General features: G+C 71.0%; 41 protein-coding genes and 1 pseudogene (1 of these 42 only partly in view). 20 read left to right on the top strand and 22 right to left on the bottom strand.

The window, feature by feature from the left end; translation table 11 throughout:
- The 5 genes from ACWGDX_RS02125 to ACWGDX_RS02105 form a co-directional block, all read right to left on the bottom strand.
- Positions 1–178: the 5' portion of a S8 family peptidase gene (locus tag ACWGDX_RS02125; RefSeq protein WP_453621298.1), read on the bottom strand. 1,079 nt of this gene lie to the left of the window's left edge; 178 of the gene's 1,257 nt are visible here — the first part of the coding sequence; the start codon lies at positions 176–178; its stop codon lies beyond the left edge, outside the window.
- A gap of 369 nt (positions 179–547) precedes the next feature.
- Positions 548–1,759: a macrolide-inactivating glycosyltransferase gene (mgt, locus tag ACWGDX_RS02120; protein WP_453621296.1), complete on the bottom strand. Its 1,212-nt coding sequence runs from the start codon at positions 1,757–1,759 to the stop codon at positions 548–550.
- Between the two features lie 79 nt (positions 1,760–1,838).
- Positions 1,839–3,161, bottom strand: a complete 1,323-nt coding sequence (locus ACWGDX_RS02115; protein WP_453621294.1) for an ABC transporter substrate-binding protein — start codon at positions 3,159–3,161, stop codon at positions 1,839–1,841.
- Entirely contained in the window at positions 3,161–4,000 is an 840-nt protein-coding gene (locus ACWGDX_RS02110) for a carbohydrate ABC transporter permease (protein WP_453621292.1), read from the bottom strand. Before ACWGDX_RS02110 ends, ACWGDX_RS02115 begins: the two co-directional genes overlap by 1 nt.
- Entirely contained in the window at positions 3,997–4,965 is a 969-nt protein-coding gene (locus ACWGDX_RS02105) for a carbohydrate ABC transporter permease (RefSeq protein WP_453621290.1), read from the bottom strand. The genes ACWGDX_RS02110 and ACWGDX_RS02105 overlap by 4 nt, the downstream gene beginning before the upstream one ends.
- A gap of 153 nt (positions 4,966–5,118) precedes the next feature.
- On the opposite strand from ACWGDX_RS02105, the gene ACWGDX_RS02100 reads away from it, so the two are divergent.
- Positions 5,119–5,982, top strand: a complete 864-nt coding sequence (locus ACWGDX_RS02100) for a phosphotransferase enzyme family protein (protein WP_453621288.1) — start codon at positions 5,119–5,121, stop codon at positions 5,980–5,982.
- 115 nt (positions 5,983–6,097) lie between these two features.
- On the opposite strand, the gene ACWGDX_RS02095 is transcribed toward ACWGDX_RS02100, so the two are convergent.
- Both ACWGDX_RS02095 and ACWGDX_RS02090 read right to left on the bottom strand, forming a co-directional pair.
- The gene (locus ACWGDX_RS02095; RefSeq protein ID WP_453621286.1) at positions 6,098–6,811 is read right to left on the bottom strand and encodes an exonuclease domain-containing protein; all 714 of its coding nucleotides are present in this window, start codon (positions 6,809–6,811) and stop codon (positions 6,098–6,100) included.
- Between the two features lie 216 nt (positions 6,812–7,027).
- Positions 7,028–8,260, bottom strand: a complete 1,233-nt coding sequence (locus ACWGDX_RS02090; RefSeq protein ID WP_453621284.1) for an SAV2148 family HEPN domain-containing protein — start codon at positions 8,258–8,260, stop codon at positions 7,028–7,030.
- 420 nt (positions 8,261–8,680) lie between these two features.
- On the opposite strand from ACWGDX_RS02090, the gene glgX reads away from it, so the two are divergent.
- Both glgX and treY read left to right on the top strand, forming a co-directional pair.
- The gene (gene glgX / locus ACWGDX_RS02085) at positions 8,681–10,801 is read left to right on the top strand and encodes a glycogen debranching protein GlgX (protein WP_453621436.1); all 2,121 of its coding nucleotides are present in this window, start codon (positions 8,681–8,683) and stop codon (positions 10,799–10,801) included.
- Between the two features lie 163 nt (positions 10,802–10,964).
- Positions 10,965–13,364 carry a malto-oligosyltrehalose synthase gene (gene treY, locus ACWGDX_RS02080; RefSeq protein ID WP_453621282.1) on the top strand — a complete coding sequence of 800 codons (2,400 nt, stop codon included), beginning with the start codon at positions 10,965–10,967 and terminating at the stop codon, positions 13,362–13,364.
- A gap of 93 nt (positions 13,365–13,457) precedes the next feature.
- Here the strand turns inward: treY and ACWGDX_RS02075 are convergent, their stop codons facing one another.
- Positions 13,458–14,006, bottom strand: a complete 549-nt coding sequence (locus ACWGDX_RS02075) for a DUF1707 and FHA domain-containing protein (protein WP_453621280.1) — start codon at positions 14,004–14,006, stop codon at positions 13,458–13,460.
- Positions 14,007–14,234: 228 nt separating this feature from the next.
- On the opposite strand from ACWGDX_RS02075, the gene ACWGDX_RS02070 reads away from it, so the two are divergent.
- A complete protein-coding gene (locus ACWGDX_RS02070; protein WP_453621278.1) occupies positions 14,235–15,305 on the top strand; it encodes a lytic polysaccharide monooxygenase auxiliary activity family 9 protein in 1,071 nt (356 codons plus the stop codon).
- A gap of 333 nt (positions 15,306–15,638) precedes the next feature.
- Entirely contained in the window at positions 15,639–17,402 is a 1,764-nt protein-coding gene (gene treZ, locus ACWGDX_RS02065) for a malto-oligosyltrehalose trehalohydrolase (protein ID WP_453621276.1), read from the top strand.
- 163 nt (positions 17,403–17,565) lie between these two features.
- Here treZ and ACWGDX_RS02060 read toward each other — a convergent pair whose 3' ends face one another.
- Both ACWGDX_RS02060 and ACWGDX_RS02055 read right to left on the bottom strand, forming a co-directional pair.
- Positions 17,566–18,531 (bottom strand): hypothetical protein, encoded by a 966-nt coding sequence (locus tag ACWGDX_RS02060; protein WP_453621434.1) that lies wholly within the window; start codon positions 18,529–18,531, stop codon positions 17,566–17,568.
- A 44-nt stretch (positions 18,532–18,575) separates the two neighbouring features.
- Positions 18,576–19,136, bottom strand: a complete 561-nt coding sequence (locus tag ACWGDX_RS02055) for a nucleoside/nucleotide kinase family protein (protein WP_453621432.1) — start codon at positions 19,134–19,136, stop codon at positions 18,576–18,578.
- A gap of 288 nt (positions 19,137–19,424) precedes the next feature.
- On the opposite strand from ACWGDX_RS02055, the gene ACWGDX_RS02050 reads away from it, so the two are divergent.
- Positions 19,425–19,814 carry a VOC family protein gene (locus ACWGDX_RS02050; RefSeq protein WP_453621274.1) on the top strand — a complete coding sequence of 130 codons (390 nt, stop codon included), beginning with the start codon at positions 19,425–19,427 and terminating at the stop codon, positions 19,812–19,814.
- A 429-nt stretch (positions 19,815–20,243) separates the two neighbouring features.
- Positions 20,244–22,751, top strand: a complete 2,508-nt coding sequence (locus ACWGDX_RS02045; RefSeq protein WP_453621272.1) for a GTPase-associated protein 1-related protein — start codon at positions 20,244–20,246, stop codon at positions 22,749–22,751.
- Between the two features lie 99 nt (positions 22,752–22,850).
- Here the strand turns inward: ACWGDX_RS02045 and msrB are convergent, their stop codons facing one another.
- The 4 genes from msrB to ACWGDX_RS02025 all read right to left on the bottom strand — a co-directional run bounded on the left by msrB (position 22,851) and on the right by ACWGDX_RS02025 (position 26,193).
- Complete coding sequence (gene msrB, locus ACWGDX_RS02040) at positions 22,851–23,258, bottom strand: peptide-methionine (R)-S-oxide reductase MsrB (protein ID WP_453621270.1); 408 nt, start codon at positions 23,256–23,258, stop codon at positions 22,851–22,853.
- A gap of 9 nt (positions 23,259–23,267) precedes the next feature.
- Positions 23,268–24,671, bottom strand: coding sequence for a UDP-N-acetylmuramate--L-alanine ligase (murC, locus tag ACWGDX_RS02035; RefSeq protein WP_453621268.1), 1,404 nt, complete (start codon positions 24,669–24,671; stop codon positions 23,268–23,270).
- A gap of 59 nt (positions 24,672–24,730) precedes the next feature.
- Positions 24,731–25,201, bottom strand: a complete 471-nt coding sequence (locus tag ACWGDX_RS02030; protein WP_363082279.1) for an indole-3-glycerol phosphate synthase — start codon at positions 25,199–25,201, stop codon at positions 24,731–24,733.
- A gap of 131 nt (positions 25,202–25,332) precedes the next feature.
- On the bottom strand, positions 25,333–26,193 hold the full coding sequence (locus ACWGDX_RS02025; RefSeq protein WP_453621266.1) for a pyrimidine reductase family protein: 861 nt from the start codon (positions 26,191–26,193) through the stop codon (positions 25,333–25,335).
- Positions 26,194–26,230: 37 nt separating this feature from the next.
- On the opposite strand from ACWGDX_RS02025, the gene zapE reads away from it, so the two are divergent.
- From zapE to ACWGDX_RS02000, 5 genes are all read left to right on the top strand, one after another.
- Entirely contained in the window at positions 26,231–27,355 is a 1,125-nt protein-coding gene (gene zapE / locus ACWGDX_RS02020) for a cell division protein ZapE (protein WP_453621264.1), read from the top strand.
- A gap of 140 nt (positions 27,356–27,495) precedes the next feature.
- Positions 27,496–27,924: an OsmC family protein gene (locus ACWGDX_RS02015; RefSeq protein ID WP_453621262.1), complete on the top strand. Its 429-nt coding sequence runs from the start codon at positions 27,496–27,498 to the stop codon at positions 27,922–27,924.
- 316 nt (positions 27,925–28,240) lie between these two features.
- Complete coding sequence (locus tag ACWGDX_RS02010) at positions 28,241–29,611, top strand: alkaline phosphatase PhoX (protein ID WP_453621260.1); 1,371 nt, start codon at positions 28,241–28,243, stop codon at positions 29,609–29,611.
- 170 nt (positions 29,612–29,781) lie between these two features.
- A complete protein-coding gene (locus ACWGDX_RS02005; protein ID WP_453621258.1) occupies positions 29,782–30,675 on the top strand; it encodes a polyphosphate kinase 2 family protein in 894 nt (297 codons plus the stop codon).
- Positions 30,676–30,867: 192 nt separating this feature from the next.
- On the top strand, positions 30,868–31,689 hold the full coding sequence (locus ACWGDX_RS02000) for a polysaccharide deacetylase family protein (protein ID WP_453621430.1): 822 nt from the start codon (positions 30,868–30,870) through the stop codon (positions 31,687–31,689).
- 75 nt (positions 31,690–31,764) lie between these two features.
- On the opposite strand, the gene ACWGDX_RS01995 is transcribed toward ACWGDX_RS02000, so the two are convergent.
- From ACWGDX_RS01995 to ACWGDX_RS01980, 4 genes are read right to left on the bottom strand one after another with little or no spacing between them, the layout of a single operon-like run.
- Positions 31,765–31,944: a hypothetical protein gene (locus ACWGDX_RS01995; protein ID WP_453621256.1), complete on the bottom strand. Its 180-nt coding sequence runs from the start codon at positions 31,942–31,944 to the stop codon at positions 31,765–31,767.
- A 14-nt stretch (positions 31,945–31,958) separates the two neighbouring features.
- Complete coding sequence (locus ACWGDX_RS01990) at positions 31,959–32,627, bottom strand: ABC transporter (protein ID WP_453621254.1); 669 nt, start codon at positions 32,625–32,627, stop codon at positions 31,959–31,961.
- Complete coding sequence (locus ACWGDX_RS01985; protein ID WP_453621252.1) at positions 32,624–33,637, bottom strand: ATP-binding cassette domain-containing protein; 1,014 nt, start codon at positions 33,635–33,637, stop codon at positions 32,624–32,626. The genes ACWGDX_RS01990 and ACWGDX_RS01985 overlap by 4 nt, the downstream gene beginning before the upstream one ends.
- Before the next feature lie 2 nt (positions 33,638–33,639).
- Positions 33,640–34,317 (bottom strand): AIM24 family protein, encoded by a 678-nt coding sequence (locus ACWGDX_RS01980; protein WP_453621250.1) that lies wholly within the window; start codon positions 34,315–34,317, stop codon positions 33,640–33,642.
- Between the two features lie 82 nt (positions 34,318–34,399).
- Here ACWGDX_RS01980 and ACWGDX_RS01975 point away from each other — a divergent pair, with 82 nt between their 5' ends.
- On the top strand, positions 34,400–35,215 hold the full coding sequence (locus tag ACWGDX_RS01975) for a peptidyl-tRNA hydrolase (RefSeq protein ID WP_453621248.1): 816 nt from the start codon (positions 34,400–34,402) through the stop codon (positions 35,213–35,215).
- A gap of 158 nt (positions 35,216–35,373) precedes the next feature.
- Here ACWGDX_RS01975 and ACWGDX_RS01970 read toward each other — a convergent pair whose 3' ends face one another.
- Positions 35,374–35,784, bottom strand: a complete 411-nt coding sequence (locus ACWGDX_RS01970; protein WP_453621246.1) for a hypothetical protein — start codon at positions 35,782–35,784, stop codon at positions 35,374–35,376.
- 136 nt (positions 35,785–35,920) lie between these two features.
- Between ACWGDX_RS01970 and ACWGDX_RS01965 the strand changes: the two are divergent.
- Positions 35,921–36,244, top strand: a pseudogene (locus tag ACWGDX_RS01965) (tyrosine-type recombinase/integrase); the annotation flags it as partial.
- A gap of 529 nt (positions 36,245–36,773) precedes the next feature.
- Here ACWGDX_RS01965 and ACWGDX_RS01960 read toward each other — a convergent pair.
- Entirely contained in the window at positions 36,774–44,072 is a 7,299-nt protein-coding gene (locus ACWGDX_RS01960; RefSeq protein WP_453621244.1) for a polymorphic toxin-type HINT domain-containing protein, read from the bottom strand.
- A gap of 577 nt (positions 44,073–44,649) precedes the next feature.
- Here ACWGDX_RS01960 and ACWGDX_RS01955 point away from each other — a divergent pair.
- The 5 genes from ACWGDX_RS01955 (at position 44,650) to ACWGDX_RS01935 (ending at position 53,920) form a co-directional block, all read left to right on the top strand.
- Positions 44,650–48,105, top strand: a complete 3,456-nt coding sequence (locus tag ACWGDX_RS01955; RefSeq protein ID WP_453621242.1) for a DNRLRE domain-containing protein — start codon at positions 44,650–44,652, stop codon at positions 48,103–48,105.
- A gap of 222 nt (positions 48,106–48,327) precedes the next feature.
- The gene (locus tag ACWGDX_RS01950; RefSeq protein WP_453621240.1) at positions 48,328–49,137 is read left to right on the top strand and encodes a DUF4142 domain-containing protein; all 810 of its coding nucleotides are present in this window, start codon (positions 48,328–48,330) and stop codon (positions 49,135–49,137) included.
- Between the two features lie 183 nt (positions 49,138–49,320).
- A complete protein-coding gene (locus ACWGDX_RS01945) occupies positions 49,321–50,865 on the top strand; it encodes a DUF692 domain-containing protein (RefSeq protein ID WP_453621238.1) in 1,545 nt (514 codons plus the stop codon).
- 6 nt (positions 50,866–50,871) lie between these two features.
- Positions 50,872–51,897: a TIGR04222 domain-containing membrane protein gene (locus tag ACWGDX_RS01940; protein WP_453621236.1), complete on the top strand. Its 1,026-nt coding sequence runs from the start codon at positions 50,872–50,874 to the stop codon at positions 51,895–51,897.
- A 373-nt stretch (positions 51,898–52,270) separates the two neighbouring features.
- Entirely contained in the window at positions 52,271–53,920 is a 1,650-nt protein-coding gene (locus ACWGDX_RS01935) for an alpha/beta hydrolase (RefSeq protein WP_453621234.1), read from the top strand.
- 157 nt (positions 53,921–54,077) lie between these two features.
- Here the strand turns inward: ACWGDX_RS01935 and hemQ are convergent, their stop codons facing one another.
- Both hemQ and hemG read right to left on the bottom strand, forming a co-directional pair.
- Complete coding sequence (gene hemQ / locus ACWGDX_RS01930) at positions 54,078–54,794, bottom strand: hydrogen peroxide-dependent heme synthase (RefSeq protein WP_363085581.1); 717 nt, start codon at positions 54,792–54,794, stop codon at positions 54,078–54,080.
- Between the two features lie 4 nt (positions 54,795–54,798).
- On the bottom strand, positions 54,799–56,289 hold the full coding sequence (gene hemG, locus ACWGDX_RS01925; protein WP_453621232.1) for a protoporphyrinogen oxidase: 1,491 nt from the start codon (positions 56,287–56,289) through the stop codon (positions 54,799–54,801).
- Positions 56,290–56,415: 126 nt separating this feature from the next.
- Between hemG and ACWGDX_RS01920 the strand changes: the two genes are divergently transcribed.
- Positions 56,416–57,480: a DUF4349 domain-containing protein gene (locus ACWGDX_RS01920; RefSeq protein ID WP_453621230.1), complete on the top strand. Its 1,065-nt coding sequence runs from the start codon at positions 56,416–56,418 to the stop codon at positions 57,478–57,480.
- The last annotated feature ends 191 nt before the right edge of the window (positions 57,481–57,671 follow it).

The following is a 57,671-nucleotide window of genomic DNA, read 5'->3' as shown; positions in this document are numbered from 1 at the left end:
GCAGCATCACGATGTAGCTGCCGGCCACCGCGCCCTCGGCGCCGGCGCCGTGCACCACACCCTGTGCCGGAGCCGCGCCCGCCGTGGGGGAGGTGAGCGCGGTGATTCCGGCCGCCGCGGCGACGGCGGTGAGGGCGGCGGTGAGCTTGATCCTGGTCGCACGCTGTTGAGTTGCCATGAAGAGGGAAGCTCCTCGTCATCTTCTGTGGGGGGACGCCCGGCGGACGGCAGTTCTCCGCCGAACTGGCTCGAACCCTGGTCGATTGACGCGTGCAGATCAAGGCTTCCGGGCGGCGCCGATCTCGTAAACCTCGATCCCCCACAAGGAATCGGCCAGTCCGGAAAGCGCCGGGCCCGCCCGTTAACCCCCGTTGACGGCGCAGAGCTTCGATTCTTCCTGTCAGAGATGTGACCGGCCATGGGGCGGAACGGGCCGCACTGCCCGCATATCAACAAGGCGGACGGAATGGCCTGATCCCAACCCCACCTTTTGCGGAGAACGGCACCCCGGGCCACCGTTCCCGGTCCGGCCGGACAGCCGGCCGCGTCAGGACGCCGCGGCCGGAAGCGCCGATTCGATCAGACCGGCCGCCCTCGGTGTGCCGCCCTCCGCCGCCATCCCGCGTCTGATCCCGGCGAGCCTCCTGGCCACCTCCGGGTCGGAGGCCACCGCCAGCACCGCCTCCCGCAGCGCCTCCGGTGTCGCCTCCTCCGTATCGAGGCGACGGGCCACCCCCAGCGAGACCAGCGTGTCGGCGTTGCCGAACTGGTCGACCGCCTGCGGTACGGCGACCATCGGGGTGCCCGTCGCGAGACCCTCCTGGCTGCCTCCCGCGCCGGCGTGGGTGACGAAGGCGTCGGCCTGCCGGAGAACGGCGAGTTGCGGCACCCAGTGACGCACCTCCACATTGGCGGCCACCTCGCCCAGTTCGGACGCGTCCACATGGGGCCCGGTCTGAAGCACCACATGCCAGCCGGGCAGACCTCCGAAGGCCTCGGCACACGCCCGGTAGAACGCGGGCCGCTTGGTGAAGGCCGAGCCGAGCGAGACCAGCAGGACCTTCTCCGCCCCGGCCGGCCGCCGCCACCCGCCCTGATCCGCGCGGTCGTCCTGGCAGGCGCCGACAAAGGTGTACACGGACTCGTCCACACGGTCGGCGTGGGGCTGCAACACCTTGGGGATCAGCACCAGGGAGCGGCCGGGCCTGGCGACCAGCCGGTCCTGGTCGGTGTGGTCCATGCCGTTCTCCGTGAGCCACCGCGCGAAGCGCGCCCGGTACGCACGGCCGCGCTCGGAGGCCTTCAGCTGTTCGAGCATCGGCCCGGCGACCTCCTCCTCGTACCCCTCCCAGGCGACCATGTTCGGCGAGAGCTGGATGTACGGGACACCCCAGCGGTGCGCGAGGAGCGGCGCCGGGTAGGACGTGATGTCGCCGAGGACCAGATCGGGCCGGTCGTCCTCGAACGCGGCGGCGAGCCGCGGCAGCGCCTGGATCGCGTCGTCGAGGAACGGTTCGAGATGGTCGACCAGTTCCGTGCCCCAGGCCGACGGATCGTCGTCGGGCGTGGGCAGGACGGAGGTGTAGATCACCGGCTCCGCGCCGGTCGCCGCGATCTTCCCGGCGAAGAGCGCGGGGATCGCGTAACTGACCCGGTGCCCCCGGGCGACCAGCTCCCGGATGATGTCGAGACTCGGGTTCACATGGCCATGAGCGGCGATGGAGAACATGGCGATATGGGCGGGCTGTGATGCGGTCATGACCTCACCGTAAGCGAGACGAGACGTCTCGTGCAATCCGATATCCGCGCCACGGACCGCCGGCCGGCGCCGCGGCCGGTCAGCGCTGATAGCGGGCCAGCACCCTGTTGCCGTCCTCGACCAGCCGCTTCTCCAGTTCGGCGCGGTCGATCGCTCCGCTGTAGTACTCCTGGAGCGCCGGTGTCGCCACCTTGTCCTTCCACTCGGGATAGCCGCGCACCGACAGGGCGGGGGCCGGACGCAGCTCCCGCGCGAGCGCCGCCCCCGTCGCCCAGCCGTCCTCGGCGACCCGCAGGGACGGGTCCTGGAGCGCCCGCGTACCGGTCGGCAGCATCCAGTCGCCCTTCGCGAGCCGCACCATGTTCTCCGGCCGGAGCAGGAAGTCGATGAACCGCACCGCCTCCTTCTTGTACGGACTGTCCTCGGCCACGGAAAGGGTCTGCGGGCTCACCCCCTGGACCGGCCCCGCGCCGTCACCGGCGGGCGCGGGCAGTACGGTCCACTCGAACCCCTCCGGCGCCTGCTGGATGATCTGCTGGCGGTACGAGAAGCCCAGCGGGACCATCGCGTACTTGCCGCCGAACAGACCGGGCAGGGTGTCCGATCCGCCCATCCCCAGAGTGGCCGCGGAAGCGCTCCCGTCCTTGTTGACCTGATCGTGGATGGTGTCCGGGACCACTCCGTCCCCGTCGGTGAACCGGATCGTCACCCTGCCGTCCGCGCCCCGGTGGAAGAGCCGTCCGCCGGCGGAGAGCCCCAGATTGAGCGTGGCGGAGACGGGATCCTTCAGCGGCCAGGCGACCGCGTACTTCCCCGGCCCCATCCGCCCGGTCAGTTCACCGGCGATCCGCCGGAACTCCGGCCAGCTCCACGGCTCTTCGGGCGTCGGGATCCGCACCCCGGAGGCTTCGAGGATCTTCCTGTTCGCGATCAGGACGCGCGGCTCCTGGAGGAACGGCACACCGTACACACCCTCGCCGAAGGTGGCCGTCTCCCAGCCGCGCTCCGGGATGTCCCGCCGGAGACGGCCGGGCAGCAGGGGGCCGAGATCGGCGAGATGGCCGCCGTACGCGAAGTCGGCCAGATCGTCGGCGGCGTCATGGATGATGTCCGGTGCCTCACCGCCCTCGAAGGAGGTGAGCAGTTGGTCATGGACGCTGTCCCAGCTCCCCTGGACATAGTCGACCCGGATCTCCGGATGGGCCGCGTTCCACTCCTTCACCAGCTCCCTGTTGACCTGGACCGACTCGTCCTGCCAGGCCAGGGACTGGAAGCGCAGGGTGATCCGGCCACCGTCCGGGCCGCCGTCCCCGCCGGCGGAGCAGCCGCCGAGCAGCAGGGCGAGCACGGCCGCCATGACCGGGGCCTTCCGTATGCGCGGCCATCCGCGCGAACGGCTCATCAGCTCTTCACCGCCCCGGCGAGCATCCCGCCCGTGATCCGCCGCTGGATGACGGCGAAGACGACGAGCGAGGGCAGGGTCGCGAGAAACGCGGCGGCGGCCAGCGGTCCCAGATCGGCCACGCCCTCCGCCCCCAGGAAGTGGGTGAGGACCACCGGCAGGGTCTGTTTCTCGGGGGACTTGAGCAGGACGAGCGCGAAAAAGAACTCGTTCCACGCGGTGATGAAGGCGAAGAGCGCCGTGGCGACGATGCCCGGTGCCAGTAGCGGTCCCGTAACCGAGACCAGCGTACGGAATCTGCCCGCGCCGTCCACGGCCGCCGCCTCCTCCAGTTCGACGGGCAGAGCCCGGACATAGCCGCTCAGCATCCAGAGCGCGAACGGCAGGGCCCATACGGCGTACACCATGATCAGCCCGGTCAGGGAGTTGATCAGACGGAGGTTCTTGAGCACCAGGAAGAGCGGAATGATCACCAGCACGAAGGGGAACGCCTGGCTGATCACCACCCAGCCGGTCGCCGCCGCCGCGAGTCTGCCGCGCCGTCGGGCCATCACATAGGCCAGGGGGGTCGCGATGAGCACGGCGATCAGGGCCGCGGCCAGCGCGGCGGTCAGACTGTTGCCCGCCGCCCGCAGCAGCGGCTGCTCCTCGAAGGCCTGCCGGAAGTTGCCGAGCGTCGGATCGCGCGGGATCCAGGTGGGATGGAGACTGCCCAGCTCCCTCGCGGGTTTGAAGGCCGTGGAGAGCAGCCAGAGGAACGGCAGGGCGAGAAAGACGAGATAGCAGAGAAGCGCGAGATACTGTCCGGCGCGCGCGGACCCGCTGATACGCGGACTCATCGCTCGTCCTCCCCCGGCCGGAGCCGTCCCGCGAGCTGGAGCGCGAGGATCACCGCGATCACGGCCACCATCACGCACCCCATGGCGGCGGCGTAGCCGAACTGGCCGTAGCGGAATGCCTCTTCGTAGGCGAAGAGCATGGGCAGCCGGGTGCGCCCGCCGGGTCCGCCGCTGGTCAGCACATAGACCAGCGCGAAGGAGTTGAAGTTCCAGATGAGATTGAGCCCGGTGATGGCCAGCGCGACCGGCCGCAGCGCGGGCCAGGTGACGGTACGGAACCGGCGCCAGGCCCCCGCGCCGTCCAGCGCGGCGGCCTCGTGCAGTTCGCGCGGGGTGTTCTGGAGGCCGGCCAGCAGGGCGACCGTCGTCTGCGGCATACCGGCCCAGATACCGACGACGATCACCGCGGGCAGGGCGGTGGCGAGCCCGCTCAGCCAGTCCCGCCCCTCACCGAGGCCGAGATCCCGGAAGGTCTCGTTGAGGATTCCGGCGTCGGTGTTGTAGACGAGCCGCCACATGATGCCGACGACCACCTCGGGCATCGCCCAGGGAATGATCGCCAGGGCGCGGGCCAGCCAGCGGAAGCGGAGATTCTGGTCGAGCAGCAGGGCGAGACCGAGCGCGAGCGCGAACTGCGGCACGGTCACCCCCACCGCCCACAGCAGACCGATCCCGAACGAGTCCCAGAACAGGGTGTCGTGGAGCAGGTCCTGGAAGTTCAGTGTGCCGATCCACTCGGTGGGCTCGGTACGGCCGGACTGCGCGTCGGTGAAGGCGAGTGCGATGCCGTACAGCAGCGGTCCGACGCTCAGCACCAGGATCGGGATCAGCGCGGGCAGCACCAGGAACCAGGCGCCGTGGGCCGGCGGTCCGCCCGCCCGTCCGCCCGGCGACCGCTCCTCGCCGGACCGTCCCCCGGGAGCCTGGTCCTCTCCGGACCGCTCCACCGCGGTCGCCGATGTCACGGATTCAACTCCTTCGGGCGGCTTGTGGGGGTACAGCCGCCCCGGCGGCCCTTGTCATCGTGCTGACGGGTGTCTCCACCCGTCAAGACGGCCGGCACGGATGCGAGACTTACGCGGACCGATCGGCCGGAAGTACGAGTGGGTGGGCGAAGGATGGACGAGGCACGCGCGCGGGAGATCCTGGCCGCGACGGGACTGCCGGACACCGCTGAGCTGCTCTCCCTGGGGGAGAACGCGGTGTTCGGGACCGGTGAGCTGATCGTCAAGGTCGGACGGAGCGCCGAGGACCACCCCGAGCTGCTGGAGCGCGCACGGCGTGAAGTCGCCATCGCGTCCTGGCTCGTGGAGTGCGGCATCCCGGCCGTACGCGCCGCGGAACCGCGCCCCCGGTCGGTGGACGGCCATCCGGTGACCCTCTGGCACCGGCTGCCCGCCGCCGTGCGGACCGCCGGCCCCGGCGATCTGGCCTCCCTGCTCGGACTCGTCCACGCACTGCCCGCGCCCTCCTTCGCGCTCCCCCGCCGGGATCTGCTCGGCGGTGTCGAACGCTGGCTGCGGATCGCGGGCGACGCGATCGACCCCGCCGACGCCCGCTATCTGCGGGAGCGCCGGGACGGCTTCGCCGAGGCCGCGGCCACCCTCACCCCGGAGCTGACACCGGGCCCGATCCACGGCGACGCGCTGCCGCGCAATGTCCATGTGGGTCCCGAAGGACCGGTCCTGGTCGATCTGGAGACCTTCTCCGCGGACTTCCGTGAACACGATCTGGTGGTGATGGCCCTCTCCCGCGACCGGTACGGACTGTCCGCCGAGGCGTACGGGACCTTCACCGCGGCCTACGGCTGGGACGTCCGCGACTGGCCGGGCTGTCCGGTCCTGCGCGGCGCCCGCGAGACGGCGAGCTGCGCCTGGGTGGCCCAGCACGCGCCGACCGACCCGAAGGCTCTGGCGGAGTTCCGCCGCAGGGTCGCCTCCCTGCGCGACAACGACCCCGAGGTCCGCTGGTACCCGTTCTGACGGACCGCCGGGACCCGGGCCGCCCGGACCACTCAGGCCGCCCGGACCGCTCGGACCACTCGGACCGCATGGGCCGCATGGGCCGCTCAGGCCGCTCGGACCGCTGATGGCCCCCTCAGCGGCTCCGGGGGATGACCGGCCAGGCCCGCTCGACGACCGCCGTGGGATTGGCGGTGCGCCGGAGATAGGCCTGCAAGGAGGCCGACTGCTCGGCCGCCGCGCCGACCTGAAGGGCATGCAGCTCCGCCGGCGGCAGCAGCCCGACGGGCTGGTGCTTCTCGCCCATGCGCCGCACCACCCGGGCCGCGGCCACCGCGTCCGCCCGCGCGTCGTGCGCGTCGTCGAGCGGCACCCCGTAGTACGCGCACAGCGCCTGAAGGGCCCGCTTGCCCTTGCGGTACCTGTCGACGTGCTTGTCTATCACCAGGGGATCGATGACCGGTGACGGCACCTCGCCCAGCCGCTCGCCGACCGACTCCACCCCGTACCGCCGGCACTCACGGTCCAGGAGCGACAGGTCGTACCGCGCGTTCATCACCACCAGGGGCGTCCCCGGGCGCAGCACCTCGGCGACGGCCTCGGTGATCTCCTCGATCGCGGCGGGGGCCGGCACCCCGTGCCGGCGCGCGTGGTCCGTCGAGATGCCGTGGATCGCCGACGCCTGCTCGGGCACCACCACACCGGGGTCGATGAGCCAGGTCCGCTCCCGCGAGACGCTCCCGTCCGGTTCGAGCCGTACCAGCGCCGCCGTGACGATGCGGTCGGTCTCCACGTCCGTGCCCGTGGTCTCCAGATCGAAGGCCACCAGCGGCCCGCTGAGCCAGCTCATCGCCCGGCCCCCGCTCCGCCGTGGACCGCCGTGGGCCCCGTGCCCCTCGTCCCCGGGCCGGAACCCGCCGGCCGTGCCCCATGCCAAGTCATCGTGGCCCTCCCTCATGGTGCGCCGGAGCTTCCCCCGTTGGTGCTCCCCCGCAGGACATTCACCCTGCCACGCGCCACTGACAACGCCTGGGCCGCCCACCGGCGGCCGACCGTGCCACGGGCTTCAGGAGACCGGACGGGAGTCCGTCCAGACCGACTCGAACTCCTCGCGATAGGTCTGGAAGAGACCGTGTTCCGTCTCCTGTCCCGACCGGACGACGTCACGCCCGCCGCCCCGCAGCACCAGGACCGGCGCCTCCATACCGCGTGCCCGGCGCAGATAGGACTGGACGACGGCGAGTCCGTCGGAGCCGTCGCCGTCGACGAGATACGCGGTGAAGCGCGGGGTCTCGTCGAAGACATGGATCTCGAAGGCGCCCGGGTCGCGCAGCTTGGAGCGCACCCGGCGCATATGAAGGATGTTCATCTCCACCGAACGGCTCAGTTCGCCCTTCCTGAGCCCCAGCTCGCGCTCCCGGCGTTTGACCGCGCTGCTCGCCGGGTTGAGGAAGACCAGCCGTATCCGGCAGCCCGACTCGGCGAGCCGGATCAGCCGCCGCCCCGAGAAGTTCTGGACGAGGAGGTTCAGTCCGATACCGATGGCGTCGACACGCCGGGCGCCGCCGAAGAGATCCTCCGCCGGGATCTGCCGTTGCAGTCTGACCCGGTCGGGGTGGACGGAGACCACGTCCGCGTACCGGTCGCCGACCAGATCCTCCATGGCGTCGACCCGCAGCCGGGCCGCCGACGGCACCCCGCTGCCGCCGCCCAGGATCTCCAGCAGCCGGGCGGAGGCCCGCTCCGCCTGGGCGAGGACCGTCTCGGAGAGCGCGCGGTTACGGGACACGACATTGCGCGCGACCTCCAGCTCGTCGAGGGCGAGCTCCACATCGCGGCGGTCGTCGAAATACGGTTCGAATCCGGGCCAGTGCTGGACCATCAGCTCCCGGAGCTGCGGAAGCGTGAGAAAGCTCAGGACGTTGTCGTCGGCCGGATCGAGCAGATAGCCCTTGCGCCGCGAGACCTCCCGTACGGCGACGGCGCGCTGCACCCACTCCTGCCCGGCGGGACCGGCGGCGGCGACCACCCACTCCTCGCCGTGCACCGGCTCGTAGATGGGCCGCAGCACCGCCGCGACGACCGCGCGCAGCCGCTGTTCCACCAGATTCAGCCAGATATACGCACGTCCCGCTCGCTGGGCGCGCGTACGGACCTCGCTCCAGGCGTCCGGCCCCCAGTCCAGCTCCGCCCCGATCTCCATCGGCCGCGCGAGGGAGACCGCTCCGGGCGGAATGTCGCCGGAGTCCCCCGCGTGACCTGTGTCACCGGGGGGCAGCTCCAACCCTCCCGAGCTCACCCGCGCACCGCCTTTTCTCCCCCTTCAACGATCAAGGAAGGGTACTCCGCCGACCGGAGGCGGTGCAGCCCGATGCACAGGCTCCTTTCTCAACTCCCTTATTCGTGACAAGCGTTCCCGGGGCCGACTTCGGCCGGAGTGAGCGGATTCATAGTGGTTGGAGCCGTTCCGCGGCCGGACCGGACGGGACGTCATGCCTCCCGAGGGGCGCCCGGGACGACGGCCAGGTCGAGCGACGGCGGGAAACGTGAAGTTGACCCCGGCCTGACCCAGCGGCAAGAACCCATCGAGTTCCTAGGTCGAGCGGCTTCTTTCGGGGAAGATCTGGCTCTAGGGCGTGCCGCGGAAGCGGGGCCGGCGGGACTTCCGCACACGCCCTGGGCCCGCAGCACCCGGATCAGAAGTGGAAGAGTCTTGTCTATGCAGGTCTGGCCGGGACAGACGTATCCCCTCGGCGCCACGTACGACGGCGCCGGGACCAACTTCGCGGTCTACTCAGAGGCCGCCCACAGAATCGAGTTGTGCCTGCTGCACGACGACGGTTCGGAAACGGCGGTGGAGCTGCGCGAGACGGACGCCTTCGTACGGCATGCCTATCTGCCCGGCATCATGCCTGGTCAGCGCTATGGCTTCCGGGTCCACGGACCGTACGAACCGGAGCGCGGGCACCGCTGCAACTCCGCCAAACTCCTACTCGATCCGTACGCGCGTGCGATCAGCGGGAGTATCGAGTGGGGCGAGTCGGTGTACGGCTACCACTTCGGCAAGCCGGACTCGCGCAATGACATGGACTCGGCGCCGCACACGATGACCTCGGTCGTGGTCAATCCGTACTTCGACTGGGGCGACGACCGGCTGCCGCGTACGGACTACCACCGCACGGTGCTCTACGAGGCCCATGTGAAGGGTCTGACCATGCTCCATCCGGAGCTGCCCGACGAGCTGCGCGGCACCTACGCGGGACTGGCCCATCCGGCGGTGATCGAGCACCTCACGGAGCTGGGCGTCACCGCGCTGGAGCTGATGCCGGTGCACCAGTTCGTCAACGACCACCGGCTGGTGGACTCGGGCCTCGGCAATTACTGGGGTTACAACACGATCGGTTTCTTCGCCCCGCACAACGCCTACGCCTCGTGGGGCGACCGGGGCGAACAGGTCCTGGAGTTCAAACAGGCCGTACGGGCACTGCACCGCGCCGGGATCGAGGTCATCCTCGATGTCGTCTACAACCATACGGCGGAGGGCAACCACCTCGGTCCGACGCTCTCCTTCCGGGGGCTGGACAACGCCCAGTACTACCGGCTCGCCGAGAATCCCCGGTACTACACGGACACCACGGGCACCGGGAACTCGCTGCTGATGCGCAGTCCCCATGTCCTCCAGCTGATCATGGACTCGCTGCGGTACTGGGTGACGGAGATGCATGTCGACGGCTTCCGCTTCGATCTGGCGGCGACACTGGCCCGCCAGTTCCACGAGGTCGACCGGCTGTCGTCGTTCTTCGATCTGGTGCAGCAGGACCCGGTGGTCAGCCAGGTGAAGCTGATCGCCGAGCCCTGGGACGTGGGCGAGGGCGGCTACCAGGTGGGGAACTTCCCGCCGCTGTGGACGGAGTGGAACGGCAAGTACCGCGACACGGTGCGCGACCTGTGGCGGGGCGAGCCCAGGACCCTGGCGGAGTTCGCCTCCCGGCTGACCGGCTCGTCCGATCTCTACCAGGACGACGGGCGCCGGCCGCTGGCCTCCATCAACTTCACCACCTGCCACGACGGCTTCACGCTGCGCGATCTCGTCTCGTACAACGAGAAGCACAACGAGGACAACGGCGAGTCCAACCGGGACGGCGAGAGCCACAACCGGTCCTGGAACTGCGGGGTGGAGGGCGAGAGCGACGATCCGGGGATCGTCGAGCTGCGCGACCGTCAGATGCGCAACTTCATCGCCACGCTGATGCTCTCCCAGGGCGTCCCGATGCTCAGTCACGGCGACGAGTTCGCCCGTACGCAGGGCGGCAACAACAACGCGTACTGCCAGGACAACGAGGTCTCCTGGGTCCGCTGGCCCGAGCCGGGCGTGGAGACCGACACCGGCATGCTGGAGTTCACCCGGGCGATGGTGTGGCTGCGCCGTGACCATCCGGTCTTCCGGCGCCGGCGCTTCTTCCACGGGCGGCCGGTGGAGGGCACCCACGACGATCTGTCGGACATCTCGTGGTTCACCCCGGAGGGCGAGGAGATGAAGCAGCAGGACTGGACGGCGGCGCACGCGCAGGCGATGACGGTCTTTCTGAACGGGAACGCCATCTCCGAGCCGGGGCCGCGCGGCGAGCGGATCTCGGACGACTCGTTCCTGCTGATGTTCAACGCGAGCGCCGACAAGCTGGAGTTCGTGGTGCCGCTGAACCATGGCAGACACTGGCGGATCATGGTGGACACGGCCCGCCCGGAGGGGGTGGCCCCGGGGCAGGGGGAGAAGGTGGACGGGGGCGACCGGATCACCATGATCGGCCGCAGCATGACGGTACTGATGCGCCCCGCGTAGGTCCGGGCCCGCGCGGGCTCCGGCCGTCGGGGGCCCCGGGCCGCGCGGGGCCGGGCACGGGCGCGGCGCGGTCACCGCCCGGCAGCGCGGCGCCGTCCAGCGGTACGCGGGGACCGGGGACATCGATGACACAGAAGCCGCCGAGCTGGGTACGTACGATCGTATGACACCCACCGCGACCTACCGGCTCCAGCTCCAGCCGGCCTTCCCCTTCTCGGCGGCGGAGAGGGCGGTGCCCTATCTCGCCGCGCTCGGGGTGTCCCATATCCATCTGTCGCCGGTGCTGGAGGCCGTACCGGGCTCGGTCCACGGCTACGACGTCGTCGACCACTCCGCCGTAAGGGCCGAGCTGGGCGGTGAGGAGGGGCTGCGCCGGCTGGCCCGTACCGCCCGGGAGCACGGGCTCGGGCTGGTCCTCGACATCGTGCCCAACCACATGGCCGCCGCGCCCGGCCACAACCGGGCCCTGTGGGAGGTGCTGCGCGAGGGCCGGGACTCGCCGTACGCCCGCTGGTTCGACATCGACTGGGACGCGGGCGGCGGCAAGCTGCTGCTGCCGGTCCTGCCGTCCCCGATCGGGGACGAACTGGGCGCGCTGCGTGTCGAGGACGGCGAGCTGCGCCACGGCGACGCGCGCTACCCGCTCGCGCCCCGCACCGGGCATCTCCCGCTGCCCGAGCTGCTGGACGCGCAGCACTACCGGCTCGCCTGGTGGCGGCTGGCCCGTACCGAACTCAACTACCGGCGCTTCTTCACCATCCCCGAGCTGATCGGCGTACGGGTCGAGGACCCCGAGGTGTTCGCCGCCACCCATGCCAAGATCCTTGAGCTGGTACGGGACGGGGTCGTCGAGGGGCTGCGGATCGATCACCCGGACGGGCTCGCCGACCCGGAGGAGTATCTGCGCCGGCTGGGCGAGGCGACGGGCGCGACCGGCCGGAGCTGCTGGACCGTGGTGGAGAAGATCCTCGCCGACGACGAGGTGCTGCCCGCCGGCTGGCCGGTCGCCGGCACCACCGGCTATGACGCGCTGCGCCGGATCGACGGGCTCTTCACGGACCCGGCGGGCGCCGCCGCGCTGGAGCGGCACTACCGCGATGTCGCGGGCCCGGTCGGCGACCGGGGCGGCTACTGGGAGGGAACGGTCCGGCGGGCCGCCTACAAGGTGGTCATCCATGAACTGGCCGCCGAGACCTCCTTCCTGGTCCGTACGGCGCTGCGGATCTGCGCCGCCGATCCCGCGCTGCGCGACCATGCCCCCTGGGCGCTGCGTACGGCCGTCCAGGAACTGCTCGTACGGGTCCCCGTCTACCGCCCCTACACGACGGCGGGCGGCCCCTGCCCGGAAGCGGCCGAGGCGGCGGTCCCCGAGGAGGCGGTCCGCCGGGCGAAGGCCGCGTTCGCGGTGGAGCGGGAGGCGGCGGCCGTGGACGTGGTGCGGGAGCTGGCGCTCGGCAGACTCGGTACGGGCCCGGACCACACGGCGTTCTGCGCGCGCTTCGCCCAGACCTCGTCCGCGCTGCGCGCCAAGTCCGTCGAGGACACGGCGTTCTACCGCTATGTGCCGCTGATCTCGGCGAACGAGGTGGGCGGCGATCCGGGACAGCCGGCGGTGAGCCCGGAGCGGTTCCACGCGTACTGCGCGCGTCTCGCGCGTGACTGGCCCACCACCGGCACCGTGCTGACCACGCACGACACCAAGCGCAGCGCGGACGTACGGGCCGGGATCGCCGTCCTGTCCCAGTGCCCACGGCGCTGGTCGGCGCTGCTGGAGCGGGTCACGGGTGAGACGGGGGTGGCGGCGCCCGATCCGCAGCTCGCCTGGCAGGCGTGGCAGACGGCGGTCGGCTTCACCCCGCCCCTGGAAGGCGGCGCGCCCCTTCCCGACGACTCGCGGATGATGCCCCCGGGCTCGCGGATGGTGCCCGCGCTGCTGAAGTCCGTGCGGGAGGCGGGGCTGCACACGAGTTGGACGGAGCCCGATCCGCTCTACGAGCAGGCGGTGGCGGCCTTCGCCGAGGCGGGTCCCGCCGGTCCCGCGCGCAAGACGGTCGCGGAGTTCCGGCGGGCGCTCGATCCGTATGTACGGGCCGGTGCGCTGGGCGCGGCGCTGGTGCATCTCACCATGCCGGGGGTGCCCGATCTCTACCAGGGCACGGAGCGTGAGTATGTGGCGCTGGTGGATCCGGACAACCGGGCGCCGTTCAGGACCGGACCGCCCGACGGGAAGACGGTGGTGACGACGGCCGCGCTCCGGCTGCGGCGCGAGCGGCCCGCGGTCTTCGGTGAGTCGGGCACCTATGCCCCGCTGCTCGCGACCGGACCGGCGGCGGCCCACTGTCTGGCCTTCTGCCGGTCGGGCCAGGTGGTCACAGCCGTCACCCGGCTGCCGCTCGGGCTGGTGGAGGCGGGGGGCTGGGCCGGTACGGAACTGACGCTGCCGGAGGGCCGCTGGACGGATCTGCTCGCCTCGCCCGGCCGGGAGTTCGAGGGCGGCGGCCCGGTCGATCTGGCGGTGCTGTTCGCGGACCGCCCGGTGGCACTGCTGAGCCGACAGATCTGACGGCTCCCCGGGACGCCACCGTCTTCGGCAACCACCGGGGAAGCGCGGACCACTTGGAGGGGGGACAAAAACGCGTCCGGCGCGGAGCCGCGCTCAGTCCGCGGCCAGCCGGAAACTCATCTGCCCGAAGCTCACCAGGTCCCCGTCGTGGACGACCGCCGTCACGGTCACGCGCCGTCCGTTGACGGTCGTGCCGTTCGTCGAGCCCAGATCGCGCAGCACCCACACCCCGCCCTGCATGCTCAGTTCGGCGTGCAGCCGCGAGACCGTGTCATGGCTGAGCCTCAGTCCGTTCATCGGATCGCGGCCGATACGGAGCGGATACGGACCCGGCCGCGGCAGCAGCAACTTCGGCAGCCGCTCCGCCTGCCAGGCCCTGCGCAGCCGTACGGAGAACGCGGACACCCGGCTCACCGCGCCGAACAGCCGCCGTGACCAAGGGCTTTCGGTCTCCAGATCCGCGGTGAGCACCTTCAGCTCGTCCGACCGCCGCGCGGCCAGCGCGAGATCCATCCGGCGCAGAAAGGTGTCGTGCGACAGCATGCCCTGCGCCGCGCCTTCCCTGAGCACCGCCAGAACACGGTCGCGCTCGGCGTCGGAGAGCCGCGCGGGATACGTGTGGAACTCGAAGGAGGACGTCACACGTGTGATTGTCCGCCGGACGGCCCTGAGGTGTCCAGACGGAACGGGCGCACCGTGGCCCACTGTTACGCGCGTCATCACGCCCGTTACGGGGGACGTTCCCGCCCCGACCTCAGGAAATTTCCATACGCAAGGCGTTTACAGAGTGACCCACCGGCGCTACGTTCCGAATTGGGAGCGCTCCCAGTCACATTCGATTGTCATGATCACGCCGAAGGGACTTGTGCGATGACTCGCCCCCCACTGTGGTTGTCACCCCCGCGCAGAGTGGTACTGCTCGCCCTGCTCGCCGTCCTTCCCGCCCTTCTGCTGATCGTCGGCGGGAGCGGGACCTCGACCGCCCACGGCACCCCCATGCAGCCCGCCAGCCGCACCTTCATGTGCTGGCGGGACGGGCTCACCAGCACCGGTGAGATCAAGCCCGTCAACCCGGCCTGCAAGGCCGCCGTGGCGCAGAGCGGTACGACCCCGCTCTACAACTGGTTCTCCGTACTGCGCTCCGACGGCGCCGGCCGGACGAAGGGATTCATCCCCGACGGTCAGCTCTGCGGCGGCGGCAACACCACGTTCTCCGGCTTCAACCAGGCCAGGAACGACTGGCCGCTCACCCATCTCACCTCCGGCGCGCGGCTCGACTTCTCGTACAACGCCTGGGCGGCGCACCCCGGTTGGTTCTACGTCTATGTCACCAAGGACGGCTTCGACCCCACCAGGACCTTCACCTGGGACGATCTGGAGTCGCAGCCGTTCCTGACCGTCGACCACCCGGCGGTCACCGGCACCGTCGGCACCGTGAACGGCGCGTACAAGTGGAGCGGCACCCTGCCCGGCGGCAAGACCGGCCGTCATGTCATCTATATGGTCTGGCAGCGCTCGGACAGCAACGAGACCTTCTACAGCTGCTCCGACGTGGTCTTCGACGGCGGCAACGGCGAGGTGACCGGCGTCGGCGAACCCGGCACCACGCCCCCGACCGACCCGCCCACCGACCCCACGGCCCTCTGCACCGCGACCCGCAGGACCACCAACTCCTGGTCCGGCGGCTACCAGGCCGAGATCACGGTGAAGAACACCGGCGCCAACCCGATCCTCGGCTGGATGGTCGAGTTCACCCTGCCCACCGGCCAGCGGGTCGACAGTCTCTGGAACGGCACCGCCACCTACGGAGGACAGGAGGTCATGGTCCACAACACCGACTGGAACGGCTCGCTGGCGGCGGGCGCCACCACGACCTTCAGCTATGTCGCCTCCGGAGGACCGCCGGACACCGCCGCCACGGCGCCCTGCTCGGTCCACTGATCCCCGGTCCCCGGCCCGTGATCCGTTCCGTGATCCCGTGAACGGGGCCCGTACGCCCCTGACGAGGGCTCGCCCCCCCGTCGGCACCCGCACCGGCCCGGCCCGCCGCTCCCCACCTCACCCGGAGCGGCGGGCCGGGCCTCTCGGGCCTCGGCCCCGGCCGCCTCCACCGGGGCTCCACCGCTCCTCCACCCGACTCGCCCCGATCACCGGGCCCGGGGCCGTCTCTCTTGCGACCATGAGAGGGACAAGCCGAAGGGGCCTGGAACAGGGCGGGGGCAAGGCCCGCCGAAGGGGCGGCACAGCCGGCCCGACGACGAGGGGGAAGCGCTCGTGCAGTTCGAGGTGTGGGCACCACTGGCGAGGGAACGGGCCGTACTGCGGCTGGAGGGCACCGAGCTGCCCATGGACCGGGACCCGGAGCGGGACGGCTGGTGGACCGCCGAGGCGTCCGCCGCCGACGGCGCGCGGTACGGCTTCGCGCTCGACGGCGGCCCCGTACTCCCCGATCCCCGCTCCCGCCGCCAGCCGGACGGACCCGACGGCACCAGCGCCGTCGTCGACCAGGCCGCGTACGAGTGGCGCACCCCGTGGCGGGGCCGCGAGCTGCCGGGCGCGGTCCTGTACGAGCTGCACATCGGCACGTTCACCCGCGAGGGCACCCTCGACGCGGCGGCGGAGCAACTGGCGCCACTGGCCGAGCTGGGGATCACCCATGTCGAGCTGATGCCGGTGTGCCCGTTCCCCGGGACCCACGGCTGGGGGTACGAGGGGGTGTCGCTCTGGGCGGTCCACGAGCCTTACGGCGGTCCCGAGGCACTCAAGCGCTTTGTCGACACGGCGCACGGACTGGGCCTCGGTGTCGTACTGGACGTGGTGCACAACCATCTCGGACCGTCCGGCAACCATCTGCCGCGCTTCGGCCCGTACTTCACCACCACCCATCACACGCCCTGGGGCGCCGCGGTCAATCTCGACGCCCCCGGTTCCGACGAGGTACGGGCGTATCTCCTGGGCAGCGCGCTTGCCTGGCTGCGGGACTTCCGGCTCGACGGGCTGCGGCTCGACGCCGTGCACGCCCTCGCCGACCATCGCGCGCTGACCTTCCTCGAAGAGCTGTCGACGGCCGTCGACGCGCTCTCCGCCGATCTGGGCCGGCCGCTCTTCCTGATCGCCGAGTCCGATCTCGGCGATCCCCGCACCACCACTCCGCGAGCGGAGGGCGGCCTCGGTGTGCACGCCCAGTGGAACGACGACTTCCACCACGCCCTGCACACCGCGCTCACCGGTGAGTCCCAGGGCTACTACGCCGACTTCGCCCGTGAGCCGCTCGCCGCGCTCGCCAAGACCCTCACCCGGGTCTTCTTCCACGACGGCACGTATTCGAGCTTCCGGGGCCGGACCCATGGCCGTCCGGTCGAGCGTACGAGAACGCCCGCGCACCGCTTCCTCGGTTATGCCCAGACCCATGACCAGATCGGCAACCGGGCGCTCGGCGACCGGCTCTCCGCCACCCTCTCCCCCGGACTGCTGGCCTGCGCCGCGCTGATCGTGCTGACCGCGCCGAGCACGCCGATGCTCTTCATGGGCGAGGAGTGGGGCGCCTCCACACCCTGGCAGTTCTTCACCGACCACCCCGACCCGGTGCTCGCCGAGGCCGTACGGACGGGCCGGCGGCGGGAGTTCGCGTCGCACGGCTGGGCGGCGGAGGAGATCCCCGACCCCCAGGACCCGGCGACCCGGGAGCGCTCCTGTCTGGACCGCTCCGAGACCGGGAAGGAGCCGCACGCGCGGCTGCTGGCCTGGTACCGCGAGCTGATCGCCCTGCGCCACGGTCAGCCGGATCTCTCCGATCCGGATCTGGCCGCCACGAAGGTGGCGTACGACGAGGAGGCGCGCTGGCTGGCGTACCGCAGAGGCGATCTGCGGATCGCGGTGAATCTCTCCGCCGAACCGGTGCGGATCCCGCTGGGCGGCACCAGGATCCAGCACGGCGGCGGCCGGGTGCTCGCCGCCTGGGAGCCGGTCGGACCGCCGGACGGGAACGGGGTGCTGCGGCTGCCGCCGGAGTCGGGGGTGATCCTGGCGGGAGGATGACGGCCGGACCCGACGCGCGCGAGGCGGCGGGCACGTACCGGACGCTCATCCGCCGGGCGCCGGGCGTCCGGATACCGGCCTCACGGGCGCCGCGCGCGTTACCTCCGCGCACCGGACCTCCGTGCGCCGAGTGCCGTGCGGCGGGCGGGACTTCCCGTGATCGCTAGGTCCTGTCCGGTGGGTCCTGGTCCACCAGGCGCTCCAGCAGCTCCTGGAAGTCCTCGCCCACCACGATCCGCAGCCCCTCGCCGTCCTCGTCCTCATCGCTGAGCTGGGTGAGCTTGCCGCCCCGCCACCAGTAGACGTACGGGCTGATCGCCCCCGGTGTGTCCGCGTACCCGGAGGCGGCGAAGGAGGCCATGGCGTTCAAGGACGGGATCATGGTGCTGTCGCGGATGACATGGAAGGCGAGCTGATGGCGGAAGGGCATCGCGACCAGCGCGCCCTCCGGGGGGATCGGCCGGCCCGTGAGCCGCTCCACGACCGTCTCCAGGGCCAGCACCCGGCTCGCCGTGTAGAAGGAGTCGCCGAGCACCACCTCGAACCGGGTCCCGTCGGAGTCCTTGACGGTCTCGCGGCCCTCGACCGGCAGCTCACGGAGGTTGTGCAGGGCCCGCTCCCGCAGCTGCCTGGTCTCACCGAGCGGCTCCAGCGCGTCGTCGGTGAGCATCATGACGCTCTCGGGAAGGTCGAGGGCGAGGACCTCGTACAGCCCGGGGGCGACGGAGCGCGCATAGCCGAAGGTCTGCGGGTCGAGGCCGTCCTGGCTGATCACCCGGGGATAGAGCTGGGCGCGGATCTGCTCCGGGGCCAGGGTGTCCAGGGCCGAGGGGGCGTCCATGGTGCGCAGCACCATGCCGACATGCCGCCGGACCAGCGTGCCCCAGACGCGCGGGCCACGGTCGTCGTTGTGGCAGACGGCCGCGAGATTGCCCAGACCGAACTGGCGGCCGGCGCTGTCCTTCACCATGTCCGCGTAGAGCGTGACCTCCAGCCCCCGCTCCGCGAAGGCCTCCCGGACCTGGCCGCGGAAGCGCGCGGCCTCGTCGGCCGAGAAGAAGGGGAAGGCCGCGTCCCTCGGTGTCGTGTCGCGACTGTCACGCTTCGGTCCCCGCCGGAACAGCCCCACTCCATCGCCTCCGCTCATGCCCGGTGATCGTCGTACCTCCGATGCTAGTCCGAGAGGGGGACAACGAGATCGGCGCGGTCCCGGCCACGCTCCACGAGACGGGCATTGGCCTCGTCGGACTCTCTGACCCAGCGCTCCGCGTACGGCCGGTCCTTCCCGTGGCCCACATGCCGGTCCACGAGACGGGCGACCCGTATCACGGGGTCGAGTTCCAGGAACCACACCTCGTCGAGGAGCGCGCGGACCGGGGCCCAGGGACCGGCGTCGTGCAGCAGGTAGTTGCCCTCGGTGATGACGAGCGGGATCTCGGGCCCGACGGCGATGCTGCCCGCCACCGGTTCCTCCAGGGAGCGGTCGAAGGCGGGCGCGTAGACGACGGTGCCCGGCTCGGGGGCGCGCAGCCGCGCGAGCAGCGCGGTATAGCCGGTGGCGTCGAAGGTGTCGGGCGCCCCCTTGCGGCCGGCCCGCCCGAGACGGTTCAGCTCGGCCTGGGCGAGATGGAATCCGTCCATGGGGACGAGTACGGCGAGCCCGCCGAGCCGGTCGACGAGCGCGGCGGCGAGGGTGGACTTCCCCGCGCCGGGCGGCCCGGCGATTCCGAGGATGCGCCGGGGTCCAGGAGGACGCGGACCGCCGGGGCGGGTGGAGGAAGAGCCGGGGACGGCGGGCCGACCTGCGGGGGCGGTGGGATCGGTGGGATCGGTGTGGGCGGCGGGATCGTCGCCCGGGGCGCCGAGGGCGGCGAGCGGGTCGCCCGGGACGACAGGGACGCCGCCGCGCGCCGGGTCGGCGAGCCGACGGGCGCGGGCGGTCAGCTCGGCGATCTGCTGGGCATCCATGGCCGGCATTGTTCCATCTTGCCCGGTCATGAGTCATACGTATAACTTCTGCTTATGTCCTTCATCGCCCTCATCACCCTCGTCGTGGACGACTACGACAAGGCCATCGCCTTCTACACCGGCTCCCTCGGCTTCGAACTGGTCGAGGACACCGACCGGGGCGACGGCTCCCGCTGGGTCGTGGTCCGTCCCCCCGGTTCCGACGGCACCGGTCTGCTGCTGGGGCGCGCCAAGGACAGTGCCCAGCGGGCGAGCGTCGGCGCCCAGACGGGCGGCCGGGTCGGTTTCTTCCTCTACACCGAGGACTTCGCCCGCGACCACGCGCGCATGCGCGCCGCGGGAGTCCGCTTCGTAGGGGAGCCGCGCCAGGAGCCGTACGGCACGGTCGCGGTCTTCGAGGACCTCTACGGCAACCTCTGGGACCTGCTCCAGCCGGCCGCCTAGACCTGCTCCGGCCGGCCGTCCAGACCTGCTCCGGTCCGCCGGTCCGACAGGCCGCCGCCCGGCGGCCGGGCTGAAGCGGCGGTCACCCGGCCGGACCGGAATTCCGAAAACTCCGCCGCCGCGGCGGAAGATCTGCTGGGATCTGCCGAGATGAACGCTCGTGGAGTGAACACCCCGTACCGGCGCACCCCGCCCCGTACCGCCCGGCCCGCCTCGCCGACGGTGCGGCAGTGCCGGGCCGAGTGGTGCCGGGCCGCGTCGCGCCGGTACGGTCATCCGCGAGACCGGGCGGTCGGCGGCCGACGGCCGGCCTCTCGCCCAACCCTCCCCGCTCACCTGGTGGTTCGCTGACATGACGACCGTCATCCGCCCCCGCTCCTCCAGCCGTGCCCCGGTGGCCCGGTGGCGCGGTCCGAAAGGGGCCGGCGCATGAGCCTGGCACAGCTTCACTGCACCTCCGCCGTGCCGGACGCCGACGGATCACCCGCCCCCGGCGGGCCGGGCTTCCGCTTCACGGCGGTCACGCCCGGCGTCCCCGAGTCGCTCCTCAAGGAGGCCGAGCAGCTCCTCGCGTACGAGCCGCCGCCCAGCGCGCCGCTGCGTGCGACCGCCGCCGAACTCACCTCGTTTCCCCAGTCGTTGAGTTACAGCGTGCTCTCCGACGGCAGCCGCCTGCTGGCCAGGACGGTCTACGCGGGAGCCGACTTCACCGGTGTCTGGGGCACCTTCCACGGCCACGCCGTCCATCTGCCGCCCGATGCCGCGCTCTTCACGGGAGCGCCGCCCATCAGCGCCTGGGACTCACCGCAGTGGGTGGCCGGTACGCCGGACGGCGGGGCGCTCCCGCCGCTGGACCGGCCGCCCTCGTCGCGGGGCTTCGACCGGCGTGAGCTGGTGTCGTTCGCCGCCTCCCGCGCGACCTGGCTCGCCCGCTTCTTCGCCGCCGTGCGCGGGCTGGCCGAGGAGGAGACGGCGCCGCGGCTCGTGCTCGTGGAGCGGAACAGCGCCGACGTGGCCCGGTGGATCGCGCTGGCCGACGCCGTACTACCGGGCGCGAGTGCCCACCGGCTGACCTTCACCACCTACACCCGGCGTCCCGAGCGGGCCGGGCAGCAGATCATCGGTGTGCTGCCCGACGACGCACGGGAACTCGCCGGGCTCGACCACCGCTACCGCGTGATCGACTGCACGGCGCCCCGGCCGGCGGGCGCGGCCGGACAGGACACGCCCGTCGTGGATGTCTGGGCCGAGATCGCCGCGCGAATCTGGCTAGGCAGGGCTCCCGAGCTGTTCGCGGAGGCGGCGACGCTGCCGGGCGGCCGTTTCGCTCCCGGCCCGCTCGCCGTGGCCGCGCTCTGCGCGGGGATGGCCCCGGGCACGGAAGGCCGTACGGCGGCGGCCGTCTGGGCCAATGAGCACGCGAACGCGCTGGACGGGCAGCGGCTCGATCAGCTCGCCGAGGCCCTGACCGCGCCCGCAGTCGACCGTGGTGCGGCCGAGACGGCCGCGCTGGCTCGTCTGTTCACCGTGCTCGGCGACCGGGCTCCGGCCCGTACGACCGCGCCCCTCGCGGCGCTCGTCCTGGCCGAGGCCGTCCGCAACCCGGCCGCCGGGCTCGAACTGCCCGCCCTGCACATCGTGTCGCTCCCCCCGGACCTCAAGCGGAGCCTCGCCGACCAGCTGGCCCCCGAACTCCGCGCGGGCATCGCGGAAGGCGACGGCGCGGACCCGGCCGGCCCGGCCGGCACCTCACGGGCGGCGGAGCTGCTGCGCGTCGCCGAACTGCTCGGGGTGGACTGCGCGGATCTGCTGCCCGCCCTGGCCCACCGGCTCTCCCGCGCGCTGACGGCCGATCCGGTGTCCGTGTACACCCCGGCCGTACGGACGGCGCTGGAGGAGTACTTCGATCTGCGCACCGCGCTGCTCAGCGAACTCGACGGCCTCGCCGCGAACGACCCGCCCGCCGCCGCCCGCCTGTTCGACCGTATCGACCTTCCTCTCACGGAGGTCCAGGCCATACCCCATCTGCGGATGTGCGCGGAGGTGGCGGGCTCGGCCGTCGCGGCGCCCGCGGACGGCAGCCGTGTCACCGTTCTGCGCTCCGTGCTGCGGGCCTGCGGTGTCTCCCCGTTCGCCGATCCCCTCGTCCTGCGCACCGCCGCCCGGCTGGTGTGGGCCGACGGCGCGCCGACCCCGGGTGAGGCCCGGCTGCTGCTGACGGAGACCGGCTCGGACGCCCACCGGACCGCCGGAACCTGGCAGACCCTCGTCAGGGCCGCGCTCGAAGGTCCGGGGGACAGTCCCGACTCGCCCGCTCTCGCCCACGACCTGCTGCGCGGCTTCCGCGAGGAGCTGGAACCGCGCGTGCGGAGCGCTCTCCAGCTTCTCGAATACGCCGGGGATCTCACGGCGGGGCGGGCGGGCCCCGGCTGGACCGACCGGGCGCTCACGCTGCGTGCCATGGCGGAGCCGGTCGAACCAGGCGTGCTCGATCAGGCGTTCGGTGCTCTCTGCCGTCAGCTGATCTCCGAGAAGCGGCCGGAGGGGGAGCTCTACGCCCTGGTCCACTGCGGCGACGCGGATCTCACCGACGCGTACCGCAGGGCGGCCGGGGACGATCTCGTACGCGAACGGCTCCGTACCGTACCGGCGTTCGCGGCCCACTGCTTCACCACCTGGACCGCGCTCCCCGGCGCCAACAAGACCTGGGACCAGACCCGTACGGCCCTGCTCGACAAGGTGCTGCGGCCGGCCGTGCGGGCGCTGTCCGCGGGCGATGTCGCCGCCGTCGAGCGCTGTCTGGAACGTACGGACGGCCGCAAGGTGGAGGAGTTCAGAACGTGGAACAGGCCGGGCGCCCTGGGCCGGCTCGGCTTCCGCTTCGGCGGGCGCTCCCGCACCCCCGCCACGGACGAACCGCGCGACGACCGCCCGTGACCGGCGCTCCTGGCAGGCCCGGCCGTGACCGGCACCCCTCGACGGGTGCCGGTCACGGCCGGGGCTCAGCTCTCGCCGGGGCTCAGCTCTCGCCGGGGCTCAGCTCTCGTCCGGGCTCAGCCGCAGTGAGATCGAGTTGATGCAGTACCGCTGGTCCGTCGGGGTCGGGTAGCCCTCGCCCTCGAAGACATGGCCCAGATGCGAGCCGCAGCGGGAGCAGCGGACCTCGACACGGGCCATGCCGTGGGAGCGGTCCTCGATCAGTTCGACCGCGTCCGTGTCCTTCGGGTCGTAGAAGGACGGCCAGCCGCAGTGCGACTCGAATTTCGTGTCCGAGCGGAACAGCTCGGCGCCGCACGCCCGGCAGGAGTAGACACCGGCCGTCTTCGTGTCCGTGTACTCGCCGGTGAAGGCGGGCTCGGTGCCGGCCTTGCGGAGTACCTGGTACTCCGCGGGGGACAGCTCCGCGCGCCACTGCTCGTCCGGCTTGTCGATGTCGTACGACATGCGCTCTCCTCAGTCGGTCAGACGGGCCAGGATGCGCGGACCGAGGTCCGTGACATCTCCGGCGCCCATGGTGAGAACGAGATCACCGGGTCCCGCCATTCCCGCCACGGCGTCGGCGACCGCGTCCTTGTCGGGTACGGCCGTCACACTGGCGCCCGCCGCCACGGCCGCGTCGGTGATCAGGGCGCTGGTGACACCGGGAATGGGGTCCTCGCGGGCCGGATAGATCTCCAGGACCAGCGAGGCGTCGGCGAGGGCGAGGGCCTGGCCCATCTCGGTGGCCAGCTCCTGCGTCCGGGAGAAGAGATGCGGCTGGAAGACGACCAGCAGCCGGGAGCCGGGGGGCGCGGCGGCGCGCATCGCCTCCAGGTCGGCCGTCATCTCGGTGGGGTGGTGCGCGTACGAGTCGATCACCTGGACGCCGGCGGCCTCGCCCTTGAGCTGGAGGCGGCGCTTGACACCGGTGTACTTGCCGAGGGCCGAGGCCAGATTGTGCGCGGGGAGACCCAGCGCGACCCCGGCCGCGAGGGCGGCGACCGCGTTGAGCGCGTAGTGCCGGCCCGGGACCGAGACGGTGAAGGTCAGCGGCCGGCCGTCGAGCAGCACGGTGACCTCGCTGGTCAGCCCACGTGCGGTGATCTTGTGAACCCGTACGTCCGCCGTCGCGGCCTCACCGTAGGTGACGACCTTGACCCCCGGCCGCGCGCGGACCCGCGAGGTCAGTTCGACCGCGCCCGCCTGGTCGGCGGAGATCACCAGGGTGCCGTCCGGGACGATCTTGGCGGCGAACGCCTCGAAGGACTCGTAGATCTCTTCCAGCGACGCGTAGTTCGCGTGGTGGTCCAGCTCGACGTTGAGGACGATCGCGACCTCGGGGTCGTACTTCTGGAAGCTCCGGTCGCTTTCGTCCGCCTCGGCGACGAAGATCTCGCCCTCGCCGTGCCGCGCGTTCGTACCGGGCCCCGAGAGATCGCCGCCGATCGCGTACGACGGGTCGAGGCCCAGCTCGGTGAGGGCGACGGCCAGCATGGACGTCGTGGTCGTCTTGCCGTGGGTGCCCGCGACGGCGATCGACCGCAGGCCCGCCATCAGCGAGGCCAGCGCGTCCGAGCGGTGCACCACCGGTACGGACAGCTCCGCCGCCCGCGCCAGCTCGGGGTTGTCGGCGCGGATGGCGCTGGAGACGACCACGCACGACGCGTCGTCCGCGAGATGCGCCGCGGCGTGGCCGATGTGCACGGTGGCGCCCAGGGCCCGCAGCGCCTCCGCGGTCTCCGACTCCTTCGCGTCACTGCCCGCGACCTTGGCCCCGCGCTGGGCGAGGATCTTCGCGATACCCGACATTCCGGCGCCGCCGATACCGATGAAGTGCGGTCGTTCCATGTCGGCGGGGACAGCGGGGGCCGGTGCCATAGGTGGTTCTCCCAGGTGCGCGCGGGGGCGGAGCGTCAAGTTTTATGTGTCGTCCCAGCCTATTCGCTGTGGGCGAAGAGTTTGAGCACCGGAACACCGACCTTGTGGCGGGCCCTGGACGCCCAGTCCCGGTGGAAGAACTCCTCCACGTAGTGCGGCTCGGTCAGCACGATCACCTCGTCGGCGCCGCACTCCTCCACGACCCCCTTGAGGTGGTCGAGCGGATGTTCCTCCACGACCTGGCCCGTGGCCTCGGACCCCTGGGCGCGCAGGGCGGCCAGGGATGCCTGGAGGGCCAGTTCCGCGGGACCTCTGGCCTGCGCGCCCTCCGGCGTGTCGCCCTCCCGGGCGGCATCCCTCAGCTCGCCGAGCGCGACATCGTCGATGGCGCGCAGCAGCACATCCGCCTGATCTCCGCGGGGCTGCATGAGCACGACGAAGGAGACCGGCTCGTCGCCATGGAGGGTGGTGACGAATTCCACGTCCTCGGGCGTCAGGGGCTTCTCGATCATCAGTACGCTTGTGAACACGACAGGCGCCCTTCGTCTTCATGGACCGTCCGGCCCCACTGCTGAAACCATCCTTCCCCGTGCCCGCACGGGGTCTGCGAGAGTAAGTCTGCCCACCGGAAGCTAACCGGAACGGCGAATTCCGCTGATTGTCAGACGCGTCGGTACCGGCTGAAGAGGAACCCGTCCTGCTCCAGGAGCGAGACGAGGGCGAACCGTTCGGGTACCGCGGGACCCTGGCCCCCCGCGATGCGTTGCGCGTACCCCGCGGTGAGCGTCGGGGACACCGTCAGGCACATCTCGTCCAGCACGCCCGCCGCCACGAACTGCCCCAGCAGCCGGGGCCCGCCCTCGGTGAGGAGCCGTACGAGGCCCCGCTCCGCGAGGGCGTGTACGGCGCGGGCGGGGTCCACGCCCGGCCCCTCCCCGGCGATCACCACCTCCACGCCCGCCTTCTCGGCGTCGCGGATCCGGGCCACGGGGGCCTCGGCGCCGGTCAGCAGCAGGGTCGGGACACTCGGTTCGCTGAACAGCGGCAGCGAGAAGTCGAGGTGAAGACCGGCGCTGACCACCGCGATGGCCGGTGCGGGGCCCTGGCCGGCCGCCGCGCGGCGCGCGGCGAACGCCTCCCGGGCGCGGGCGGGCCGGTACTCCTCCAGACGAACCGTTTCCGCGCCGACCACCACCGCGTCGGCGAGTCCGCGCAGGGTCCCGAAGATCCGCATGTCGGCGGCGCAGGAGATGGTCTGCGAGCGGCCGTCGTGCTGGGCGGCGCCGTCGAGGGTGGACACCATGTTGGCCCGGAGCCAGGGCCTGCCCCCGCCGCCCGCCCCCACCACGGCAGGCCCACCGGCCGCGGTCAGCTCACCGGCCGCGGTCACCGCTCCGGCCGTTCCCGCCGTCACCGAGGGGTACGCGTAGGCGTCGGCCAGTTCGTCGAGCGTCCACTCCCGGTCCTCGGCACGGTCCTCGGCCGGGACTGTCTGATCGGTCACAGGGAACAGGCGTCGCATGCGAAGCAGTCTGGCACGGCGCATAGAGTGAAGAGTTGTGTCGTACTCCACCGCCGCCTCCGGCCAACGGTCGGTCACCGAAGCGACCCCGGTCGCCCTCCGCGCACGTGAGCCGCGTGTCCCCGCCGACCGTCTGGTCGCGGACATGGTGCCGCCGCCGCGCTTCGACTCCGTACGTTTCGACACGTACGTACCGGACCCCGGTCAGCCCAGTCAGTCCCAGGCCGTCACGGCGCTGAGCACGTTCGCCGCGGGTCTCGGCGGGGCGCACGGCCCCGGCGGAGGCGGCTCCGGACCGGGAGCCGGGTCCGGGTCCGGTATCCGGCGCTGGTTCGCCAGGAAGCCGGCCGCGCCCACCGGTCCGCGCGGGGTCTATCTGGACGGCGGTTACGGCGTCGGCAAGACACATCTGCTGGCGTCCCTCTGGCACGCGACCCCCGCCCCGCCGGAAGAGAAAGCTTTCGGCACCTTTGTCGAGCTGACGAACCTGGTCGGCGCGCTGGGCTTCCAGCAGACCGTGGAGACCCTGGGCGGCCACCGGCTGCTCTGTATCGACGAATTCGAACTGGACGACCCGGGCGACACCGTCCTCATCTCCAGCCTGCTCCGCCGGCTGGTCGACTCGGGTGTGGCGCTGGCCGCGACCTCCAACACCCTGCCCGGCAAGCTCGGCGAGGGCCGGTTCGCCGCGGCGGACTTCCTGCGGGAGATCCAGGGCCTGGCGGCGCGATTCCGCCCGCTGCGTATCGACGGCGAGGACTACCGGCACCGCGGACTGCCCGAGGCGCCCGCTCCGTACTCCGACGACCAGGTGACCAGGGCCGCCTATGCCACCGAGGGTGCGAGTCTGGACGACTTCCCCGGGCTGCTCGACCATCTCGCCAAGGTCCATCCGAGCCGGTACGGCGCGCTCACGGACGGGGTACGGGCCGTCTGTCTCACCGATGTCACTCCCGTGCCCGACCAGTCGACGGCGCTGCGGCTCGTCGTCCTCGCCGACCGGCTGTACGACCGGGAGATCCCGGTGCTGGCCTCCGGTCTCCCCTTCGACCGGCTGTTCAGCGAGGAAATGCTGAACGGCGGCTACCGGAAGAAATATTTCCGGGCGATCTCGCGGTTGACGGCACTGGCCCGGGACGCCCAGGGGCTCGTGCCCCGGTAGGTTCAGCGGGTCGACAGGTTCAGCGGGTCGACAGGTTCAAGCAGGTCGGTAAATTCAGCGGGTCAGCAGGTCAGCGACGCGGTGACCCGCGTCATCGCGTCGCGTCCGTACTACCCAGAACCAAGCAGAAGGGTTCCACCATGGCCACCACGCGCCAGGCGCACACGGTCTGGGAGGGCAACCTCCTCCAGGGCACGGGCACCGTCTCCTTCGACTCCTCGGGCATCGCGGCCCAGGAGGTCTCCTGGCCCTCCCGCGCGGAGACGGCGAACGGGAAGACCAGCCCGGAGGAGCTGATCGCGGCCGCCCATTCGAGCTGTTTCTCGATGGCGCTCTCGCACGGTCTCTCCCAGGCCGGCACCCCGCCGACCAAGCTGACCACGCAGGCCGATGTCACCTTCCAGCCCGGTACCGGCATCACCGGTATCCACCTCACGGTCGAGGGCACCGTTCCCGGCCTCGACGAGGCGGCGTTCGTCAAGGCCGCCGAGGACGCGAAGGCGAACTGCCCGGTCAGCCAGGCGCTCTCGGGCACGTCCATCACGCTGAGCGCGTCGCTCGCCTCCTGACGCGGTCCCGGATCCGAATCCGGGAATCCGGCTCACCGGCCGTGCCGCCCCGTCCACCGGACCGGGCGGCACGGCCGTCGTCGTACGACGGCACCGCGGGCACTTTCGGCACAGGCGGCACTTTTGGCACAGGCGGCACTTTCGGCACAGGCAGCACAGGCGGCACATGTCCCAGGCGCGCCACACGCGCCACGCGCGGACCTGATGTCCCGTCCGACACCCGGGGCACGCCGTGACCCGCGTGGTTCACGTGTCCCGGCACACGTGGTACACACAAGCGGGTCACGTCTCCTGTCCGCCAACAGGGAGTTGCCTCATGTCCGCAACACGACGTCAGATCCTCGCCCGCACCGGAGCGGGCGCCACGGCCATCGCCTTCAGCGGGGCCGTACCGGAGCTGTTCACCGGCACCGCGAGCGCCGCCGCACCGGAACCGGGCCACCACGGCTACGGTCCGCTGGTCCCGGATCCGGACGGTCTGCTCGATCTGCCGAAGGGATTCCGCTACAAGGTCCTCTCCAGGGAGAGCGATCCGCTCCGCTCGGGCGAGGGCACGGTCCCCGGCAACCACGACGGTATGGCCGCCTTCGCGGGCCGCCGCGGCCGGGTCCGTCTTCTGCGCAACCACGAGAACCGCGAGACCGCGCCGCTGCCCGTCCCGGCCGTCCCCGGTCTCACCTACGACCCGATGGGCAAGGGCGGCTGCACGACGCTCGAAGTGGACGGCCGCGGTCATGTCCTCGACGAACGCATCGCCCTCGCGGGTACGGCCGTCAACTGCGCGGGCGGGCCCACCCCCTGGGGTACCTGGCTCACCTGCGAGGAGACCGAGGACAAGGCCGGTACGAACGGTTACACCAAGGACCACGGCTTCGTCTTCGAGGTCGACGGCGCGGATCCGCGCCGTACCGGAGCCGTACCGCTGACCGCCATGGGCCGCTTCCAGCACGAGGCGGTCGCGATCGACCCCGGCAGCGGCATCGTGTACGAGACGGAGGACGCGTTCGACAAACCGTTCGGGCTCTTCTACCGCTTCCTCCCGGAGAGACCACGCGGCGGCACCGGATCGCTGCGCGCGGGCGGCGCCCTGGAGGCCATGCGGGTGCCGGGAGTGCCGGATCTCTCGGCCGTCCAGGAGACGGGCACCAGCTTCGACCGCGTGGAGTGGGTCCCCGTACCGGACCCGCTCGCCGTGGGGACACCCGTCCGCTTCCAGGACTTCGGGCCCGGCGGCATCACCCACGCGCAGAAGCTGGAGGGCTGCTACTGGGGCGGGCGTTCGGTCTACTTCGTCTCCAGCTTCGCGCGGCGCGCGGCGGGCTCGGCGGCGGACCACTTCGGACAGGTGTGGAAGTACGAGCCGCACCGGCGCCGGCTCACCCTGGTGATCGTCTTCGGCCCCGGCACGGACGTCCAGCTCCCGGGGGAGTCCCCCGACAACATCTGTCTCGCGCCCGGCGGTGGTCTGATGGTGTGCGAGGACGGCGGGGGCGCGCAGCATGTGTACGGCGTGACGCGCAAGGGCGAGGTGTACGCGCTGGCGCGGAACGCGCAGTCCCTCGGCTCCCCGGAGGACCCCGAGTGGGGCGAGTTCGCCGGGGTCGCCTTCGCTCCGGACGGCGCCACGATGTACGTCAACTGCTATACGCCGGGTACGACCTTCGCGGTGACCGGCCCCTGGCGGTAGTCCGGCGCCCCGACCCGCCCCGGCGGGCCCCGACCCGCCCCGGCGGACCCGGCCCGGCCCGGCGGTCGGCGGTCGGGGAGCGCGCGCTGTCCGACGGCTCAGCGGTCGCGGAGCGCGTCCGTCCGGCACACCCTGGGGTGACCGACCGATCCGACCGGAAGGGGTGCGCGGTGGCCAGGAAGGCGGCGAAGCAGGAGAAGAAGGAGCGGCGGGACCAGCCGCCGCCCGCCCTCCGCGAGCTGCTGCGCATCCCCGGGGACGGGCCCGTCGACCTCTCCTCGTACGACACCAGGGCCATTCCGAGCGGCCCGGAGGACAAGGCGGCGGGGCTCGCCGCCACCGCCCGGCTGGCGGAACGTCTCGCCGGCCTCCAGGACCGGCTGTACGCGGCGAGCACGGCGGGCGGCACCCGCCGGCTGCTGCTCGTCCTCCAGGGCATGGACACCAGTGGCAAGGGCGGCACGGTCAAGCACGTGATCGGGCATTTCAATCCCGCGGGCTGCCGGGTCAGGGCGTTCAAGACCCCGACCGCGGAGGAGCGGAGCCATCCGTTCCTCTGGCGGGTCAGACGCGCTCTCCCCGAGCCGGGCGAGATCGGTATCTTCGACCGCTCGCACTACGAGGACGTCCTGATCACCCGGGTACGTGAGCTGGTCCCCCGCCGTGATCTGGGCCGCCGCTACGGCCAGATCAATCTCTTCGAGCAGTCGCTCGCCGACACGGGCACGACCGTCGTGAAGGTCTTCCTGCACATCGGCTACGAGGAGCAGCGCGCCCGGCTGCTGGCCCGTCTCGACAACCCCGACAAGCACTGGAAGTTCAGCCCCGCCGACATCGCCGACCGCGCCCTGTGGCCCGCGTACCGGGAGGCGTACGAACTGGCCCTCGAACGCTGCTCCACGGACGCGGCCCCCTGGTATGTGGTCCCGGCGGACCGCAAGTGGTACCGCAACTGGGTGATCAGCACCCTGCTCCTGGAACATCTCGAAGCCCTGGACCCGGCCTATCCGAAGGCCGGGTTCGATGTCGAGGGGGCCCGGGACAGGCTGCTGAGGATGCCCTGACCGCGCGACCGCCGCGCGACCGCCGCGCGACCGTCGTACGACCGCCGCGCGACCGTCGTACGACCGCCGTACGGCCGCCGTACGACGGAGCCCGGCGGCCTCGGGGGTGCGCGAGTGCCGTACACGCGAGTGCCGCACACCCGTTCCGGGCAGATCATCCTATATTTTCCGTGAGTGACCACATATGTACGCATGCTCGCCGTCGCCGCCGTCCTGGGTGCCGCGCTCGCCGGATGCGCCGGCGGTACGGACTCGCCCGCCTCGCTCCCCGGCTCCCGTTCCGCCGGAGCGCCCGGGGGTACGGGGGTCGGCTCGCCACCGACCATGGCCCCGGGTCCCGGCGGGCTGACGCCGGTGTTCAAGCGCGGGACCCCGGCCGCCGGGAAGACCGTGGCACTCACCTTCGACGCCGATATGACGGCCGATCAGGGGCCCCGGGCGGCACGGGGCGAGCAGTTCGACAATCCCGCCCTGATCTCGCTGCTGCGCCGGCTCGACGTACCGTCGACGGTCTTCATGACCGGGCGGTGGGCCGAGGAGTATCCGAGCCAGGCGAAGGCGATCGGCGGCGACCCGCACTTCGAGATCGCCAACCACTCGTACAGCCACTACGCCTACACCGCCGACTGCTACGGGCTGCCGACCGTCGGCGAGAAGAAGATGGCCGAGGACGTACGGCGCGCGTTCGCCGCGTTCCGCGACGCGGGAGCCCGGAACGTGGTGCCGTACTTCCGCTTCCCGGGCGGCTGCTACGACGACACCGCGCTCCGGGCCCTCGCCCCGGCCAAGGTGACCGCCGTGCAGTGGGACGTCGTCAGCGGGGACGCCTTCGCCACGGACGCGGACGCCGTCGCCGAACAGGTCCTCAAGGATGTGAAGCCGGGCTCGCTGGTGGTGATGCACTGCACGCGCAGCGCGGCGCCGGTGACGGAGGAGGCGGTCGAAAAGATCGTGCCCGAGCTGCGGAAGCGCGGCTACCGCTTCGTCAAGGTCTCCGAACTGATGCGGCACTGAGCGCGAGGGGCCGTACCGGACCCGTCGACGGCAACGGCGACACCAGCAGCCGCCAGTACGCGGAGCCCCGGTGGATCAGCCCGAGCAGGCCATCCGCTGGGCCTCCTGCCACTCGCAGACGGGACAGAGCGTCGCGCCCCTGACCGATTCCGGGTACTCGGTCGGCTTTCCGCAGTGCACACAGTCCGCGTAGGCGGTCTCCTCCGCCGTGGACCGGTCCACGGCGGTCTTCTCGGTCGTGCCGGCCTCAGTCATACCGTCGAGCGTACTCAGTCCCGGCGCGTCGCGAGGCCGCAGGCCACCGCCGCCGCCACGGCCGCCACCAGCACGGCGCCCGCGAGCGCCGCTCCCGGCAGTTCGACGGTCCCCGTCCGCGAACCGGTCACCAGCCCGGTGATCGCGTATTTCGCCGGCGATCCGCTGGTCACCAGGGCCAGCAGGGCGAGAAGTACCGTCATCGTGACCGACCAGCCACGGCCGCGCAGCAGCGGTCTGCCGCACAGGGTCCCGACCGCCGCGCCGAGCAGCAGACAGACCATGGCGGCGAGCAGCCCGGCCGTCCCCGCGGAGAGCGGGGACACCTCGACGGTGTGGTCCGCGCTCTTCGGCTCGCTGATCACGGTGACGACGAGTGTGGCGACCGTCCCGAGCACGGCCGCGACGACGACGGCGGCCAGCAGCGCGGCGAGATGGACCCGGGCCGTTCCCCGCGCGGCGGCGGTGACGGCGCGGGCGGCGGCCGGTTCCTGGGTGACACAGATACGGACCAGCCAGGCGGTGACGGGCAGCAGCGCCGCCGCCGTGTAGCCGAGCGAGTCCAGAATCGGCTCCCCCGCGCGCACCCCGACCACCAGGAAGATCCCGTACAGCAGGACGGGCGGGAGCCAGCGCTGCGAGCGCAGCAGCAGAGCGGTCTGATAGCGGAGCAGAGCGGTCATACGGAGGGGTGCCTCGTGGTGGTGACGGAGGGGGCGGACGGGGAGAGCGGCACGGCGGCCGACCGCGAGCGGACGTCCGGTTGGGGCTCGGCCGGTTGGGGCTCGGCCGGTTGGGGCTCGCCCGGTGGGCGGGCGGAGGGTGGGCGCTCGGCCGGTGAGCGGTCGGCCCCTGTCTCCATGTCCCGTACCTCTCTGATGTGCCAGGGCGGACGTGCCGTCAGCAGGGCCCGCAGCAGGGCGTCGGAGTGCACGGCCGGCGCCGTCAGCGCCACGGCCCCGTCCGCTGCCCGCTCGTACACCGGCGAACCGGGCAGTCCGCCGGGCGGCGCCGCCCCCGGCGGTCCCACGGCCACGATCCGTACCCGTGGCCCGTGCCCGCCGCCGTCCCCGTGCGCCTCGGCCGTGCGGCGTACCAGTCCGCGGTCCACCAGGGCGTACACCTCGTCCGCGGCGCCCGCCAGCCGCAGCGGATCGTGGTCGACGAACACGACCGTGCCGCCCGCCGCGATCCGCTCCGCGACCGCGCGGTCCAGTTCCGTACGGGCGGCGGAGTCGAGTCCGGTCCAGGCCTCGTCGAGCACCAGCAGCTCCGGCCCGGCGAGCAGCGCCTGGGCGACCGCGACCTTCTGGCTGGTCCCCTTGGACAGCTCGGACATGGGTGTACGGGCGTGGCCCGCGGCCCCGAACCGCTCCAGCCACTCGACGGCGCGGGCCTCGGCCGCCACGCGTCCGGTCCCGTGGATCCTGCCCAGATGTACCAGATAGCCGAGGGCCGTGAACGGCAGGGAGACCGGGAAGCGTTCGGGGACGTACGCCGTACGGGGGCGGCCGGTCAGACGCCCCTCGGTGGGTGTGTCGATCCTCGCGAGAAGCCGCAGCAGGGTCGACTTCCCGGTGCCGTTGGTGCCCTCGACCCGGATCAGGGCGCGCGGAGGCAGGTCGAGATCGATCCCGCGCAGCACCCATGGGCCGCCGAGGCCGTAACGGCGGCCCACCCCACGGAGTTCCATCGTCAGTGCGCGGCGGGCTTCGCCGGGGTGGCCTCGCTCGGCCGGACGATCACGAAGCCCTCGCCCTGGAGCATGAGCTGGACCGCCTCGCCCGAGCCGCCGCGGATCATCGAGCCGACGGACTGCGAACGGTGCAGCGAGGTGCCGAGCTGGGTGCTCCAGCCGACGACCGCGTCCGTGTCGACGTACACCGGCGCCTGCGCGGTGACGGGGATCACGATCGGGGTGCCCTCGCAGATCAGACCGAGCTTGCCGTAACCGGTGAAGACGCTGTTGAAGAGTCCGCCGCCGGTCACACCGGCGCCCTTCACCGTCTTTATCTCGTACGCGAGGGTCGGGTCGAAGCAGAGGACGTTGCGGCCGCTGACGGTGAGCGAGTCACCGTGTTCCACGTCGACGATGAAGCAGTTGGCGGCCTCGTGGGCGAACCAGGCCTCGCCCTGTCCGCGGACGGCCATCAGCGGCAGGCCCTCGCCCGTGACGGCCCGCTTGAGCATGCCGCCGAGGCCCTGGCCCTTCCGCTCGAACTGGAGACTGCCCCGGTAGGCGATCATGGAACCCTGCCGCGCGTGCATCTCGCCGTTGACGGCGTACTTGATCGATTTGGCGTTCTGGAGGGTCATCCCCGGGGCGGTCGCCGGCTGTGCCAGGTGGTCCGCGGTGAAAAGGTCGCTCTTCATGCCGTGCATCCTCGCCCGGAGGGTCCCATTCCGCCAATCATCCGGCGGGAGGCGGGGGCGGAGCGGCTGGCAGACTGGAGCGGTGAGCAGCGACAGCGACGACGTCACCAGCACGGACACCAGTACCGACAGCGGCACCGCCACGGGCACGGACACCGGCACGGACGCCGGCACCGGCACCGGCAGCCCGTTCCGGCACGAGCGGACGGGCCGCGACGAGGCCCCGCAGTTCGTGCTGCCGCTGGTGGTCCACATCGAGAAGGCCACGCCTCCGGCCCGTACCGACGCGCTGGAGACGGCGGCCCGCGCGGTGCTGGTCATGCTCTCCGACGAGCGGTCGCTGGACGAGGGCGAGTGGGCGCAGGCGATACGGGACTGGCAGGACGCCCGGATCCGCAAGGTCGTACGGCGGGCGCGCGGCGCGGAGTGGCGCCGGGCCTCGGCGCTCCCGGGTCTGACGGTCATCGGTACGGGGCCCTCGGCGCAGGACGTACCGCCCGCCGAGGTACGGGTCTTCCCGCCGGTCCCGCTCGACGGCTGGCCCAAGGACCTGGCCAAGCTCCAGGTCTCGGGCACCGACCTGACCGACCCCGAGCCCCCGCCCGCCCCCGACCCGGCGCACCCGGTCCTCTGGCTCAACCCCGAACTGGACATGTCCGCGGGCAAGGCCATGGCCCAGGCCGGCCACGGCGCCCAACTGGCCTGGTGGGAACTGTCGGAGACGGACCGCAAGGCCTGGCACGCCGCGGACTTCCCCCTCGCCGTACGCACCGCCACCCCCGCCCACTGGCACGCACTCACCACCAGCGGCCTCCCCCTGGTCCGCGACGCGGGCTTCACGGAGATCGCCCCGGGCAGCGCCACGGTAGTAGCCGACCACCCGGCCCTGCGGAGCTGAACGCCAGGCGCCGGATCGCCGGATACGGCTACGCCCGATCCAACTCGCGAGCGAAGCCGCGAGTTGGATCGCGCAGATCTGCCAACTCTCCGGAAATCATTGCCGAACGCAGGGCGAACCTGGCGCTGGTGTGAGGCGATGATCGTGCAGTCCACACATCAGGATGAGATCGATGGCAGAACTCCGCAGTCGGTGTCCTTCGACACCTCAAGGATCTCGCAATTCGCGGGGAAACCGAGGGAGACCTCCTTCAAGCACTCCCCGACGCTTGCCCGCCCCGCTGAGTGTGGATCGTCCCAGGCGGCGTTTCCCGACGAGGTCGGCGCCGGTGTCTCAAGCGCTCTTCCGAGCGCGTGGCCGGTGAATGTCCACAGTCCATGAACGAGGCACCGGGCCGCGGCGGCCGAGAACTCCGAAAGGCGCCCCTGTGCAATGACCTCGTCCTCGATCCGCCGAACCGCCAGATCCACGTCGTGGTCGGACACCGCTGCGCCCAGATCGAGGAGAGCCGCACGCAGAATCAGCGAAGTAAAGACCACGTTACCGGGGTCGCCTCCGAGTGCGTTCACCGAGCAGGCTTCAGTAAAGGCACCGTTCGACATGTCGTTCGAGACGACAGCGAACCCTCATGGCAGTCGTGTTGTAGCCTCCGGTTACAACAGCTGGCCGCCCGTTGGCGAGCGGCTACGTCTTCACCGGCTCGACGGCTCCCCGATCGAGAGCGCCACCCTCACCCGGCACTTCACCACCCTGCTCCGCCGCGCAAGGCTGCGCCGCCCTCGTTTCCATGATCTCCGGCACTCGGCGGCGACCCTCCTCCTGGAGCAGGGCGTCGAACTCGTCGTGATCAAGGAAGTGTTGGGCCATGCCCACATCGGCGTGACCGCGACGGTGTACGCCCACGTCCGGCTCCGCCTCCAACGCGACGCCATCGACCTTCTCGGCAACGCCCTCCGCGACCCCGCCGAGATCACCGGTGAGCCCGACGACGGCGAGGAACCACCGCTCTGCGCGGTCCCCGTCCGCTGACGTTGCCGTCAACTACTGCCGTCAGACACCCCAGAGGCCCCACCGAAACAATCCGGTGGGGCCTCTGCGATTTCACCTGACGGCACCTACTCGATCAGCGCCGTCACAATCCAGACCTCGTACTCCTCAGTTGTCACTCCGCACAAAACGCGACCATCGAGGGACATTGCAACAAACTCCGGCTCTCCATCCACAGAACCGAGTCGCTGAGCCAACCTCATCGAACTGGTGCGCTGGACGCGAGCCCATGGAGCATTCGCAGAACCCGCACCAGCCACACTGATGAGAAAGTCACCTTGGTCTCCGAAAATTCCAATCTCCTCGGAAAGTCTCACCCATTGGTCCTGAACTTCGGAGAGATGTCCATTTTTCGCTAGGGTGTGAATCCGAACATCAGGCGTAGCCCCACCGCTAATAATTGGACGCCATGCTTTCATGGGCTCCGGGGCTTCTCCGGCCCATGCGCTGTCCAGGACGGTAAGCCCCGCCGCCTCCAGCAACGATCTGCGGGCCTCAAGATCCAAAATACTCACCCAGCCGATTCGTAGTACATATGATGCGAGCCTCCCACCGGGGAGTAACGCTCAAACTCCGAGGCCATATCCCAGCCGAAGTTCACACCTCCACGAGTCGGGTCACCCTTCGGCTGCCCCGCATGGAAGTGTGGGAACGGTGCATTCGGATCATTAATGTGCTCGGCGATCAGGCGGGAACCACGCTCCGTTTCGAACTGTTCATAGATCCCATGCGCACCCGGATTTGAATCAAACCTATATCCAGGCATCCCACGCTGGGTCACATCGTCGCCAACTGTCCATGACGCATCTGGGTCTGCATCGGATGGAATTTCAGCTCGGTCGTGTGCCGCCGCCTTCGCTTCAGACCGTGTTGGAAACGTTCGATTCTCTGGACCGCACGTATTGTGCACCAGGATCGGCGTGGTGCCTGCGAGTACATAGTACGTGTGGAGTTTGGCGACGCTGAAGTTGTAGGTGCGGACGTGGTCCGTGTAGGCGCGGTTGGCGGCGATCTTGGCGGTGGTGCCGTCGGGGGTGCTGAGGGTTGTGCCGGGTTTGAGGTCGGCGGCGTTGACCCAGGCGTTTTCCTTGGGCACCCAGAAGGGGTGTTCGGCCGTGGCTGTGATCTTCTTGTTGCCCTTGGCCGTCGTGATGGTGAGCTCGTTGAGCTTCTTCTCACCCTCGGACGGGAGGAGTTCCGTGACGGGCTGGGCGCTGGTCTCGCCTGTTGCCGGGTTGGTGGCGAGGACCTTGTCGCCGACCTCTATGTCCTCGATGTTCTTCGAGGTGCCGTCGGCAAGGAGAACCGGGGTGCCGGCGAGGAAGCACTTGGGAACGGTCGCCCCGGCTCCTGACGCGCCGCCCTTGCCGAGGAGTTTGGAGCCCGCGGCTTTGAGGCTCTTGCCGATCGCCTGGCCGACGGAGGTCTGGGCGAGCTTGCCGACGGCCTTGCCGACGAGTTTGCCCACGCCCAGGCCGACGATTCCGCTGACGCCTCCGACCGCGGCTCCCTTGCCTGAGGCGGACATGTAGCCGCCGAGGCTGTGGTCGGCCTTCGGATCAAGGGCGTTGCCGACGGCTCCGGCCACCGCGCCCGCGGCGGCTCCGCAGGCCGTTCCGACGACTACGGCGCCGACTCCCGCAGTGGCCGCGCCGGCGGCGGCTGCCCCGATTCCGCAGCCGACACCCACGACGACCTCGGTGACGACAGTGATGACAGTGACGTGTTCCCGTGCGAAGCCCTTGGCCTTGCACCACCAGTCGCAAGGGGCCGGCTTGGTCACCGTGACGGTCTTGGTGGTGGTGTAGGTGACCGTGGTCGAGCTGCCCGAGGAGGCCGGCGGGGGCGGGCTGTCATTGCCCCCGCCCTTCCCGGCGCTTCCGTCGCCTCCCCCCATGGGGGCGAGCATCAGCCCGGTCGGGTCGCTGCTGCTGACGGGGCTGTTGTTGCTGTACGCGTACCCGTTCATCTGGAGCGGGTCGGCGATGTCGATGACCGGGTCCGCGGTGAGGAAGCGGCCTGCGGCCTGGTCGTACTCACGGGCGCCGATATGGGTCAGCCCCGTGGCGGCGTCATCGATACCGACGCCGAGGTAGCTGCGTTTGTTGGGCCAGGTGGAGGGCTTGGGGCCGCGGGCCTCTCCGTACGGTTTGAAGGACCGTCGGGTGACCGTCTGGGTGCTGCTCAGTTCGACGGTCGTGTTGGCGGTGCCGAGGTGGTCGGCGATGAGAGCGTTGAGCTTGTGCCCGGTGGTCGCGCCGTTGGTGGTGGTACGGACGACCGTGGGAGCGCCCGGGTGTCCGTATGCGCGGGAGGCATGGGTGATCTTGCCCGTGCTGTCCGTGGTCAGCTCGGTCTCGCCCAGATAGAGGGTGGATCCGGTGGGCGAGTTCTCCAGGACGCGGTTGCCGTCGGCGTCGTAGACATAGCTCGTCCTGACACCGTCGTCGGTGATCGTGGCGAGCTTGTTCTCGGCCGTCCAGTCAAGCTGCTGGGTGGTGGCGGCGAGGTCGCGGACCTCTGTGTTGCCGACCGCGTTGTTGGTGTAGCCGCTGCCCTTGCCCGAAGGGGTGGAGCTGACCCAGGACAAGGTGTGCGGCTGGGTACCGGCCGGTTCTTCGCGACCGTAGCCGTATCTGTAGGTGACGTTCTTGGTGGCGTCGGCGGTGTCGTGTTCGGTGAGGGTGGCACGGTTGCCGAGCCAGTCGAAGGTGAAGGACTGGCGGTAGGCGGTGGTACCGGTGGAGACCGTGTCGGCGGCGGGCGCCGCGGCGGCCAGGGAGGCGGTCAGTCCCGCGTCCGGGCTGGTGGTGTCGCCCGCCGTGTCGGGGGCGTCGGTGACCGGCCCGCCGGAGGCCGTGGCGTCCTCCTGGTAGCCCCAGTTGGTACCACCGGAGGAGCGGCAGCCGGTTCCCGACCCGTCGGGGGTGATCTTGGAGGTCCAGGCGTGGACCAGTTCACCGAGTGCGTCGTAGGTGTAGCACTGGTTGTCCCAGGTGGAGCCGGTGGCGTCGGTGAGCTTGCGGGCGTTGGAGGTGATGGTGCCCGAGGCGTCGTAGGAGTAGTAACTGTCCGATATCCGGGTTCCGCTGACGTTCTCCCCGTCCGCGACCGTGCGCTGGAGAGTCCCGGTGTACTGGTCGACGAAGTTGGTCGTCCACACCCGTGAGGGCTGTGATCCGGTGGCGGACCGCAGCGGCTCGCCGTAGGGGGAGAAGGTGACGTCGGAGGTGTACCAGTCGAGGCCCGAGGTGGACTCCGCCAGACCGTCGGAGTCGTAACGGGTGACGACCCTCTCGGCCGCGAGACCGCCCTTGGCCGGGAGAGTGACCGACAGCGGCTTCCCGGTGGGGGTGTACGCGTACGAATAGGCATACGTACCGGACAGACCCGCGGTCATCCCATTGGCGGGGATGACCGTCTCGCGCCCGGTGGGCCGGTAATCGGTGTCGTAGCCGGTGATCCGGTTGACGTAGTCGCCGCCGGCGTCATGGCGGATCGAGGCGACCGGCAGGCCGACCGCGCCGGGCAGGGTGTCGTAGGTGAATTCCTTGACGGGACTGGCCGTGGCCGAGCCCTCACGGATGGCTGTGACACGGTCCAGCTCGTCGTACCTGGTGTGGACCGACTTGCCGAGTGCGTCCTCGGACCTGATCTGCCGGTCGGCGTCGTCATAGCCGAGAAGGGATGTGCCGGTGTCCGGGTCGGTGGACTTCGTCAGCCGGCCACGGACGTCGTAGGTGTAGGTCCAGGCGTTACCGGCGGGATCGGTGACCCTGGTCCGGTTGCCGCGCGCGTCGTACTGGTAGCTCGTCGTCCGGCCCGAGCCGGCGCCGACGCTGGTGGTGTAGTGCTTGATCGAGCTGACGCGGCCCATCGCGTCGGTCTCTGTGAGCGTGGAGGGAGCGGTCGCGCCGGCGGGATCGTTGTAGACGTAGGTGTCGCCGTAGGTGGTGTACGAGGCGTACTGATACTCGCCGCCGTGATATTCGGACGTGCGCACGACGCGTTCCAGGCCGTCGTAGCGTGTCTTGATCTTGCTCGGTACCAGAGTCTCGGAGACACGGGCGAACGGCTTGGTGGTCGGCTCGCCCCTGGCGAGATAGCCACCGCTCTTCTCCCACACCAGACCGTGGTCGTCGTACTTGGTGTCGGTGATGATCCGGCCCGCGCCATGGGCCTCCGTCTGGGTCTGCACCTCACGTGCCAGGCCGTCGTAGATCGTGACCTGGCTGCTGTAACCGCCGTCGTCCTTGAGGGACTTGACGGTGACGGCGGCCGGCTTGGTCTCCGTGGCCGTCGCGACGGCCGTCTGATAGATGATCTGGACGTCCGGGTCCTTGCCGCCGGAGGAACGCGAGGCGGACCAGCCCTTGACGAGACGGCCGAGCGCGTCGTACTCGGTGCGGGTGACCCGGCCGTTGGCGTCGGTGACGGTCAGCGGTAGCGCGCGGCCCGGGTCGTAAGCCGTGGTGGACGAATGCCCCAGGGCGTTGATCGTCTTGACCGAGGTGACCGGACCACCGGTGTCAGGGGTGTACACCGTCTCACTGGTGCCGGTGAGAGGCGCGGTGACCTTCCGGACCCGGCCCAGTGGATCGTACGTCGTCGTGGTGACCACGGAGTGGGACGTACCCCCACCGTTGATCTCCGCCGCCGAGGTCGGAAGTCCCTTCGTCGGAGCGGCTCCCCAGGCCTGGTCGTCGTACGAGGTCTGCACCGAGCTCAGCAGTTGAGTCGCGGGGTCCGCGGTGGTGAAGCCGGAGCAGGGCGTCGCCGTGGAGCGGGTGTCCTTCGCCTTGCCGATGATCCAGTCGGCGGTGTTGTGGACGTAACTGGTCCGCATGCAGACCTGGTTGCTCAGGGCCTCACCGGTGCCCTGGGGTTTGACGACCGACATCTGGACCTGCGTGGGCAGCCCGTAGGTGTCATCGACCGTGGTCTCGGTCCGTATCGCCTGCCAGCCGGTGTCGAGGGTCTGGATGGCTTCGGTGCGCGCCATCCAGGTGCGATGGGCGAGCAGCGGGTCGAGATCGGTACCGTCCTCGGCCTCACGGGCTCGGGAGGCGGTCTCCTTCGACTTGGGGAAGACGAGAGCACGCTGGAGGAGCTTGCCCTCGGAGTGCTCATAGGTAAGGGTCTCGGCGGCCATCCCGGCGAACTGCGGAGCATCGTCGGCCAGCAGCTCCACCGCACCCTTGGAGTCCTTGACCGCGCCGCCCGTGCCCTGGAAATAGCGGGAGACCGAGTACGACTGCGTCTCGGGGTCGCCCTGCTGGGACGTGGACTTGCTCCCCTTGACGGTGGCGACCTGGCGGTAGCCGCGCCACACGCTGTAGGTACGCAGGGACGGACGGGCGAACTCGTCGTCGGTCTTGTCCCAGGCCGGGGACGTGTACGTGTACGAGGTCACGATGGGCTTGCCATGTGTGGTGACCTTGTCGGTCTCGGTGACCGAGGCGACGACGTACTTGTTGAACCACGCCTTGGCCGGGAGCTTCTCCTCACCGTCCGGCGACCAGCGCACCGGATAGCAGGTGCCGTTGCCCTTGCCCTTGTCGGTGGCGGGTTCGGCGGAGCAGCCGCCGGTGTACTCGACCTCGATGTCGCCGCCGTTCTCGGTGGCGACCGTACCGATACGCGGGCGGGTGAAGCCGGGGTTCCTGTCACCGGGTCCGGTCGGCACCAGGTTGGGAAGCTGGCGGTCCATCAGCCGCGCCTTCAGTGGTGAGGACGAGCCGACCGTGTACTGGGCGAAACTGACGCCGTCCTTGGACTGCACGGTTCCCGTGGTGTCGCCGGGAGCGAACCCGGTGCGGGTCAGGGAATTGAGCCACAGTCCTGGAGACGTGTCGTACCAGTCGGCGGGGAAGGACTGGTGAAGCGTGTAGGTGTCGACCTTGCCCAGGCCCGTCCGGCCGGGGCGGGCAGCCTTCGTCGTCACCGTGTCCAGGCGCAGCCGGGTCCAGAAGGACGGGAAGGCGGGGCACATCTTGGACGTGGACTTGCAGTTGAGGTTGCCCGGGGTGTCCCACCAGGGTCGGTAGGCGCCAGGGTCGTCGGTCTTGTCGAAGTTCGCCGCGTCACAGGCCGTGCCTTCCTTGAGGCAACGCTGCTTGACACCGAACTCGACCGTGGCCGAAGGGCTGGTGAGGTCTGTGGTGCGCATCCCGTACTCGATGGAGACGGGGTAGGCGGCGCGGTCGTAGCGCTCCGGCGACTTGCGCTTCTCATGGACCGCGTAGTAGTTCGTCTCCTGCTTCCAGGTGACGACCATCGCGTTGCCATGGACGTCGACGACCTTGTCCATGCCCCACTGCCATGCCTGCTGCTTGCCCGCGCCGCACCGGGAGTCGGCGAAGGCGGCGGCGTGGCAGGGCTCACCGGGGTGATTGCCGTAAACCGGAACGGTGGAGACCGAACCGCTGTCGGCATGACCGCCGCCGACGGCGTTGAGACCGTAGTAGTACGTCGTACCGTCGGTGGTGGTGACCACCCAGTACTCACCGTCGTTGTCACCGTTGGCGGCGCCGGTCTTTCGCTCGACCCGGGTACCGTCGTCATTCTTGGGACGGTAGAGATCGCTCGTGCCGACCCGGACCAGCTCGGTGGTCCGGCCGTTCAGCGACATCACCGCGTTGTCCGACACCCAGCACAGGTCGGACGTCTTGTCCTTCTTCGCGGTGTTGTTGGGCGCTCCCGCGTCAAGCGTCTTGGTGTCGTCCTTGCAGGAGCGGTAGCGCCGCTCGATATGACCCGGCTCGTAGTCCCAGCCTTCGCCGATCCATGACGCCTGCGGCGAGGAGACGGCCGTCTTGCCGTCCACGGCCTGCGAGTTGTACTCGAAGGAGATATTGGGGGAAGGGCCGGCCGGAGTCGGCGGGACCGTCAGCGGATACGACCAGGTGAACGCGCCGGAGGAGCCACCGGCCGCCCACGTACCGCTGGACGCCAGCGGAGTCGCCTTGAACGAACCACCGCTGCCCGCACCGGAGTCGGTGATGGCGAGTACCGCGCTGTCACCGGCTGCCGCCGCCTTGGTGTGGTAACCGGCACGTATGACGGCGGTGCCGTCGTCGCGGGAGGCCGAGGGCGCGGAGGCAGGTGTGGCGATGCCGTCCGCGGCGGTGTCCACCGTCGCGGTGACCGTTCCGGTCCCGGTGTCGTTGACCGTCTCCAGTTCCTCGTACGCCTGGCACTCCTCGACATCGGGTGTGACCAGATAGCACTCGGGGAACTGGACGAAGCGCAGACGGGACGCCCAGTCCGCGCCGTAGAGATTCTTGAACTCGGCGTAGTCGAACCGCACCGACACCGGAACCGAACCGGTGGACGGCGCCTGTACGGTGACCACCGCGCCGTCCACGCCCTGCGAGACCGCGTCCGTCCGGCCGGCCACAACGACCTGCCAGGTCCCGGTCGGCGCCGCCTCGCCGGGCGCCTGGCCCAGGCTGACGGGCAGGTCCTCGACCGGGGTGGTGGCCGCCTGTACGGCGCCGGCCAAGGCGGTGGCGCGGGCGGAGGCGGCGGTGCCCGCGGAGGCATGAAGCGCACCGGAGCCGAAAGTGACAGTGCCGCTGTCGGCGAGCGGAACAGTAGTGGTACCCGCCGGCGCCTGGGCCAAGTCCTCCGGCGTCTCGGTCTTCAGGCTGTCGAGATTCCGGTCGGCGGTCTTGCCCGGCACCGGCTGGTCCTGGTCGAGCTCCTCCAGCACCAGTTCCTCGCGCCCGTCCTGGCCGGGCACCGGCGGAATCGCCAGCGCCTGCGTGGGCAGCAGGGTCACCAGCAGAGCGAGGCCCAGTGCGGGCACCAAAGTGTGGCGGACACGGCGTCGACGACGGCGAGTTTCAGACAGACGAGACACGCCAGGATCCCCCCGGACCATTCGGCACGGCACCGGGGTGGGGCCGCACGGGACGTCATGCAAGACGCGCTGATTCTGTGGGGAATTCGTAAGGAAAGGCGAGGGGTTTTTTGATCAAGTGATGATGGTCACGCCACGCAACGGATCAATCACTCATCCACCACGGGGAAGCACCCGGTAGGTGGTCAGAAGCAACCATCACGATGCATCGAGGCATTAATCCCGAACCAACACTCATGACCGTTTCACCCTCAATGAAACCCGCAAGATAAACCTGTTAGGGCTATTTTCGTCCCATGTCGCCGAGATGAAAGGCTCGCTGATCGATTGTCAGAGACACGGCCATCCCTCCCCCTCCTTCGACGTCCCGTGAAGTCCTCGTGGATTTTTTGGGGTGACGGCCGCTCACCTATGAGTCATGATCTGCTCGCTCGTCCCGTGCGCTCAGGTCCGCGAGGGGGGCTTCGTATCTCCGGTCGGCGATCCGCCGAGTGCCGGGGCCGAGGGGGGAGGGGTCTCACTCATGTCGCAACGCCGTTACCGGCTACCGGGCCAGCGCGCCATCGCCATGGCCTGCGCGGCCGCCATCGCCGCGACAGGTCTGACCTACGCCGGACTTCGACTCACGGATCCGGGATCCAAGCCGACCACAGACTCGGGTACTTCCGACGTCAGCGAGTCGGACGCCATCACCCGGGCCGCGAAGACCGGCAAGCCGGTCGAGGCCACGGCGCTCCGTACGGCCGACTCCACCACCTGGGCACGCCCCGACGGCCTGATGTCCCGTCAGATCCATGTATCGCCGATCCGTGCCAAGGTCGGCGGCGAGTGGAAGCCCATCGACCGGTCACTGCACCGCACCGACAAGGGCTGGGAGCCCAAGGCCACCAACACAGGCATGGTGTTCTCCGCCGGATCGACGGGCGGCGCGGAACGCGATGAGCGCGCGTCACGTACGACAGCGCACCGGGTCCCGCTCCTCAAGTCCGCGGCCTCCGCGGCCGATGCGGCCGGGAGCGCGCTCGTCACACTGCACTCCGACGGCCACGACATCCAGCTCACCTGGCCCGGCCCCATTCCCGAGCCGATCATCGACGCGAACCGGGCGCTGTATCCCGAGATCATCCCGGGCGCGGATCTGGTCCTCACCGCGGACGACGACGGATTCGCCCAGCTCATCGTGGTGAAGAATCGTGCCGCCGCCGCCGATCCCCGTATCGCCCAGCTCTCCTACGGTCTGACGTCGCCCACCCTCACCTTCCGGCTCGACCCGAGATCCGACATCGTCAGCGCCGAGGACCCCTACGGCGACGAGGTGGCGATGTCCCCCTCCCCGGTGATGTGGGACAACGCCGGCGCGACCGCCGTCACCGACGGCCAGGTCGGCGCCACCGCACAGCCCACCGCACCCGAGGTCCTCCCCTCCGAGACCACGACACCCTCCGATGAGCCCTCGCCTTCGGTCAGCGCCGACGAAGAGGTCGAGGCGGACGAGCAGACCGACCCGTACGCCGAGGTGCTCCCGGCCGCGAGCGACGAGTCCGTTCCTCCCGTATCGGAATCCCCTCTGCCCAGCGCTCCCGCCGAGCCGACACCCGCGCCCTCGCAGACCGGTTCGGCCGCCACTCTGTCCCTGCCCGCGCTCGACGGCCCCTCCCCCGATTCCCACGGCGCGCTGGTCGACGCCGACCTGTCCGGCGCCAACTGGGTGCTCACCCCGGACGCGGAACTCCTGGCCGACCCGTCCACCGTCTTCCCGGTCTTCATCGACCCGTCGGTCAAGAAGCACACCCAGAACTGGACCACGGTCTACAACCGCTATCCGAAGGCCACCTTCTACAACGGCAAGGGCTTCAACAAGGGCGGCACCCACGAGGCCCGGGTCGGCTTCGAGTCCGACACCTGGGGCACCTCACGCTCGTTCTTCAACATCGACTTCGACGCGTCCCTGAAGGGCACGGTCATCAAACGGGCCACGCTGCGTGTCCTGGAGACCTATTCCTGGTCGTGTGACAGCCGTGCCATGAGCGTGCACCTCACCGAGCGCATCGACTCCAAGAGCAACTGGAGCAACGCCCCCAGGCTCCACGACGGCAACAAGATCAGTACGAGGAGCTTCGCGCACGGCTACAAGTCCGGCTGCCGCGACGCGTTCGAGACCTTCGACGTCAAGAAGGCCGCCCAGAAGACCGCCGACAGTGGCGGAAGCAGCATCACCTTCGGTATGCGCGCCGTGAACGAGAACTCCCAGTACTCCTGGAAGAAGTTCACCGCCAACGGAGACTTCGCCCCCGTACTCGAACTCGAGTACAACCGGCGCCCCGGCGCCCCGACGTCGCTCGACCTCGGGCCCGACTCCAAGTGCACCACCACGGAGCCGTACGTCCGGATGGGCGCCGGAGAGATCACCTTCACCGCCTCGGCCACCGACAAGGACAAGAACCTCGACTACCTGGACTTCGACCTGTGGCCGGTGGGCAAGTGGGACACCATCGGCGACCTGCTCAAGACCACCGGCAAGAAGTCCGTGGGCTCGGCCACCAGCACCGCCCGTGTCACCACCTCCGCCTTCCCGACCAGCAAGCTGACCAACAACACCGTGTACTCCTGGCGGGCGAGGGCCTTCGACGACGCGGGCACCAGCTCCGACTACTCCCCCAAGAAGACCCCCTGCCGGTTCGTCCTGGACACCGCTGCCCCCAAGCCGCCCAAGGTCTCCTCCATCGACTTCCCCAACGCCGACGACAGCGAGAACGGCTTCGGCAACCTGCCGGAGGACGGCATCTGGAGCGAGAAGAAGTTCGGCACCCCGGGCTCCTTCACCGTCCGCGCCCTGAGCACGGACGTCGTGCGGTACGAGTACGGCTTCAACTCCGCCAGCTACCCGTTCTCCCTGCCCCGCACCGCCGGCACAGCGACGACCGTCAGCGCGACGCTCTCCAACACCAAACCGCCCGCCGCAGGCCCCAACGTGCTGTACGTACGCACGGTCGACGGCGCCGGCAACGTCTCGGCCCCGACCAAGTACTTCTTCTACGTCAGTCCCAGGGACCAGGCCGACACCCCCGGCGACTTCACCGGCGACAAACTGCCCGACCTCATGTCCATCACCGAGGCCGGCAACCTCAACCTGTATCCCTCACAGGCGACCAACGACCTTCTCAAGGGCACCGGCGACCTGGACTACGCGATGCTCGGCGCCTACCGCGATAACCCCGACAAAGACCCCAACGGCGACGACCTCCCGTATTACACCGGCGCCCCCTCCGGCCACTTCGACAACGCACTGATCACCCACAACGGCGACATCTACGGCGGCGACGGACTCCAGGACCTCATCGCCCGCGTCAACGGCAGACTATGGATCTACCCCGGCGACGGCTACGGCGGCGTCAACATCGACAAGCGCCGCGAGATCCTGCTCCCGGCAGGATCGCCCGACCCCGCCGCCCTGACCCAGATCCTCTCCGCCGGAGACGCCACCGGAGACGGCAAAGCCGACATATTCGCCACCGCCGGCAGCTCACTCTGGGCCTTCGTCGGATACAACGGCGCCACCATCGACCAAGCCGTACAACTCCACACCGCGACCTGGGACACCCGCGACATCGTCAGCGTCCTGGACATCTCCGGAGACGGAGTCACCGACATGGTCTTCCGCCTCAACGACGGCCACCTCTCCCTGCGCACAGGCAAGAAAGCCGCGTCCGGCGGCGTCGACCTCAACTCCCTCGCCCTTTCCGGCAACTCGGCGGGCGGAGCGGACACCACCTACAGCCCCAGCGGCTGGCAGCCCTCCACCGTCCGCCTCCTCCTCGGCACCCCCGACGCCAACGGCGACACCATCCCCGACATCTGGGCCGTACGCTCCGACGGAGCCGTACGCTTCCACCCCGGCAGCAGAACCGCCCTCACCGGCACCGGAACCGAAATCATCGGAGCATCCACCTGGTGGCGAACCCGACAGACCATCGGCTGACCCGGCTTGCCGGGTCGGAAAAAGAGGGGGGCGCGGTTCCGTTCGGGGCCGCGCCCTGATCCGTCGCGTCGTTCCGGGCCGCCCCGGACCACCCGGCCCTGCGGAGCTGAACATTCCGGAGGTCGTGTACGTATCTCCCGGTACCGCCGCGTAGGTTGAACGGCCCCGTCGGGCGGCGGTTGGTTCAGTGGTGTCCTAAACGGTTCGGGAGGCAGCACATTGTTGCGACGCATCAACGGTACGGCGCTCATCATCGCGGCACTCGTGGCCACAGTCGGGGCGCTGGCCTTCCCCGTCTGGTCGTACGCCGACCGTTCCGGCACCGGGCAGGCCAATCTCAATGCCTCGTCCGTCGCGACGCAGTGGGGGCCGCTCTCCGCGACCGACCGTGATCTGCTGGTCAAGGTGCGGCTGGCCGGGCTCTGGGAGCTGCCGGCCGGGCAGCAGGCCATCCAGCGCGCGCCCAGCCAGGCCATCAAGGACTGCGGTGACCATCTCGTCGTCGGCCACACCGATCTCGACAAGCGCGCCCGCGATGTGGCGGCCAAGCTCGGGATCGAGCTGCCGAACCAGCCGACCGAGCAGCAGCAGGGGTGGCTCAGAGAGCTGTCCGCGGCCACCGGCCAGGAGTACGAGCGGAAGTTCGCCAATCTGCTGCGCAACGCCCACGGCAAGGTGTTCGCGCTGATCGCGCAGGTACGGCACACCACCAGAAACACTCTGATACGACAGCTCGCCAGCGACGCCAACCAGACCGTCCTGGACCACATCACGATGCTGGAGGCCACCGGCTTCGTCGACTTCGACGGCATCGCCAACGAGGCCGCGGGTACCGCCACCGCCAGTCCGACCGGGCCGCCGCCCCCGGACGGGAACCTTCCGCCGGCGCCGCCGCCCGTCGAGGCCACCGGCGACCAGTCCTTCACCTCCCGGCCCTCCACCCAGCCGGGCGCGCCGACGGCGATCAACACCAACCGGCCGGAGCCGGGAACGGAACAGCAGACGCCCGCTCCCCCCACTCCCCTTCCGTAGCAGCACCCAGCGGCAGTCCCGTCGGCGCGGGCCCGTCGGCAGTCCCGCCGACGGGCCCGGAGCCATGGAAGGCCGTGGAACCTCAAATCGACCTCTGAACGTCCTCCTCAGCGGATTCAGCGGCGCCCGGCGGGGTCATCACCCCTGCACCGTTGCGCTGTCGCGCACCGAGGAGGGGGAGCCATGAAGGACATACCAGAGCTGGGCATCGGTATCGGCTGGCGTCCGGAGATCGCCGACGCGGTGGAAGGGCTGTCCGGGGTCGACTGGGTCGAGGCCGTCGCGGAGAACCTCTGCGCCGGCCATCTGCCCGACTCGCTCGTACGGCTCCGTGAGCGCGGCGTCACCGTCGTGCCGCACGGGGTCTCACTCGGTCTGGGCGGCGCGGAGCGACCCGACGCGCGGCGGCTCGCGGATCTCGCGGAGCGCGCCGAGGCGCTGGGCTCCCCGCTGGTCACCGAGCACATCGCGTTCGTACGGGCCGGGGGGCCGCTCACCGCGTCCCCCCTGCTCGAAGCGGGGCATCTGCTGCCGGTGCCACGGACCAGGGACGCCCTGCGCGTGCTCTGCGAGAACGTACGCGTCGCCCAGGACGCGCTGCCCGTGCCGCTCGCCGTGGAGAACATCGCGGCGCTGATCTCCTGGCCCGGCGAGGAGATGAGCGAGGGCCAGTTCCTCGCGGAGCTGGTCGAGCGCACCGGGGTGCGGCTGCTGATCGATGTCGCCAATCTGCACACCAACCAGGTGAACCGGGGCGAGGACCCCGCGAAGGCCCTGGACGAACTGCCGGTCGAGGCCATCGCGTACGTCCATGTCGCGGGCGGTGTCGAGCGGGACGGGGTCTGGCACGACACCCACGCACACCCGGTCACCCGGCCGGTCCTCGATGTGCTGGCGGAACTGCGCTCGCGGGTCGCCCCGCCGGGTGTGCTGCTGGAGCGGGACGACGACTTCCCGCCGGCGTCGGAGCTGGCGGGCGAACTGACGGTGATCCGCGAGACGCTCACGATCGCAGCGCACACCGGCAGCGCTACGGCAACGGCAACGGCCTCCGCTACGGGTACGGGTACGGCTACGGCTACGGCTACGGCTACGGCTACGGCTACGGGTGAGCCTGCCACCCTGTCGCATACGGCCGCCGGCACCCGGCGCGACGCCCGCCCCGGCGCCCTGCTCGTGGTGGCGCCCATACCGTCCGCGCCCTCCGTACCGTCCGCGCCCTCCGTACCGTCCGCGCCCTCCGTACCGTCCGCACCTCCCGTACCGTCCGTACCGCGCCAAATCCCCTCGGACGACGGCACGTCGGGCGGCCCCACCGACACGGCGCGCGAGCGCCTCGCGCTGCGTGAGGCCGCCCTGCTCTCCGCGCTGGTCGCCGGTACGCCCGTCCCCGAAGGGTTCGACACCCGGCGGGTGCGGGTGCAGAGCCGTGCGCTCGCCGCCAAGCGTGCCGATGTGATCGCCAAGGTCGCCCCCGAGCTGCCCGGGATCCTCGGCAGCGGCTACCGGCCGGCCTTTCTCTCGTACGCCGCGAACCGGCCCATGCGCGCCGGTTACCGCCGCGACGCCCTCGACTTCGCCGAGCATCTGCTGATCGAGGGGCGGCCGGAGGACCCCGCCGCCCGGCGGGAGCTGACCTCCTGGTGGCAGGAGCGCGCCGGATCGCGTCCGCCGCGCCGGGCGACCCGGCTGGTCCGCAGGGCACGCGCCGCGCTCGCGGGGAGGTGACGGACGATGACCGTGATCCTCGTGACGGTGGTCCATCTCGGCGTGGCCGTCTCCTCCGTACTGCTGATCTCCGCCGTGGTCCGGCTGCGCCGCCGGGGTCCGGGCGGTCACGTCCATGACGCGATGGAGGCGGCCTTCCTCGGCGGCGGTCCCGGCCGGGTCGCGGACGCCGCGATCGCCGGGATGCACGCGGACGGCCGGCTGATCGTCGGCGGCCCCGGCATCGTCTCCGTACCGCACCCGGTCGCCAGGAACGAGGTGGAACAGGCCGTACTCCACGAACACGCCACGGCGCCCAGCGGCGCCCTGCACACGCTGCGGCTCGCGGTGATGCGCGGTCCCGCCGTGCAGCGGGTGGGCGACGGCCTCGCGGCCCGGGGCCTGCTGGTGCCCCCGGCGGAGGCGCGCGGGCCGAGGCTCTGGGGCGGGATCCAGGCGCTCCTCTGCTTTCTCGGTCTGCCCGTGTGCTTCGTCCTCGCCATCATGGTGTTCGTCGCGGGCTCCGTCCCGGGCGACGGCAGTCCGGCGGGTTTCTCCCTGTTGCCGACCCTGTTCGCGGGGGCCGTCGTCGGAATGGTCTGCTCGTCCCTCACCGGACGGCGGATCACGGCGGCGGGGCAGCGGGCGCTGCGGGAGTTCGCCGCGGCGCATCCGTACGGCGGCGGCGCGCCGGCGGACCGTCTCGTCGCGGCGCACGGCATCACGGCGCTGCCCGATCCCCTGCTGCAACAGCAGTTGCTGACCGCCACCCGGCTGCGGCCGGGGCGGGACTTCTCCACCGCCGGGTCCGCCTCCGCCGCGGTGGTGGCATGGTGCTCGGGCGGAGATCCCGGTTCGGGTACGGGATGCGGCGGATCGGGGTCCGGCTGCGGCGCGAACTCCTGCGGTGGCGGCGGGGGTTCCTCCGGGGGCGGCAGCTGCGGCGGGGGCGGGGGCGGCAGCAGTTGCGGCGGCGGAGGTGGCGGAGGAGGCAGCAGTTGCGGTGGAGGCGGAGGCAGCAGTTGCGGAGGTGGCGGCGGAGGCGGTTCCTGAGACCGGAGCCCACGGGCAGCGCGCCGCCTTCGCGGAGCGGATCCGACGGTGAGGGCGGCGCGGCCCCCGCGCCGCGCCGGCACCACGCCTCAAAGCCACCGCACCCCGCGTGCCGCGCCCCCCGCAGCAGCCCCCCACCCGCACCCCGCAGCCCCGAGGCACGCGGCACGCGCGCCCGCGCCCTCCCCCGCGCCCCGCTCCCTCCCCCCGCACATCCCGGACCACTCCGCACCCCGGAAGACCCTCCTGAGTGGCCCTGGGGCGCATCGGGGTCATCGCCTCCGACACCGCTCACCAGTCCTTGCGAAGCCCCTCCCCGCTGCTGACCCTCTGTCTGCGGTTGACCCTCAATCGCAGGCCTGAAGGGAACGCGATGCGAGCAGTAGCGAAGTACGGGGCTCTGACCACCCTCGGCTCCCTGGTCCTGTCGGCGCTCGTCGTCACCCCCGCCGACGGCGCCGACGGCACGGGCTCCGGTATCGCCGGCGCGGTCATCTCCCGTACCAAGGCCGCCGTCGCGGCCGAGAGCCGGGGCGTCGCCCGTGCCGCCCGGCACGCCGCCGCCACCGGTATCCGGTTCGGTGCCTGCCCCGAGGCCGAGATGCTGCCCGCTCCCATCACCTGCGGCACGGTCGAGGTCCCGCTCGACTACGCGAAGCCCGACGGCCGGAAGATCCATCTCACCGTCAGCCGGGTCCGCGCGGGCGGCGAGCCGGACCAGCGGCAGGGCGCGCTGGTCTTCAACCCGGGTGGCCCCGGCGCCTCCAGCATGTACTTCCCGATGGCCGCCGAGATGTCCGAGTGGAAGCGGATCGCCCAGGCGTACGACATCGTCGGCTACGCCCCCCGGGGAGTGGGCCGGTCCGCCCCGCTCTCCTGCGCGGACCCGGCGGACTTCACCAAGGCCCCGACCCCGTCCCCGGTGCATCCCTCCGAGTCGTACAAAAGGGAGCGGATCGCCGAGGCCAAGGCGTACGCCCAGGGCTGCGCCGAGGACGCCGGTCCCGCCCTGGCCCACTTCACCTCCCTCAACAACGCCCGCGATCTGGATGTGCTGCGCGCGGCGCTCGGCGAGGAGCGGCTGACCTTCATGGGGGCCTCGTACGGCACCTACTTCGGCGCGCTCTACGCGACGCTCTTCCCCTCCCATGTGCGCAGGATGGTCTTCGACTCGGCGGTCAACCCGGACCCCCGGCAGATCTGGTACGGCAACAACCTCGCCCAGTCGCTCGCGTTCGAACGCCGCTGGGCCGACTTCCGCGCCTGGGTCGCCAAGCACCACAAGACCTACCGGCTGGGCACCACCCCGGAGGAGGTCCAGCGCAGTTACGAGAAGGTGCGCGCCGGGGTGGCGCACGAGCCCGCCGGCGGAAAGGTCGGCCCCGGCCAGTTGCAGGCGGCGATGCTCGGGGCCGGTTACTACGACGACTACTGGGCGATGCGCGCCACCGCGCTCTCCGAGTACGTCAAGGGCAACGCGGCTCCGCTGATCGCCCAGGCCTCGCCCCGGCCGGTGGCCGCCGCCGACAGCGAGAACGGCAACGCCGTGTACACCGCCGTCGAGTGCAACGACGCGCCCTGGCCGACGGACTGGCGGGTGTGGGACCGCGACAACACCGAACTCGCCCGCCGCGCGCCCTTCGAGACCTGGGACAACGCCTGGATGAATCTGCCGTGCGCCTACTGGCCGGCGCCCCGGCAGCGGCCGCTCGACATCCGTACCTGGCCCGGTGAGCTTCCGCCGACACTGATCCTCGCGGCCGAACGGGACGCGGCGACGCCCTACGAGGGGGCGCTCGAACTACAGCGCAGGCTGGCCGGTTCCGTCCTGGTGACCGAGCGCGACGCGGGCACGCACGGGATCGCCGGCGGCGGCAACGCCTGTGTCAACAAATACCTGGAGGACTATCTGCTCCGCGGAGAGGCACCGGTGCGGCGCGCGGAGTGCGCGCCGCACGCGGAGCCGAACCCGGTGTCGCTGGACGAACGGTCGGGCGGCCGCAAGCTGCCGCCGATCGTCTGATCTTCCGGGCGGGGTGACCGGTCCGTACAGCCGGGGACCGGTCACCGAGCGCGGGTCACCGAGCGCGGGCGACGGAAACCCGTGCGCCCCGCGCGTGTCCGGAAAGCCCCGTGCGTGTCCGGAAAGCCGTGGACACGCCCAGGGCAGCACCCCGGACTCAGGCCAGCCCGGCGACCAGTTCCGCGACCGACTTACGGCGGCCCGTGTAGAACGGGACCTCCTCGCGGACATGCATCCGGGCCTCCGAGCCACGCAGATGACGCATCAGATCGACGATCCGGTACAGCTCGTCGGCCTCGAAGGCGAGCACCCACTCGTAGTCGCCGAGCGAGAACGACGCCACGGTGTTGGCGCGCACGTCCGGGTAGCCACGTGCCATCTTGCCGTGGTCCGCGAGCATCCTGCGGCGGTCCTCGTCGGGCAGCAGATACCAGTCGTACGAGCGCACGAAGGGGTAGACGCTCACATAGTCGCGGGGTGTCTCGTCGGCCAGGAAGGCCGGTACGTGCGACTTGTTGAACTCGGCGGGCCGGTGCAGCGCCATGTTCGACCAGACCGGCTCCAGCGCCCGCCCCAGCCGTGTGCGGCGGAAGCGGTTGTACGCCTCCTGAAGCTCGTCCGAGGTCTCGGCGTGCCACCAGATCATGACGTCGGCGTCGGCGCGCAGCCCGGACACGTCGTACGTCCCCCGTACGGTGATGTCCTTGGCACCGAGCTGGTCGAACAGCTCCTGGACCTCCTCCGCGTAGCCGTTCCTGTCCTCGGGCAGCACATCACGCAGCTTGAAGACGGACCACAGCGTGTAGCGGATGACCTCGTTGAGGTCCTTGGCCTTCTTGCCCGCGTTCGGGGTCTTCTCTGGAGCAGCAGTCATACGCCTATTCTCCCGCGCCGCGTCCGGTGCCCCACGCCAGGGTCGACGTGGCGATGATCTCGTCGGCCGCGCGGCGGGCGCTCGCGATACAGGCCGGGATTCCGACCCCGTCGTACGGGGCTCCGCAGACCCGCAGACCCGGCAGCTTGGCGACCGCCTCCCGGATCCGGGCCACCCGGGCCTGGTGCCCCACGGGATACTGCGGCAGACCGCCGATCCAGCGGGTCACCTCGGTGGCCACGGGACGCGCGGCGAGCCCGGTCGCCTCGCCGAGGTCGCGCAGGGAGACCTCGACCAGATCGGCGTCGTCCTGGTGCACCCGCTCCTCCTCGCCGTACCGCCCGATCGAGGTACGCAGGAGGAAGAGACCGGGCGCGGCGTCCGCGACCCAGCCCCACTTGCGGGTGGAGAAGGTCGACGCCTTGATCGTGTGCCCGTCGACGGGCGGTACGAGAAAGCCGCTGCCGTCGGGCAGCGCGGCGGCGTCGGCGCGCCGGAAGGCCATCGTCACCAGCGCCATCGAGGCGTACTCGACCTCGGCGAGTTCCGCGGAGGCGGCCGGGGACTCGTCGGCGAGCAGGGCGGAGGCGGACCGGGCGGGGGTCGCCAGGACCACGCCGTCGGCGGCCAGTACCCCGCCGCCGGTACGGATCCGCCACGCGTCGGCCGTACGGGTGAGACCGAGGACGGGGGTCTCCGTAAGGATCCGGCCGCCCCCGGCCCGTACGGCGTCGGCCACGGCGCCCGGCAGCCGGCCCACGCCGCCCTCGATGCCCGCGAAGACGGCGCCCGTCCGCCACGTGCCGGAGCCGTCGCCGTGCGCGGTGTCCGCGCCGCCGGCGGCACTCGCCCCGGCGGCCTTCGCCTGGAGGTCGCGGACGCTCTCCAGCAGGGAGTCATGGGTCCGGAGCGCGGCGAAGAGCTGCGGAACGGCCGCCTTCATGGAGATGCGGTACGCGTCGCCCGCGTAGACCCCGCCGAGCAGCGGCTCCACCAGCCGGTCGACGACCTCCCTGCCGAGCCGCTCGGCGACATACGCGCCGACCGACACGTCGTCGCCGACCTCCGTGGGCGGCAGTTCGGGTTCGCGGGCGATCCGGGCCAGGCCCTCGTCGGAGAGCAGGCCCGCGAGGGCCGCGGGATCGCCCGGCACGCCCATCACATGGCCCTTGGGCATGGGCCGCAGCGCGCCGCGGGTCCATACCGACGCGGTGGCGGTGGCGGGTGGCTGGAGGAATCCGCCGAGCCCCACGGCCTGGGCCAGATCGACGGCCTCGGGGCGGCGCGCGAGCATCGACTCGGCTCCGAGGTCGACGGGCGCGCCCTCGATCTCGCCCGCGTACAGCTTTCCGCCGAGCCGGTCGGTGGCCTCCAGCAGGGTCACGTCGATCCCGGCGCCGAGCAGCCGGTGCGCCGCCGCCAGACCGGCGATACCGCCCCCGATGACGACGACATGACCTGTGTGCGTGTCCACGTGCTGCGCGCTCGGCTCCATGACCCCACTCTCTCAAACCCGTAACGAGTCCCGACCGTGACCGCTTCGGAACCGGGAACGGGCAACCCGCCCACGGGCCTCACACGTCGAACCGGCGTCATCCGATTTTTGCCCAGGGGGGCCGGTATGCGCAGGACACCCGCGTTCGCGGCGGCACTACTCACCATCTCGCTCGCACTCGCCGGATGCGGAGCGAGCGACACCGGAAGCGAGGAATCGAGCGCGGACCGGGCCTTGAACGCCGCTCCGGAACAGGGGAGCGAGCAGGACGGCGCGGGGGCGGCCGACCAGGCGGCGCAGGCTCCGGGCAGCGAGGGTGCGAAGGCGACCACAGCGCCCTCACGGGCGGGCACCCATGTGATCCGTACCGCCGAACTCACCGTGCGCGTCAAGGACACGCAGAAGGCGCTGTCCACGGCGCGCGCCGCGGCCGTGAACGCCGGGGGCCTGGTCGAGAACGAGTCCACCGAGCGGGACGGGGACTCCTATGTGCTGTCGCGCGTCGTCCTGCGGGTCCCGCAGGACGAGTACGACTCGGTCCTGGCCGAACTGGAGGGCACCGGAACGCTGCTGGCCCGCAAGGCGAACGCCAAGGACGTCACCGACCAGGTGGTCGACGTGGACAGCAGGATCGCCTCGCAGCGGGTGAGCGTGGCGCGGATACGGGAGCTGATGGACCGGGCCGACAAGCTCGGCGACGTGGTCGCGCTGGAGGGGGAGCTGAGCAGCCGTCAGGCGGCGCTGGAGTCGCTGCTCGCCCAGCAGGCCTCGCTCAAGGACCGCACCACGCTGGCCACGATCACCCTGGAGTTCTCCGAGGCGCGGCTCGCCAGGCCGCAGAAGACGAAGGAGGAGGATGACGGTCCGGGCTTCCTGGACGCCCTGGGCGGCGGCTGGGACGCGTTCACCGCGACGGTGCGCTGGATCGCGGTCGTGATCGGCGCGGTGGCGCCGTTCGCCGCGGCGTTCGCCGTGCTCTACGCGCTGTGGCGGCTGGCGCGCCGGCTGCTGTCCGCGGCCGGGGCGCACCAGGGACGTCCCGCCGCGGTCCCGGCCCGGCCCGGGACCGGGCGTCCGGCGCCGCCCGCCCCTGAGGGGAACGTCCCGGCGGACCCGAGCGGCCCCGGCGACGCTCCCGGCGCTCCGAGTGCTCCGAGTGCTCCGGCCCCGCGGACGGCACCGGAGGACTGATCAGGGCTCCGCCCGCGTAGCGTTCCCCACGCATACGCAACGAAGGGACGCGCAATGGCGGCGGAGCGCATGGTGGTCATCGGCGGCGGGGGGGGGGGGATGTACGCCCCGGCGCCGGCCCCCCCGCTGGAGGGGCCCGGGGTCACGGGGATACGGGCCCGCGGGCGGGGGCCCATCACCACGGTGTACGC

Source organism: Streptomyces sp. NPDC055025, assembly GCF_053608565.1.
The sequence above is the reverse complement of the archived record's forward strand: the minus strand, read 5'-3'. Positions and strand labels throughout refer to the sequence as shown.

What these genes read in the sequence shown, in the direction of transcription:
- ACWGDX_RS02000 (WP_453621430.1), top strand. Translation starts at nt 30,868, where the DNA reads ATGCTCGCCGTCGCCGCCGTCCTGGGTGCCGCGCTCGCCGGATGCGCC.
- ACWGDX_RS02050 (WP_453621274.1), top strand. Translation starts at nt 19,425, where the DNA reads ATGTCCTTCATCGCCCTCATCACCCTCGTCGTGGACGACTACGACAAG.
- murC (WP_453621268.1), bottom strand. Translation starts at nt 24,671, where the DNA reads ATGGCACCGGCCCCCGCTGTCCCCGCCGACATGGAACGACCGCACTTC.
- ACWGDX_RS01935 (WP_453621234.1), top strand. Translation starts at nt 52,271, where the DNA reads ATGCGAGCAGTAGCGAAGTACGGGGCTCTGACCACCCTCGGCTCCCTG.
- glgX (WP_453621436.1), top strand. Translation starts at nt 8,681, where the DNA reads ATGCAGGTCTGGCCGGGACAGACGTATCCCCTCGGCGCCACGTACGAC.
- treY (WP_453621282.1), top strand. Translation starts at nt 10,965, where the DNA reads ATGACACCCACCGCGACCTACCGGCTCCAGCTCCAGCCGGCCTTCCCC.
- ACWGDX_RS01980 (WP_453621250.1), bottom strand. Translation starts at nt 34,317, where the DNA reads ATGAAGAGCGACCTTTTCACCGCGGACCACCTGGCACAGCCGGCGACC.
- hemQ (WP_363085581.1), bottom strand. Translation starts at nt 54,794, where the DNA reads ATGACTGCTGCTCCAGAGAAGACCCCGAACGCGGGCAAGAAGGCCAAG.
- ACWGDX_RS02115 (WP_453621294.1), bottom strand. Translation starts at nt 3,161, where the DNA reads ATGAGCCGTTCGCGCGGATGGCCGCGCATACGGAAGGCCCCGGTCATG.
- ACWGDX_RS01920 (WP_453621230.1), top strand. Translation starts at nt 56,416, where the DNA reads ATGCGCAGGACACCCGCGTTCGCGGCGGCACTACTCACCATCTCGCTC.
- ACWGDX_RS02015 (WP_453621262.1), top strand. Translation starts at nt 27,496, where the DNA reads ATGGCCACCACGCGCCAGGCGCACACGGTCTGGGAGGGCAACCTCCTC.
- ACWGDX_RS02095 (WP_453621286.1), bottom strand. Translation starts at nt 6,811, where the DNA reads ATGAGCTGGCTCAGCGGGCCGCTGGTGGCCTTCGATCTGGAGACCACG.
- ACWGDX_RS01985 (WP_453621252.1), bottom strand. Translation starts at nt 33,637, where the DNA reads ATGGAACTCCGTGGGGTGGGCCGCCGTTACGGCCTCGGCGGCCCATGG.
- msrB (WP_453621270.1), bottom strand. Translation starts at nt 23,258, where the DNA reads ATGTCGTACGACATCGACAAGCCGGACGAGCAGTGGCGCGCGGAGCTG.
- ACWGDX_RS02110 (WP_453621292.1), bottom strand. Translation starts at nt 4,000, where the DNA reads ATGAGTCCGCGTATCAGCGGGTCCGCGCGCGCCGGACAGTATCTCGCG.
- ACWGDX_RS01955 (WP_453621242.1), top strand. Translation starts at nt 44,650, where the DNA reads ATGTCGCAACGCCGTTACCGGCTACCGGGCCAGCGCGCCATCGCCATG.
- ACWGDX_RS01990 (WP_453621254.1), bottom strand. Translation starts at nt 32,627, where the DNA reads ATGACCGCTCTGCTCCGCTATCAGACCGCTCTGCTGCTGCGCTCGCAG.
- hemG (WP_453621232.1), bottom strand. Translation starts at nt 56,289, where the DNA reads ATGGAGCCGAGCGCGCAGCACGTGGACACGCACACAGGTCATGTCGTC.
- ACWGDX_RS02100 (WP_453621288.1), top strand. Translation starts at nt 5,119, where the DNA reads ATGGACGAGGCACGCGCGCGGGAGATCCTGGCCGCGACGGGACTGCCG.
- ACWGDX_RS02025 (WP_453621266.1), bottom strand. Translation starts at nt 26,193, where the DNA reads ATGCGACGCCTGTTCCCTGTGACCGATCAGACAGTCCCGGCCGAGGAC.
- ACWGDX_RS02010 (WP_453621260.1), top strand. Translation starts at nt 28,241, where the DNA reads ATGTCCGCAACACGACGTCAGATCCTCGCCCGCACCGGAGCGGGCGCC.
- ACWGDX_RS02070 (WP_453621278.1), top strand. Translation starts at nt 14,235, where the DNA reads ATGACTCGCCCCCCACTGTGGTTGTCACCCCCGCGCAGAGTGGTACTG.
- ACWGDX_RS02045 (WP_453621272.1), top strand. Translation starts at nt 20,244, where the DNA reads ATGAGCCTGGCACAGCTTCACTGCACCTCCGCCGTGCCGGACGCCGAC.
- ACWGDX_RS01945 (WP_453621238.1), top strand. Translation starts at nt 49,321, where the DNA reads ATGAAGGACATACCAGAGCTGGGCATCGGTATCGGCTGGCGTCCGGAG.
- ACWGDX_RS01995 (WP_453621256.1), bottom strand. Translation starts at nt 31,944, where the DNA reads ATGACTGAGGCCGGCACGACCGAGAAGACCGCCGTGGACCGGTCCACG.
- mgt (WP_453621296.1), bottom strand. Translation starts at nt 1,759, where the DNA reads ATGACCGCATCACAGCCCGCCCATATCGCCATGTTCTCCATCGCCGCT.
- ACWGDX_RS01940 (WP_453621236.1), top strand. Translation starts at nt 50,872, where the DNA reads ATGACCGTGATCCTCGTGACGGTGGTCCATCTCGGCGTGGCCGTCTCC.